Origin of the sequence: Paenibacillus wynnii, from assembly GCF_000757885.1 — a bacterium.
In the GTDB taxonomy this organism is placed as follows: domain Bacteria; phylum Bacillota; class Bacilli; order Paenibacillales; family Paenibacillaceae; genus Paenibacillus_AQ; species Paenibacillus_AQ wynnii.
This window is the reverse complement of record NZ_JQCR01000001.1, coordinates 112282-169952: the sequence shown is the minus strand read 5'-3', so window position 1 is coordinate 169952 and position 57671 is coordinate 112282. Positions and strand designations below refer to the sequence as shown.

Genomic DNA, 57671 nt, shown 5'->3' with positions numbered 1-57671 from the left:
ATATATGCCGGACTTTGTAGAGGATTTGAAATCTATAATGATGGACGGGCAGAAGCTGAAAGAAACTGTGGATACGATGAAAAACTGTGATTTGCTTATTTTTGATGATATTGGCGCTGAGAACCTGAATCCTTGGGCCCGTGATCATGTGCTTGGGGCTATCTTGAACTATCGCATGAACCGCAAGCCAACCTTCTATACCTCAAATTATCCGCTTGATGGACTGGAGAAGCACTTAAGCTTTACCAGTAAGGATGGGGAAGAACAATATAAAGGTCAACGATTGATGGACCGGATTGCTCCTTTTGTAGATGTAATGCCGTTGCATGGGGATAACCAGCGGGGGAACCGATAAGAAATTGAAATTATAAAATATATAAACAGCAAAAATCCGATTTCTTCGTGGGGAAGAATCGGATTTTCGTTGTTCTACTCCAAAAAAATAAATTTAACAATGACCATTCCGAAAAATAACACCGACATAAAAGCAGTCATGCCGAAAAATCCGTTCATCAAATCACCTAAGTCGTTACGTGGCTCTTCATTAATGTGCTCCCGAGGGTCGCTTGCGCGTGGGTTGACATCCATAGTTTCTGCCTCCTTGCAGGTACAATTCCCTGCATTATTAAGGTGTATTTCACATGTGTGAATTAAGTCATTGACAATTAATGCGCTTTCCTCAAGTATACCGAAATCAGGCAGAGGTTGTAAAGGAATTCCTGATCCGGGATGAGATAGATGGTGTACAAAATAATTGTATGTGATATTTCACATATGCGAATAAAATATGTTATACTGAAAGCGTGTCGGTAAATGGTAAATTGGTTATCATATTACATGAAACATTTTATACACTACAATTACGAAGCAAACGACGGACATAAGCTAACACTTAGATTGTCGAAACTGCTTCGCAAAACTTAAGGAGGAACACTATCATGGCTATTGTGAACGTGTCTGATCAATCCTTCAGCAACGATGTGGAAGGTCAAGGTACTGTAGTAGTTGATTTCTGGGCTCCATGGTGCGGCCCTTGTAAGATGCTTGCTCCGATCCTGGAAGAGTTGTCCGCAGATCTTGGAGACGATGTGAAAATTGCAAAGTTGAATGTGGATGAGAATCCGGAAACGGCATCCCGCTTCGGCGTTATGAGTATTCCTACACTTATCTTCTTTAAAGACGGTCAACCCGTTGATAAAGTAGTGGGACTGAACTCCAAAGAATCCTTGAAGAATATCATCGCTAAACACCAATAATTGTCAAGCTACTGTTCGGGTCTTCGACCCAGTCACACAAGCGCCTTCGGTTCCTTCCGAAGGCGCTTTGTGCGCTATCACTTGAGTGAAGAGTGATACACAGGGGGATCCGCTGGTCTAGGAGGGGAATCAATTGGACTATATGGACAATATCCGCAATAAGCTGGCACTTTTGCCCGATTTGGCCGGATGTTATCTGATGAAGAATGAAGAAGGCACTATTATATATGTAGGCAAAGCCAAGGTGCTCAAGAACCGGGTCCGTTCCTATTTTACGGGCAGCCATAATGGTAAAACTCAGCGGCTTGTCGCTGATATCCGTGATTTTGAATACATCGTTACAGCCAGCAATATGGAAGCACTTATTCTTGAATGCAACCTGATTAAGAAGCATATGCCGCGCTATAACGTGCAGTTGAAGGATGATAAGACATTTCCTTATATTAAAATAACGAATGAAGCACATCCGCGCCTGGAAGTAACGCGCCGTGTGATTAAGGATAAAGCAAAGTATTTCGGCCCGTATCCGAATGCCTATGCGGCTCACCAGACTAAGAAGCTGCTTGACCGGATGTATCCACTCCGCAAATGCGGGGTTATGCCGAAGGAGGTATGCCTTTATTATCATATGGGGCAATGTCTGGCTCCCTGTGAGAAGAAGGTTCCTAAATCTTCGTATGAGGAAATCACCCAGAGTATAGCTGCCTTTCTAAGCGGTGGTCATGACGCGATTAAGAAGGATCTGCAGAAGAAAATGCAGGAAGCGGCAGAAGAACTTTATTTCGAACGGGCAAAAGAGCTGCGGGATCAAATTCTCCATATTGAAGCCTTGATGGAGAAGCAGAACATCAACACGCCTGATACGAAGGATCGTGATGTATTCGGCTATGCGGTGGACAAGGGCTGGATGTGTGTGCAAATTCTCTATATGAGACAGGGGAAAATGATTCAACGCCACTCCTCCGCCTTTCCTTTCTATGGAGAGGCTTACAGTGATTTTATGTCTTATGTAACCCAGTATTATAGCGACAATCCAGCGGTGCCGCAGGAGATATTGCTGCCAGACTTCCTGCCCGAAAGCGGATTAGTGAATGAACTGAAGGCTGATGAAAAAGTAGAAGTGAACGTTTCGATAAAAGATGCTATAGGTACGGAAGAACTGCAGGAATCACCGGAGGAGGCCGCCGAACGTGCGGCTGCGGCAGAAAAAGCCGCCGCTGCCGGAATCGTGGATGCATTCGGCGGTGCAGCGGCCTTACAGGAATGGCTTGGGGTTAAGGTTCTTGTTCCTCAGCGCGGGCTCAAGAAGCAAATGGTGGGGATGGCTTGTCAGAATGGGCGTGTGGCTCTGGATGAGAAATTCAGACTTATTGAACGGGATGAGGAACGCACTTCCGGGGCTGCACTTGGACTTGGGCAGAGCCTTGGACTTGAATCGCTAAGTCGAATTGAAGCGTTCGATAACTCGAACATTCAGGGAACGAATCCTGTATCAGCCATGGTTGTATTTATAGATGGTAAGCCAGCAAGGAAAGAATATCGTAAATATAAGGTCCGAACTGTAAAAGGACCTGATGATTATGAGACGATGCGAGAAGTCATTCGCCGCCGCTATGAACGGGTGTTGAAAGAGGATTTGCCAATGCCGGATCTCATTGTAGTCGACGGAGGAAAAGGACAGATTTCTGCAGCAATTGATATCTTGGAGAATGAACTGGGGCTGTTTATTCCGGTTTGCGGCCTCGTCAAGGATGTTAAGCATAAGACGGCTCAGCTTCTGGTAGGCGATCCCCCGGAGCCGGTAGTACTGGCGCGAGACAGTCAGGAGTTCTATCTGCTGCAGCGCATTCAGGATGAAGTTCACAGATTTGCTATTACCTTTCATCGGGAGCAGCGTGGGAAGTCCATGATTACATCCAAGCTGGACTCTATACCCGGAATTGGAGAGAAGCGGCGTAAGCTGCTGCTTAAGCATTTCGGCTCCCTCAAAAAAATTAAAGAAGCCGGAATTGAGGATTTCCGTCCTCTTTCCATCGGTGACAAGCTGGCTCGGCAAATTCTTGAGGCATTGAAGGATGAGGAGCCGGTGTGATCAGGTTATGACTCATACTCTTTAGTACTATAGATGGCCAACCCTTACGGTTGGCTTTTTTTGAGTTGGGGATCATTGCAAAAATTGGTGGGTGGGAAAGAGCGGAAGTTTGGTGAGATGGAGTAGAGCACTTGAGAAGTGGGATAGTGCAGCAGCAGATTAGTCGGTCTGAACTGAAGAGCAGCTTAAGAGAAGTTCGAAGTTCGTTTATTCCTGCATGAAATCGTTGATTTGTCTAATTGTAAGTGGATACATAAAAAGTTAATCTAAGGAATGCCATTATGAAAGCGCTGTTTTCAGGCGTTTTTAAGGCTTTTAGCGTTAAGAATCTAAAGGAGGATTAAGGTAAATGACACATTCAAGGATGAACAAAAGTAAAGAGTTAGCTAGGGTTTTCATTGTTTTTGTAATTTTTACGATGCTGATTTGTCTGGTACAGATTACACCCATTAGCCGGGTAAATGCAGCAAGCTCCTATCTGCTTTCTATGGATCGGCCCGCCTATGCATCAGGTTCTGAGGGCAACAACACACCTGATTTGGCGGTAGACGGCAACACAACATCCCGCTGGAGCAGTGCTTGGGGATCAGACCCCAACTGGTTCTATGTAGACTTAGGAGCCTCTGCTGCAGTAGACCGCGTTGTACTCCGTTGGGAGGGTGCCTATTCCAAGTCCTACAAAATCCAGACATCTGACAATGAATTGAATTGGACGGACATTTATACGACAGCTGCAGGAGATGGTGGTGTAGATGACATTACTCTCAGCGGAACAGGAAGATATATAAGGTTATATTCTACGGTACGGAATTTGTCCCAATACGGCATTTCACTCTTTGAGTTCGAAGTATACGGAACAGGAGGCGTGAATCCGCCACCCGTTGTACTCGGACCGAATGTTGCACTGAATCGGCCGGTTGCGGCTTCATCCTACGAGCAATCTGATTATTTACCGGTAGGCTCCACGGTGCCGCAGCTAGCCGTTGACGGCAACCCAACGACACGCTGGTCCTCGAATCCAACAGACAATCAGTGGATCAGAGTTGACCTCGGAAGTGTCCGAACGCTGGGCCGGATTGTGATTCAATGGGAAGCTGCTGCAGGAAGAACCTATGATATTCAGGTATCCAATGACGGCACAGCTTGGACAACTGTTTACAGGGAACTCCATGGTGAAGGAGGTACGCTTAACCTTCCCGTATACGCAACCGGTCGATATTTACGGATGAACGGCATCAGCAGAGCAACTTCCTTCGGCTATTCCATCTTTGAGATTCAAGCCTACGATTATGTAACAGGCGATGCTAAGCCGTCCTACAGCATCCCTAATCTCCCTGTACTTTCTACTGTAGCTGTAGGCCAAGGCAGCTACGCTGCAAATGATCTATCAGTTCCACAGCCTAAATATCCGCTGTATAAATCAGATTCATTAACTACGCCACTGCCTTCGAACGATTGGTGGCAATCCATTATGATCAATAAATTAGGAAACGGAATTATATCGCTTCCGCTTAAATCGAAATATACCAAACAGGGACTAGGAGTTCTAAATCCCGGCGCCGGTTATTTAAGTGCTGACGGCAAGGCGCAGGAAGCGGGAGGAAGTTCCGACTTGTTCCTGATGGCAAGTAATATTAACACCTCCAGCATGTCTAATCGGATTACCGGATACGGGGATTGGTCTGCTGTTGCCGTCTTAAGTGATGGAGCGACCGAGAAGATGAAGACGACATTTACTAAGGGTTCTCCGTATCTCTTCTCGCAGTTCAGCGATCCAACCAGTCCTGAAGTGTATTTACCCGCCACAGCCAGATTTTTTGATGATAGTAACAATACAGTTCTGACAGCAGACGGCTCGACGATTACAGCCGATCATATCGGCATTGAAGTAACGAATTCAAATGGAGCTCCAACGCCCACCATGGTTACTAGATCCTATGGCCTGTTTGCTCCGTCCGGCACCACCTTCAAGAAAGTGGGCTCCAAGCTCAAAATCCAACTTGGGGGAGGACAGAACTATTTATCACTAGCTGCACTTCCAGCAGCAGCGAACCTGAATTACTTTTATCAGCACGGTTATGCTTTTATCACAGATACGAAAGTGGCTTATACCTTTAATGAAGCCTCATCCAATGTGACGACAAGCTTTAATGTAACCACTGAACTTAAACGTGCAGGTTTTCCGAATACGACCCTTATGGCACAGTTGCCGCATCAATGGAAAATTACGACGACTCCACTGACTGCGCACTCTTTTCCATCCATACGTGGCACCATGAAAATAAGTGAAGGGAATTCCTTTACAACGGTCGATAAGTTTTATGGCATCGTTCCTCAATTTACTGAACCCGGTGATTCATCCTACTCCCGCCAAACGTTGATTGAGTATTTGGCAAAGCTGGATACGGACACTTCGACAGATCTGATGAAGGCTGACGCCTACTGGCAGGGGAAGAAGCTGCATCCGCTGGCGATGGGCGTATTGATTGCAGATCAAATCGGCAATGAAAGCTATAAAAATCTATTCCTGTCCAGAATGAAAACCATCCTCTCGGACTGGTATACCTATACTCCGGGGGAAACCGATTATTATTTCGATTATAATTCCGACTGGGGAACGCTGATCTACAAGAACAGCGAATTCGGAGCAAACTCCGGAATTACAGATCATCACTTTACTTATGGTTACTATGTATTCGCATCAGCGGTTCTCGCATCCTATGATGATGATTTCAAGAACAAATACAGCGGTATGGTGGATCAGTTAGTTAGGGATTATGCCAATCCTTCGAAGACCGATTCACAGTATCCATTCCTCCGCAACTTCGATCCCTATGAAGGACATTCATGGGCGGGCGGATATGCGGATAATGACAGCGGCAACAATCAAGAAGCAGCAGGTGAATCGCTATTTGGCTGGGTAGGTCAATATATGTGGAGCACTTTGACCGGGAACACCTCCTATCGGGATACTTCCATTATGGGCTTCACTACTGAACTTAGAGCCATCCAGCAGTACTGGTTCAACTATGATCAGGATAACTGGCTACCAAGCTATACCCATAAGACCGCAGGCCAGGTCTATGGTAGCTCGAACTTCTTTGGAACTTTCTTCAATGGCAATCCGGTATTCGTGTATGGTATTCATTGGCTGCCTACGGCAGAGTATTTGACGAGCTACGGGTTTGATACAACAAAAGCAGCTGCATTGTACAACGGCTTCGTAGCGGATAACGGCGGGCCTGAACAGGATTGGTACCATATTGTCTGGCCAATTCAGGCTCTATTCGATCCGCAGGCTGTATTGGATAAGTGGAATCCTACCGTAGTGCAGCAGAACGAATTATTCAATACGTATTGGTTCGTGCACAGCATGGCCTCTTTGGGACAGCGCACCACGGATATTTGGGCTTCGGACGGCTATAGCTCGACGGTGTACAAGAAGGGCTCCGTTTACCGGGCAATGATATGGAACCCTACTGATGCGGCAATTACAGTTACTTTCCGCAATGCTGCGGGTGTAACAGGTTCGGCAGTGGTTGCAGCCAAAAAGCTTGTGAAAGTGGACCCAACGAAAGTTACCACTGGTGATGGCGGAAGTGGAGAAACAGGCACTAATTTAGCATTGAATAAGACGGTAACGGCCTCGGAGGCTCCGAAGCAAGCTGCTTCGTTAGCGGTGGATGGAGATCCGGGAACACGTTGGGAGTCTGCTTTCACGGATTCTCAGTTTATTCAGGTGGATCTCGGATCGAATCAAACGGTCAGCCGGGTCGTTCTGAATTGGGAGGGAGCCTATGGAAAGGCATATACGATCCAAACCTCCACAAACGGCACCAACTGGACAACGGCATACACTACGACAACCGGAGACGGGGCTATTGACGATCTCAGCTTCACACCGGTAAGTGCGCGTTACGTTAAGGTGAATGGTACGTTACGTGGCACACCATATGGTTATTCGTTATGGGAGATGGAGGTATACGGCAGTGGAACGGCTGTGCTTTCGCCGCCTGCATTAACCGCTGATTCTACTCAAAACAACCTCGGTCAGCCGATTGAAATAAGCTTTCTTGACAATACGGCGTGGAGAAGTGCAATTCAGACGGTAAAGGTGGACGGAACGGCGGTCAGCAGCGCGAATTATACCTTGACTGCCGGTAAGATCACACTCAATCCTGCTCTGTTCACAACTGCAAAGGCGTATGAAATCACTCTATCGGCTACTGGCTACACGGATGCTGCTGTACAGCAGACACTAACTGCGGGGCCATCCGTAAACTTAGCTCTGAATAAGACGGTAACCGCCTCTGAAGGTCCTAAGCAACCTGCGTCAGGTGCGGTGGACGGTGATCTGGGCACACGCTGGGAATCCGCTTTTAGTGATCCCCATTGGATTCAAGTGGACCTTGGATCCAATCAAACGGTCAGCCGTGTCCAACTGAACTGGGAAGGTGCGTACGCAAAGTCGTATACGATCCAAACCTCCACAGACGGCACCAACTGGACTACCGTCTACACAACTACGAGCGGGAACGGTGAATTGGATGACCTAACCTTCACGCCGGTAAGTGCAAGGTATGTGAAGGTGAATGGAACAGAACGTGGCACACCATACGGTTATTCTTTGTGGGAATTATTGGTTTATTAATCCCCGTTGATTTTGTAAATGAATCGTTAATTCTTCTCGTAGAGATCACTATTGCTATAGAGATAAGATAATAGCATCAAATCAAAGAAATGGTGATGCTATGAAACAAGAAATGATACCCGGGGGTTTGCCGGCCAAGACCTATCGGCCCTTGAGCAGCAAGCCCCAGGGAAAAGGAGTTTGGAGCCAGTTTGCCCGCCAGTGGGACTATCAACTTATGATTCTTCCTGCCATTGCATTTCTCTTAATCTTTAGCTACATTCCCATGTGGGGCGTAATGATGGCTTTTAAGGAATACAACCTGTTTGAAGGATTTAAGGCCAGCCCGTGGGTAGGGACTTTACATTTTCGCATGTTTTTCGAATCACCGGAGTTTTGGAGCATCGTCAGGAATACGCTGTGCATCAGTCTACTGAAACTTGCCTTCGGTTTCCCCGCACCGATTATTCTTGCGCTGTTGCTGAATGAAGTGAAAAATATGCTGTTCAAGCGTGTAGTGCAGACGATTACTTATATTCCGCACTTTATCTCGTGGGTTGTCGTTTCAGGGTTGGTCTTCTCCATGCTGGCTGTGGACAACGGAACGGTGAATGAAGTGCTCATGAAGTCCACTTTGATTGAGGAACCGATTAACTGGCTTTCTATTCCCGAATATTTCTGGGGTATCTTGGTATCCGTGGGTGTATGGAAAGAGATTGGATTTGGCTCCATTGTCTACTTAGCCGCAATTGCCGGTATCGATCCTGCTTTATACGAAGCGGCATCCATAGACGGTGCTAGCCGGTTTAAACAAATCTTTACGATTACGTTACCGAGCATGTCGGCGGTAATCACCATTTTCCTGCTGCTTGGTGTGGGGAATATTCTGAATGCCGGCTTTGAGGACATCCTGCTCCTTACCAAAAACCTGAACAATGGCATTTTGCTTCCATATGCGCAGACTGTTGATACTTATGTCTACCAAATGGGGATTCTGAATCAACGTTATTCTTACGCAACTGCAGCCGGGCTGCTCAAATCTGTATTAAGTGTACTTCTGTTGTATATTGCCAATACCATCGCACGCCGGATGGGCAAAGCCAGCCTATGGTAAGCCCATCCTTCTCTCAAAAAAGAAAGGAGGCTTGTCCTTGAAAGCCAGCCGTTCCGATAAATTCATGCAGGCCATTATATACGCAGTGCTTGCGGTGCTTGCCTTCGTTACCTTTTATCCGTTTTGGAATTCGCTCGTCATTTCGTTTAACACCGGAAGTGATACAGCACTCGGAGGGGTTACCTTCTGGGCGCGTGATTTCACATTGGAGAATTATAAGATCGTATTTAAGGAAGATGATATTTTCCACGCTTACATCATTACCATTTTGCGGACGGTCTTCGGCACAGCGCTTTCCATGTTTTTTACCGCACTATTTGCCTATGGTCTGTCCAAAAAGGGTATTGTGTTCAAAAAGTTTTATATGATTCTATGCATCGTTACCATGTATTTCAGCGGTGGTCTTATCCCTTATTTTATCCTGATTTACGATATGCATCTCTATAATACCTTCACCTTTCTACTGATTAACGGCATGATCAATGTTTATAACATGATCATCTTCCGTACTTTCTTCGCGGAGCTTCCTGACGGTCTCGAGGAATCGGCACGAATAGACGGTTGCTCAAATTTCGGTGTATTCTTCAAAATCGTCATTCCGATCTCCGGGCCGGTGCTGGCGACGCTCAGTCTGTTCACAGCGGTAGGCTTGTGGAATGATTGGTTCACTCCGGCTGTGTTTATCAGCGATCAATCTCTCATTCCGCTGCAAACCTTACTGGTGCAAATCATCAATGCGGGTGCAACGGCAAGCCTGATGACGAATCTCAATACATATGCGCAAAGTATGGTGCAAAATACGGTCACTGTTAAGGCGCTGCAAATGGCTACAATGATGATTGCCACACTGCCGATTCTAATGATCTATCCGTTTCTGCAAAAATACTTCGTTAAAGGTGCGCTAGTAGGTTCATTGAAGGAATAACACCAGGTTATCAGCGGCGGTAGCGAGTATCGTCCACTTATGACATATTAATTGTAATGAGAGAGAGGGGTTCAAGGAATGAAGACAAGCAAGGTCTCACAACTATTGTTAGCCGGAATGCTGGCTTCAAGTCTTCTTGCGGCATGCTCGGGTAATGACAACAATTCACCCAATTCGACCAAGGAAGCTGCAAACACAAATGCGAATGTACAAAGTGAAGCCACTGCAGCACCGGGCGATTCAACTGTTGATGCAGTGGGTGTAGCGGCAAAGGTTAAGCCAGTCCATTTCACTACGTTCGTTAACTATGACTGGTATACGGCGCCTACTTGGGAGGAGAGACCGCATGGTCAATGGATCACCGAGAACCTCAAAGTGACTTTGACTCCCGTACAGTCAAATGGTGCTGCTGCCCAAAAGCTAAACTCGATGATCGTCTCCAATGAACTTCCGGACGTTATTGTTATGGACCGCGGTAAAGATGTTGAACGTCTGCAAAAGGCTGGTAAGCTGGTAGCTCTTGATCCTTACCTTGACAAATACCCGGAATTCATTGAAGCAGTAGGTGAGGAAACGCTGAATATGCTGCGCAGTGGAGATGGTAAGTTGTATCAAATCCCGAACTGGTATATCAACGGTGATAATGGTAACGGTAATGCCGGCTATCTGATTGAGAAGAAGATTTATAAGACACTAGGTTCTCCTGCACTGGAAACATGGGATGATCTAGAAGCCTACTTGAAGCTTGTAAAAGAAAAATTTCCTGATATCGTACCCATTGATTTCGGAGAAACCCGTGATGGTGCAGATGTACAAATGATGGGAATGCTCTATAGCGGTGCAGGAGACGACCGTACACCGGGCTTTATCTCCCCTGGATCCGGCCAAATTTTTGGTGTTCCTAACGGCTCGGAATTGACCTCTGTTTACAAGGATCCTGCTTTTAAGGAAGCTGCCTTGTATTCCAGCCGGTTGTTCCGCGAAGGGCTGACCTCTCAGGATTTGCTTACGCAAACACGCGATCAAGTTCTCGAGAAGCTCAAAACGGGTAAAATCGCGGTATTCGGGGCTTATGATTCTGTAGTTGAAGGAATCGGACGCGAAGCGAATAACCAAATGAAAGCCAAAGATCCCGAAGATGGTTATGAAGTTATCTGGCCGGTGCATAAAGACGGCGTAGACAAAAACAAGGTGTATCCATCCGGTTTCAATACACTGGGCTGGAATGTAAACGTAATTACTACGAATGCCAAAGATCCGGAAGCCATTTTCTCTTATATGAATTGGGCTACCAGCCCTGAAGGACAGCAGGTTATTTTCTTCGGACCTCAAGGACTATTCTATGATACAGTGGAAAATGGAGTACCGATTCCGAATGATGCCTATATCAATCGGGATCTGAAGAAATATGATGAATTGAAAATCGGTGAATTCAACTGGAACGGCAATACTTCGTATGTAGATGCGACCAAAGCACAACGTGAGAAATTACTGCCAGCTGAAGCACAGGACTGGACGACATTGGGTCAAGCGAATATCACCTTCAAAACGTCCAAGAATGTAACTGAATTCTCCAATCTGGATCCGACACCGAATTCGGAAGAGGGAATTATTTTACAAAGGCTGAAGGATCAGTATGCGCAAGTCGTGCCTAAGATCATCTTCGCCAAAAGTGATGAAGAGGTAAATCGTTTGATTGAAGAAGCAGATAAAGAAGCTGTTAAAATGGGTTACGACAAGGTGCTTAAATGGAAGACCGATGTATGGCAAAATAATCTCAAAAAAATTAAAGGCTAGTCTATAGTGGACTGGCTGGAAGAAGAGGGATACGTAAATCGTACCCTCTTTTCCTCATGAAGGAGCGCTGGATGCGATGTTTAGAGCTGTCCTTGTAGATGATGAAGATTACGATTTGGAAGGGCTTCGCCTCCTGATTCCTTGGAACGAGCTGGGAATCGAGGTCGTTTGCAGCGAGAATAAACCGCTTGCCGCTCTTCACTTTATAGAGAATCATAACATCGACTTGCTGATCACCGATATCAAGATGCCGGTTATTTCCGGAATTGAGCTATCCCGTAAAGCCATGGAGAAAAACCCGGGGCTGAAAACTGTTTTTATCAGCGGCTACCAGGACTTTAATTATGCCAAGCAGGCGATAGACTTGAAGGCTCATGGCTATATCTTGAAGCCGGTTGATGATGAAGAGATCGTCACAGTGCTTCGAACGGCAGTTGCCGAGTTGGAGAATGACCGCATCAAGCGTACAGAGGATACCAGTGTGATGACTTCTTTTCACTTTATCAAAAATGATGTACTGCAGCATTTACTGGAAGGGACTATAGACCGGGAGACTCTGGGTGCCTTTTTGGGACGTTACCCTATGGATCTTGTATTCTCCAGTGCCCATGCCGTGCTGGTTGAGGCGGACGATGTCCTGCTCCGAATAGGGCAGAATCCAGAAGCAGGCAACGGTGAGCTGGACGAACTTATGGACTTTATAGGTATACATATTGAGGATACTGCTCTCGGGAAATGGTGCAGGTTGAACCGCTCTCAAATAGGGCTTATTTATACAGGGCCTACTGAGTTTTTGGAAAAAGATCTGGAGCGGATGGTTTTAGAAGTCAGGGAGCGAACCTCTTTTACTATAACCGTCAGCTATGGAAGTGAGATTACTTCTCTGGAAGAGCTGTCGGTTTCTTTTTCCCAGGCCAAGACTTGTATGAACGGTAAAATGTTTATCGGCAAGAACCGGGTGATCCCGCCTATTATGAACAAACCGGGGATGACCAAGGACATTAAGGATATGAGTACCGTCCTTGAAGCGATGTTCGGGGCAATGGCTAACTATAGATTGGTGGGCATTTGTGACTGCATAGACGAGCTGTTTGAGGTGGCAGCTGTCTTTGAGCATTCGGTTAAGGTTTACCATTTCTCGATCCATATCGCAACCCGGCTAGAGGCGTATTTGGGTACGCTGAACGAAACTTATGAGAGTCTGCTTGGGTGGGGGATCCAGCAAATGGATATCGTTCATCGCCTTGAAACAGTAGATGATATTAAAAGATGGCTCCGCAATACGTTGTTTCAGATCTCAGAGATCATCTTTATGAAGAAGCAGCATAAGAACCGGCGTTTGATGGAGGATATTGAAACGTTCATCCGTGAAAGGCTGGCCGAGAACCTTACCTTGCGCGAGGTAGCGAACCATTTCGCTTATTCGCCGAATCATCTGGGTGTGCTTTTCAAGGAACATATGAGAGAGAGCTTTAATGAGTATCTGGTTAGAATCCGTATGGAAAAAGCAATCACACTGCTAGATCAGCATCATTATAAAATTTATGAAGTAGCAGATCTGATCGGGTATAAAAATATAGCCTATTTCAGCAGGCAGTTCCGTGAGTACTACAATATAACCGCAGCCGATTACAGAAAGCAGAGTTGATCTTAATGTTGAGACGTATGTCTTCCTCCTATATTCCTTTAGGCTTTAAGCTGCTTATTTCCTATCTTCTCCTGGTCTTGACCCCCATTATCAGCATCGGGACGTACGCTTATGTCTCTTCTGTTCATTCCATAGAAGAACATACCAGAAGCAACCTGGAGGTTGCGGTACGGCAAATCGGTAACAATGTGGATTACCGCCTGAAGGATATTACCAGAAGCTCAGATGGAATATACGCAGATCAGACGTTGTCACGCTATTTGACGGGGTATCATTCGGGTTGGGAGAAATATAGCATCATGTCCCAATACATCCTGCCGAGATTAGAAAGTGCTGCAAGCCTGCCCAATCAGGAGGTTAAGCTGTCCCTATATGTGGATAACCCGAATGTGAGTGAATTCTATTATAACGATGGAGAAAATGTCAGTGGTGGACGTCAGTATTCGTTGTTTCACTCTTCGCGAATTCAGGCCAAGTCCTGGTATAAATCACTGTCCCTGCACTACGGGTCTAACGAATGGAAACAGGTGGATACGGATGAAACAACCAGAAGTATCTCTTACCTGAGGCCATTGATCAACTACGATACTCTGCAGTTGAATGGTTTGATTAAGATGACGGCGAACATGAAGTTTATTTTTTCTGATGTGGATTCCGGTCAATTAGGGGAAGATAGCATTCTTTTCATTGTGGACAGCCAAGATCGGCTGCTGTTCTCTAGTTCACGGAACAAGACAGATCCGGGCCTAATTTCTGAATCTAATTTGGGATACATTAAGAAACCTGATTCCTATATGCAAATTAAGCAACCGATCACGAATATGCCGGCAAGCATCGTGGCCTGGGTACCTTACTCGTCGCTGAAAAAGAATTCTGAACAGGTTCGTAATGTCACCATTTGGATTTGCGTTTCGAGTCTCGTCGTACTGTTCCTGATCAGTTTACTGATGTCGCATTATTTCTCGCGTCGATTCTTGAAGCTGATTGCTTCCCTCAAGTCGTTCAAGGAGGGGAATTTCCATAAGCGGATGCCGATTCAGGGGAACGATGAATTTGCGGAGATTGGCAGTGCTTTTAACGATATGGCTTCAACCATTCAGAGATTAATTGATGAGGTCTACATTAGTAATTTGGAGAAAAAAGAAACTGAGCTGCAGGTGCTCCATTCACAGATGAATCCGCATTTTTTGTATAATACCTTTTCCTCAATTAGCCGGATGGCCAAGCTGGGGGAAATTGATAAGCTGCATGAGGTTATACGTTCCTTGGCTCGCTTCTACAGGCTCACCTTGCATCGAGGGGACATTATCATTCCGATTGAACAGGAGATTCAGATTGTAGAATCCTATCTTGATATTCAGCGAATTAAAAATGCCAATCGAATCAATGTGACCTATGAGATTCATCCGGACGTTCTTATGTGTGAGACCGTAAAGTTTATTCTGCAGCCTTTTGTAGAAAATTCTTTAGAGCATGCCTGGTATGATGATGAGATATCCATTACCATTCGTGCATATCCAGCGGGTGGATATGTCTGGTTTGAAGTGGAGGACAACGGTCTTGGCATGAAGGAGGAAATTATTGATTTGGTGCTGGACCCGACCGATAAAGGAATCGGCTATGGGATTCGGAATGTAGATCAACGAATTAAGCTTCAATACGGCAGAGAGTTTGGTGTGCTTATCCAAAGTTCCCTTGGTGAAGGAACGCTAATTCGGATATGGTTTCCCAGAATAAAATCCACTTAAAGGAAAATAAAGAATCCCTTGGAATCCGGCTAACGCCGGATTTTTTGTTTTGAACCAACATCGTTAATTTGTGAAACGAATCGTTGTTTTGCAATCTATTGAATAGAAAGCGTTTCCAATATGATAAAACAAAAAGGGAGAGTGAATACATGAGACAAAAGATAAGTATCGCTATGATTGCGATATTGGTAGTCAATCTATTATCAGGAATTGGGGCGATGGCACAAACCCTAAACAGCGGTGCTTCAAACAGCTCTTCTACAAAGTGGGCCGGGAAGGCGATAGATCGCTGGACAGAGGCAGGAATCTTTAAGGGAGATGCCGAGGGTTCCTTTCATCCGGAACAATCGTTAACGCGGGCACAGTTAGCCGCAATGCTGAATCGGTTGTTCGGATTTACCAAGAGTGATCCTACTATGATGACGGACGTGGCGGAGGGTTCCTGGTATGCAGCTGATTTGCGTAAAGCCGTTGCGGCAGGCTATATGCAGGGATTCCCGGATTCTTCGATGCACCCGAATGATCTGGTGACTCGGCAGGATGCTGCCGTTATGCTAACTCGGATATTCCAGTTGGGGGCTGTGAGCGGATCCGATGCTGCTTCTAGCTTTACAGACTCCTCATCAACGGCCGCGTATGCGCGGGAAGCCATCAGTGTAATGGCCTCTAATGCCTATTTTTCAGGCTATGCCGATGGAAGTCTACGGCCTGCTAAGGTGCTGTCCCGTGCTGAAATGGCCGTCATGCTGGATAAAATGATTGGTTTGTACGTGAGTGAGCACGGATCTTTTCTATCGGAATCCGGTCTTGGAAGTATGGTTATAAATGCTCCGAATGTAAGCGTGAAGGATCATGTTAGTGGTGCTAACTTATTCCTGACTGAACGTGCGGGGAAAGGGCTCGTGACTTTGGAGAACGTCCAGGTTAAAGGAGAGACTTATATAGCGGGTGGAGTCACTGCAAACCTCTCAGGCACCTTCGGTAAGGTTAATCTTAAAGGGCAATCTGTTATTCAAATAACCTCTGGAAGTGTAGATGAACTAACCTTGAACGGAACTTCTAATATAACCATTGGTAGTCAGGCAACTGTGAAACGATTGGAGGTCACAGCGAACGGGAAGGAGAGCAAACTCACAGTCTCCGGTGCCATCGGCCAAGCTGATATTCGTGGGGACGGAGTTACTTTGAATAACAGTCCAATACAGAAGGGAGAATCACTCTCTGTTAGTAGTGGGCAGGTTAAGATTCTTTCACAAGGAAACGGGACTGCGGGATCGAACGGTAGTGGAGGATCTCCAGGTGGAAGTGGTAGTAATCCTGTGCCGGGAGACGGATCCAGCGGAAATCCGGTAGAAGAGCAGCGCATCGATTTAATCGGTGACGGCCATTTCACAAATGATTTGGGGGCATGGAAAGCGTTCTGGGGCAATGATGAGACAGGTACCTCTACGGGTACACTCACGGCTGTAGGCGGAGAGTTGAGGGCAAGTCTACAGGCTATCGGCAGCTCCCCGGGCAGCGTGGAGATCAAGCGTGAAGGTCTAGCTTTGACTAGCGGAACAGTCTATACTGTCTCTTTTGACGCACGGGCTTCGGTTAGTCGGAAAATCAATGTGTTGATCACGGATGGTACCAAGAATGTGGCGACACTTCGTTCCTATGTCCTGACACCTGAAGCACGGACGTACACCTATTCATTCACCATGCAGGCTGAATCTTCTGCTGCAGGCAAGATCAGTTTCGAGCTTGGTACCATTGGCAGCGGTGTTCAGGCGCCAGTTAATGTGTTCTTTGATAATGTGAAGCTGACGGCACTGAAAGCATCCATAGCGGATAAGACCGAACTCAATGCAGCTATTGTGCAGGTCTATGCATTGAAGGAAATGGATTATACTCCGGCAACATGGTCCAATGTCCAAAGTGCACTAATTACGGCAAAAGAAATCAGCTTTGCGAGTACCTCCACAAAACTGGGTATCGATCAGGCCTTAGTTGATTTGAAGGCGGCGATAGCAGCACTTGTCTCTATCCAACGTGCAGCAGGATTATCAAGTATCTCTTTTGCAGACGGAGCGGGTCATGATCTACAGGCTGCTTTAACACCAGCTTTTAGAGAGGGGCAGTATGAATATGTGCTGGGAGTCCGCAGTGATGTGACTTCGGTCGTATTGGAGCCTAAGCTTGCAGCGGGCAATACCTTGTCGTTATTAAGCGGTGCAACCGGTACGAACGGTATGTACACGGCTAATGTCCGTACTGGAAAGAATGAGGTTTCTTTTGAGGTAGCGGAGGAAGGTAAGGTTAGTGCCGTCTATCATTTTAATATCATGAAGGAGCAACCCGGAGAAGTAAGGCGGAACCCGGAAGATTGGGAGCTGACCTGGAATGATGAATTCAACGGTGATCAAATTGATACCACCAAGTGGAACTTCGTGAATCAAGGCGGAGGCTTCGGCAACCATGAGTTAGAATATTATACTTCCAGAAATGAGAATGCACGGATTGAGAAGATGGAAGACGGCAATGGAGCGCTTGTTATCGAGGCGCGGAAGGAAAAATATCAGGGCCAGGATTATACATCGGCCAAGTTGTTTTCACAGAATAAAGGAGATTGGACCTACGGGAAATATGAAGTCCGCGCCAAGCTGCCTAAGTCGCAGGGGATATGGCCTGCGATCTGGATGATGCCAACGGATTACAACTTGTACGGTCCTTGGCCAGGCACAGGTGAAATTGACATTATGGAATTGATCGGTAGTGAGCCGGCTACTTCATGGGGTACCCTGCATTACGGGTTGCCTTGGAAATACAGCAATTCCAGCTACCAACTGCCGGGAACCATGGACTTCTCGCAAGACTACCATACTTTCTCTATAGAGTGGGAACCCGGGGAAATTCGCTGGTATGTAGACGGAATCTTTTTTCAAAGACAAAATGATTGGTATACAAAACGTGACGGTGAATCAGCACCTTATACATGGCCTGCACCTTTTGATCAGGACTTTTATTTACAGCTGAACGTTGCGGTGGGCGGGGACTGGCCGGGAGCTCCGGATAACACAACTATCGTTCCGAGCCGCATGATGGTGGACTACGTGAAGGTGTATAAACTCAAAGATGGTCTTGAATACAGAGACCCGGGAAATGGACCTGCTTCCACCATTAATGTACCTACTCCACGGCCTGAGAGCGGAGCTGGCGGATTGATCTACAACGGCAAATTTGATCAAGGAACGAACCGTATGGGTTTTTGGAATTTCTCGACCGATAGTACGGCCACTGCTACTTCATCCGTGGGTTCGGAAGTGTCGAATCGGGAATTTAAAGCTTCCATCCTCGATGGAGGATCCAGTGAAACGGCGGTAAAGCTGAGCCAAATTGGAATTCCGCTGGTTAAAGGCAAGCAATATCAGGTTTCCTTTAAGGCAAGAGCTTCGGGAACGGATGCGGATGTGAATGTAAATGTCCTCAAGGAGGGAACTCCTGATTCCAGCTATTCCGGCCTTAAAAGTTTCCAACTGAACAGTGAAATGAAGTTATATACATTTATATTCACGATGGATGCAACAACTGACAACAATTCGGTATTGAATTTTTATCTGGGTCAGAATACAGGCGAAATCTATGTGGATGATGTAAAGCTTATTACCTATAACGCACCTCAATTCCAGACGTTGGAGGCTGAGGATTATGCTAATGCATTAGGTTATGAGATGGGTGAGGGTTGGATCTCGCCGAGTCAATCGGAGGCTTGGATTCAATACAACACCGTAATACCTGCAGAGGGAGATTATGCAATTTCGTACCGTATTGCTACTAATAGCGACACGGCCAAACTAACCTTCATGGGTCAAGGTCAAGATACACGGACGATAAATCTACCGAACACAGGTGGAGTCGACCAATGGAAGACCCTAACGGATCTTGTTCATCTAAAAGCGGGTACTCAGCTTCTGATCCTCTCAGGGGAAGGTTACCGATTGGACAGTATTACCTTAGCTCGAAGTATCGTTAAGAATGGAAGTCTGGACAACGATACTAAGGATTGGGATTTATGGGTACAGAATGTAGACGGAGCCGTTTTGTCCACCGAACAAGGTGGAGCTAAACTGGAAATTACCGCACAAGGTGATGACTTCTGGGGTACGCAATTAAGCCAACTGGGCGTGCCTCTGTACAAAGGGAAAAATTATAGGGTTTCATTCGTGGCAAGTTCAACCGTTAATCGCAAGTTGCGTTTGACCATTGATGATCCAATAACAAACAGCCCTTACGCCTTGTATGAATCCGTATCTCTTACTACACAGCCAAGGAATTATAGCTTCGACTTCTCCATGACAGGAACAACCAATTTGAACAGCCGTATTGACTTTAACCTCGGTAAAATCGGTACTGCAGCAGGTATTCACGATGTTCATCTGGATCAGGTCTATTTCACGGAGATTCCTGCCGTAGAACAATCCGCATCGGTTAGTGTACCGTTGGCTGTCAAAGTACCTGGTGACCTCATCCAGGTGAAACAGGCAGACGGATTTACGGGAGTAACCGTAAGTGCAGGAAGATTGGAGCCTGAATTTAACAGTGAAATTACCGACTATACAGTGAAAGTGGCAGCAGGTATCACGAGTATCGATCTAACACCGATATTGGCTGGTGATAACGAAATTGAGTCGTTTGCTGGTGCAGTTCACACGGGCAACCTATATTCGGTTGCTTTGGCAGAAGGGGACAATCCGGTTTCATTCATTATTAATCAACCGGGTCGTGTACCGAAAGCTTATACGGTGCATATGATTCGGACACCACTTAATCTGGCAAAAGGCCGTACGGTTACTGCAACTTCAGGTAACGGTACAGCGGCAGTAGACGGAGATATGACAACTCGCTGGGAATCGGCGCACAGTGATCCGCAATCTCTTACCGTGGATCTTGGCGACCGTTATAACCTCACTTCTCTTCAATTGAATTGGGAGAGCTCCCGGGCTACGGCATACAGTCTTGAGGTCTCAAATGATAAGACGAATTGGATAAGGGTCTATAGCACCACTACAGGCAGCGGGCCAGTCGATCTGATATCAATTCCGGAACAGGTAACCTCAAGGTACATTAGGTTGACGGGAACAGAGCGGATTTCCTTTGGCGGAGCCAGATATGGATATTCCCTGTTTGAGATTGAAGCCAAAGGGGAGCCTTATGCTGGTGATTCGGATTTCCGGGCCTATAAAGGCGAGTTGGCTGATATTATAGCCGCGGCAGGTACGAAGATTCAGTCGGACTACACAGAGGAATCTTGGTTATCTGCGGTCGCTGTGCTTACGAATGCAAATGTGGTTTATACCAAACCGGCCGCAACTCAAACGGAGGTTAACTCTTCCATTACCAGCTTGACTGAGGCTCTTGCGGGTCTGGTTAAGCTCACAAAGGCTGATGGTTTAACAGGTCTAACTGTGAGCCAGGGAGCACTGTCACCGCAGTTTAATCAGGATACAGCGGCATATTCACTAATAGTGGATTACTCGAATGCCACCCTTGATTTTACGCCAACCCTAGCCCCGGACAATGTCATGGAGGCGGTCTACGGAGCGGTTGCATCTGGCTCTGATCCGCAAGTGTATGCTACGAATCTACAGGTTGGACATAATGAAATTACCTTCACAGTCTCCAAGCCAGGCGCTCAGTTGAAGAAGAACTATCGGATTGACGTCATCCGATTATCAGAGGCTAATGCGGCTCTACATCAGACGGCGGTTGCCTCCAGCGGGAATGCAGCGGCGGCAACGGATGGGAATGAAGGCACGCGTTGGGAATCACCGGCGAGTGATCCGCAATGGATTTATGTGGATTTGGGCAGCAGCAAGACTCTGACCGCAGTGAAGCTGAAGTGGGAGACAGCGTCAGCCAAATCGTACAAAATTCAGGTATCAGACACCCCTGAAGACGAGAGCAGTTGGACGGATGCGGCTGTATTCAGTCAAGAGGGTCTGCCGCAGGCAGGCAGGACCGATCTTATTGCAGCGTCAGGTACTGGACGGTATGTGCGGATGTACGGCGTCACCCGCAATACTCCTTATGGATATTCAATCTTTGAATTTGGGGTGTATACAACAGAGTAGGGAAACAACAGTAATAGGGGCTGTCCCTTAAGTAGATATTCTACATACGGAGACAGCCCTTTCGTATTATTAGGCCAACCAGAGATTACTGGTTGGCCTTTATTAATGACCATTTTACGATGGAGGTAGCCGGGAGAGCATGACAACCCCTGGGGATAACCCCGGACAAAAAACAATTCTCTACCGGAGAATTCGAGTTCGGAGTTCATCTACCAAAGAATTAATATAGGAAGGACCTGCCGTATAAAAACCGGGAGGTCCTTTTTTAATATAATATTTAACTAATAATGTTGCTATCCTTAATCTAAACTTGATGCTAATGTTTACATCTCTTTTTAATAATCGTATGAAACATTAACAGTCTGAGGTAGCTCTTTATATGTTGCCCCATGGTAAAAATTTGCAGTGTGCTTTATAGTAAATGAGGCCATAGTTCCAGCTGATGCCCAAGCAGTTCCGGGCTGCAATCTATTATAATCTTGAGTAAATTTTTCGCGAAATCCAGCTTTATTATTCAAAACGTCCCAACAACGAGGTGGTTTTCTGCAATATCTTCTTCCAGATCCATGGGCAAGCAAAGTTGGCCCGGGGTATAAGGGCGATTTCTTTTTGAGACCTTAGAAGGATTGTAGAAACTTATTCTGCTCAAAGCAGCGGAGAGAACGGATCGATTGTGGAAAAGCGGCAGCGTTCGCCTTTGTCTCCGAGTTTCAACCGCAATGCGGTTTAAAATCAGGAAACTTGGAGACAACAGCGATTGTAACAACGTTCCGTTCGCGGAGCGTCCTCATCAGCGCCAACTCTGATCCTACTTCAAATAAACAAGGGGTGTCCCGGCAGCTATAAGATATAGCATTTGGAACACCCCTGTGTTAGTTAAGATTAAACGGCTCTGCCTGCTTTGGCTTCTGTGGTGGATTAAATCGGTATACAATGTAGGCCACTAGGAACGGCATTGCGATCGCGAAGATCCCGGCACCGATATTAATACTCTCCTTCATAAAGATCAGCGTAGCACCCATCAGGATGCTGTCAAACACGACATGGCTGAACATGACGGCAATAAATCCGTAGCGGAGAAAAATATAGCTGAACAGGAGTCCAATAACCATAAGCTCGATCGGACGGGAACTAACGGGATAGATAGGATACAGTGTATGTCCCAAAGCCCAAATAAGTGAAGTGATCAAGCAGGCAGCGAGGGTGCTGCGAACTAGCTTTTTCAGCATGCGAATCCCAAAAAAGCGATAGATGGCTTCCTCGGATAGACCGGCAAGCCAAGCTACAATCGGGAGAAGCCAAGCGTATCTCATATTATAGGGAGACTGGGAAGCATCTGTAGTGGACCAGTTGTTCAGTGTGTACGATAAAATAATAAACATGATCGTCTGCACACCGAGCAGAACGAAGGCCCAGATATAACCGGCGCGGATGCTGTCGAGTACATATTGTCCGTATCCCGGTTCTTTGGCGCGGGGCCATGGATTAAGTCCTTCCTCCTGACGCCATAGTCCGTTGCCGCCGACTAGAGAGAAGTACAGGAGTGAAGACATCAACAAGCTGTAAAGCGCGTAGACCACAAACATAATAATGGCGGATACCCGGGCTTCAGTGCTTTGATCAGAGGTTACGGGAAGCATATTATAGGTGCTGACCATCATGATTACAAAATGTACGGAGCTTAGAAATGCACCCCGTGCAAATGAGGTATGTCCTCTTCGTAAAATGCTGTAGATCAAAGCTAAAATGCCGAGAGCCAACGTGGGCAGGCCGTAGCCGAACAGGGTTAGCTTAGTGGCGAGAGAGGTCTGCTTTTCCACATAAGAGGTATGCCAGCTGGGGGCAGAGAAACCGGCCTTATAAGAAGAGACTTCACCCTCTGCGAAGTTGAAGCTATAGCGCAACTGCGACTCTCCCACCTTAACGGAGCTGTCTGTATACACAAGTCCGTAGGCTTTTGAGTTCGGTTCGATCTGCAGCTTAGACGGATTAACTTCCCACTTTTTAAGCCAAGGGCGGGCCAGGTTTTCCTTCTGCTCCAGAGACATTTCAGTATCGTTGCTCTCACTTGAAGCAGCTGTCTTGATTCCATACTTCTGCAAATTTGCAGAAGCTGATTGTGCTTCGCGGTCGAAGGCCACAACCTCTCCCGTGTACATATTAAGATCAACGGAAAGGTTCAGATTCAACGTATCTGAAGTAAGGAGTGAAACTTGAAACACATCAAAGGGATAACGCCGATCCAGTTTGTTCTTGGTGTAGTCCTCCAGAAGTTTCTCACGGGACATATAGCCGTAAAAGGAAGAGTCTGATTGATAAGTGACAGTCCACTCATCATTTGCAGCCGCTGTATAGCCCAACTGCTCTGCTGCAAACAAAGCAGCTTTTTCACGGGCTTCCACCTTACTGATCGCTGTGGTATTTTCCTCTGAGGAGCTTGCGAGCAAGGACGGGAGTACCTGAAACATAATAAAAATAATAAGACCGATGATGCCCGAGAAGATAAGCCCTTTAGTGAGAGCTCTCTGCTGAAGGGGCTGGCCGACGGAATTCATGAAACGCCTCCTTGTGATAAACTGACAACACTATGTTCCATTATAGTAGTAATGCTTCCATAGTTCCAAAAATAGTTGTATTATCCTTTTACGTGGAACAAGCTGTTGTTATGCTTATTTTTAAATGTGCGAACGAAAAAAATCATGAAAAAACGATGTAATTGCAGGAAACTAACGGAAAAGGCATGAGAAAAGGTGTTCTATCTATCTCCTTCTCTCTAAAAGTCTTATTTTAACTATTTATACTTCAATATTGTCTTTGTGAAGTCCGAGCAGAACGTTTATAATTTGTATGCAATTGTATAGTAGCCGAATTTCTGGGTGAAAACGGGGGAACCATAGGAAGTGATAAGAAGGTGAGTGAACGCCGCATGTTTGTTGGCTTTACTTCATCGGGGGTGAATTTCGTTCAAGGAACGAATAGGGCAGCCTGCAGCAGTCCGAATCCGTCAGCTAACCTCGTAGGCTTATTTTCTGCAGGGACCTAGCTAAAGCATTGGGGGTTCCAGTGCTTTTTTTGTTGGTTTTTTTTATATATAAATAAATATAACTTATTGTGAAGAGGTGAGGGATTTTGGTTTCGCCGTTATCTAAAATATCTAAATTCAGCTTCCTAAAGCTCTCCCCGCCAAAGATTCTGGTGTTCGGCTTTGCTGCTATTATTCTGATTGGATCATTGTTATTAATGCTCCCTATCTCAAATACAACAGGGCATTCTCTGAAATTTATTGACGCGGTGTTTACAGCGACTTCTGCTACCTGTGTTACGGGGCTGGTAGTGAGGGATACAGGAACGTTTTTTACCACTTTTGGACAAACGGTAATTATGTTTCTTATCCAGATCGGTGGTTTAGGCTTCATGACCATGGCCACACTATTCGCCTTGGTACTAAGACGTAAAATATCTCTGCGTGACAGACTTATACTTCAGGAAGCGATGAACCAGAATTCTATGGAGGGCATTGTACGACTGATCCGCAGAGTATTAATTTACTCTCTGGTCATTGAAGGGACTGCCGCCGTCTTACTATCTATACGTTGGGCTTTTGATATGCCTTTGGGAAGAGCGATTTACTTTGGTATATTTCATGCCGTCTCACTGTTCAACAACGCTGGTTTTGATCTGTTTGGTGAATATCGAAGCCTGACAGGATATGTAAGTGATCCCCTAGTTAATATAGTCATGATGGTTCTGATTATCATGGGGGGGATTGGATTTATCGTTATGGCAGACCTGGTGGAATACAAAAAAACACGAAGGCTGTCCTTGCACAGTAAGGTCGTACTGTTTATGACAGCGGTACTCATTCTCGTAGGTGCACTGGTTATATTCGTATTTGAGTTTACAAACCAACGTACACTGGGCCCCTTGAACTTTGGCGGTAAGGTACTAGCGTCTTTCTTCCAATCCGTCACGCCTCGTACAGCTGGCGCCAATACGGTGGATATCGCCGGACTGCGTCAAGCGTCACAGTTTTTTATGGTCATTCTCATGTTTATTGGTGCCTCTCCGGGCTCAACAGGTGGCGGTATCAAAACGACAACCTTTACAATTATGATTGCTGCGGTTATTTCTATGCTGCGGGGACGAGAAGATATCGTAATGTTCCGTTATCGGCTGGCGCAAGAGCGTATTTTTAAGGCGCTCACGATTACATTGCTTGCCCTGCTGCTGGTCATCTCCGTGTCGATGGTACTCTCCACCACAGAAGACCATAACTTTTTGATGATCCTATTTGAGACCACATCAGCCTTCGCAACGGTAGGGCTAAGTATGGGGTTGACTCCAGAATTGTCATTCATCGGTAAAATCCTGATCTCACTAACGATGTTTTCCGGGCGACTAGGCATATTGACATTAGCTTACGCAATTGGACGTAAACAAGGTAAACCGCTGTATAAGTATCCAGAAGGTAAAATGATTATTGGATAAGGAGTCAACCGGACATGAAAGCACAGCAATTTGTAGTAATCGGCCTAGGCCGTTTTGGTTCCAGTCTCGCGCTTGAACTTATGAAAATGGGCTACGAGGTGCTGGGAATAGACCATCACGAGGAACGCGTTGATGAAATGAGCGAGCAGTTGACGCATGCTGTGATGGCGGATGCGACAGATGAGGGGATCATGCGATCTCTCGGTGTGCGAAATTTTGATTGCGGAATTGTAGCTATCGGCGACAATATGGAGCGGAGCATCCTGGCGGCTATTTTGTTAAAAGAGCTTGGAATAAAGCAGGTGGTTGCTAAGGCGATTTCGGTACTGCATGGCCGTGCGCTCTCTAAGCTGGGGGTTGACCGGGTTATCTTTCCGGAAAAGGATATGGGAATTCGTGTCGCACATCAACTAGTGACGCCTCATTTGCTTGATTATATTGAAATCTCCAAGGACTATAAAATCGTCGAACTAATTGTACCCGCATGCATGAATGGTAAAAGCTTGTCCGAGCTTAATACACGGGCTAAATACGGCTGCAGTATTATTGCTCTGAATCGCGAAAGTGGAATTATTGTGGCTCCAACCGCGCATGATCATTTGTACAAGGGTGATATTGTAGTTGTTATTGGTTCCAATGACAGTATTGACCGATTTGAGAATGGGGCTATGAATCAGGAATAATCCTATATGCCAAAATGCCAAAACCTCTGACCTTAGAATTTAAAAGGGCCAGAGGTTTTTTTGTGATTTTATAGAGTGAGCCTGAGGTGGAATTATACTTTAACTGAGGCACGTCGGAATAACAGCCAGCCAACAATTCCTAGCAGAGCAATGACGATGAGCATCAGGGGAGTGTCAGAAACGAGAGTAACCATTCCGGGTTCATCTATGAAATCAAGCGAAGGCATAATGTTAGCGAACAAGTTTAGGATAACAATGTATGCAACAACTGACAGAGTTCCTAACGAGGCTCCAAGTCGAGTGAAGCTGGACGAAATGAGAAGAGCAATTAATCCAACCAGAAGCAGACTAACGGTAAACACATACCAATGAGTTAGAAACGGCTTGCCGCTGCTCACCTCCATCTCAAGTGTTGGAAGGACAGACTTTCCAAGCTCGAACAAAAGGCTCTCTACGAGTGCGGCAGATATACAGAACAATACTAATGCCAGCAAAGTAGTAGCATAAAAATTACGGCGTGTAACACTGAAACCGACCATAAGTGGAAAGGTTATGGAGGCAGTAACAATCACGTTGATCACCGTGAAAATCAATATGATGACCCGATTAATGCCGAATAAATTGTTGGCATCACCAGTGTCCATTGAGGGGAAAAAGCGCCACAGCACGACTTGGAGTAAATCTACGAGGATCAGCACACTAAATAAAGTCAGTGCGGCTCTGCGGTAATCCTTCCAGTGAAAACTCATTAAATTACGAAAGTTCATCGATTTCCCTCTCTTTCGTTGTTAGCTGCATCTCTTTGCGTCATATAAACAAACAGCTTCTGAAGTGAAATGGGGGAGAGCTCGACTCCTTTATCCAGCCAATGCTTACGTTCTGAGGGGTCTGAGAGGTCCTCTAACGCCAACAGAAGCCTTCCACCCAACCGTTCCACATGTAGCGTTCGTTTATCCTTGGTTAGTTCCTCAAGCAGGGAGGAAGTCCCTGTTAGATAAGAAGCTTTTGCTGACAAGTCCTCTACAGGCCCGTGATAGGCCACGTTGCCCTTCTTGATATAAGTCATATATTCAAACAGATTCTCACTTTCATCAATCAGGTGAGTGGTCATAACAAATGTACGAGGGAACATACTGTAATCTGCCAGAAGCGCTTTGTAAAAGATTTCCCGCATCGAGGCATCCAGACCGATTACCGGTTCATCCAGCAAGGTTAGCGGGGCGCGGCTTGCCATTCCCTTAATAATCCCGGCCATGGACTGACCTCCGCGAGACAACTGCTTATATTTTTTTTTCGCGTTAAGCTGAAATTTATCCATCAACTCCCCAGCCAGCCCGGCATCCCAATTCGGATAGAGTAGGGCGGCGAAGCTGAAGATCTGCTTCAAGGTGTAATTCTCCCAAGATCGCTCATGGGTCTTTACTAGACAAATGTTACTTAGGGTATGGGCATGCTCATGTACAGGAATACCTCCGTACAGGACTTGACCGCTGTCTGGGAACTGTTGTCCTGCCATTAGTGCGAGCAAGGTGCTTTTGCCGCTGCCATTGGCGCCGATCATCCCATGAATAGCCTGCGATTTGAGAACAAGGGAGACATCATGTACCCCTTGCCCGCCTCGGAACACCCTGCTGACACGGAATAGCTCCATGCCTGTTGTAGAGTGGACATCCTCTGAAGATTCTTCCCGTAAGTCCGTCATCGACTCTCATCTCCTTTATGGATCATTTCAGAAAGTTGCACTGTCGTTATACCGAGCTTCTCCGCTTCACGGATCATAGCTACAACATACTGCTCATAAAATTGCTGTCTCCGCTTACCGATCAATTCCGTACGAGCTCCCGCTGATACAAACATGCCGATTCCCCGTTTCTTGTACAATATTCCCTGCTCTACTAGCAGATTCACACCTTTTGCTGCCGTTGCAGGATTGATTCCATAGTATGAAGCAAACTGATTGGTCGAGGGCACTTGTGACTCTTCGGGCACAATACTGTCTATGATGTCATTCTCAATCTGTTCAGCGATTTGTACAAAAATGGGCCGATTGTCATCCATTTGGAGTCCCACCGCTTCACCACCTAACTGGTTAATTACTTATGTAACTAACCATAAAGAAAAACGACCCTCATGTCAAGGGTCGTTTGCTGAATTTTTTAAGATAGATAAATTGTACTTGAGATTTACTGTTAGGGAGTGTGGTAGTAACTACCAGGAGTCTGAATCCGTGGCAAATAAAGTTTAGAGGGAAAATTCCCCTGTAAATCACATATAAGACCTTGTAATCAGCATTTAGAGGGATTTATTCCCTCTAAATGCAAGAGAATTACCCACATGGAGGCTTTTTGAGGCTAAAACCTAAATTTAAGGGGAATTATTACCACTAAATAACTCAATAGAGGGTTCAAACTCTAAATTAGTAGGAAAAATTCCTTCTAAATATGCTGAACAAATTTGGTTCTATAGGAGCGATACCAACTACCCGCAAGCTTTCCATAGGAACGCTCGCTTCGAAAGCATAAGCTGTATCCGGATTTCAACCGCTAAAAACCGGATTAAATCTAAGAAAATCTTTCGACAACAGCGGCCGGATAAATAAATTAATTATTGGTCGCCTTCCCGTCCAGGAAGGAAAACATCCTCCGTAGTCTGTACCAGTGAACGTGCGGCTGTGCTCAGACCGCCGCTATCGCGATATATAAGACTGGTGGTTCGCTGGGTCTGCTCCAGCTCTTTGATGTGCAGGGAGACAAGCCCACCGCCGTTCAGCAGCTCGGGGCGCAAATAGGATTTGGGCAGCAGCGCAGCAGCTTTGATGGTCGGCAGCAGCCGGACGATGGCTTCGAAGGAGTCGATTTCCATACGTACATCAGGATCAATGCCGCAGCGTTGGAACAGATCGTCGGTTAGGCGGCGGTACCAGGTACCTTTGGAGAACAGGATCATAGGCAGCCGTGAGAGATGCTCCATCGTCAACTTTGGAAATAGGGTCAAGGGGTGGTGCTCGGAGACAACCAGCCTTAGCTGGTCCTCAAATAGGGGAATGCAGCGCAGTCCCGGTTCTTTTATTGAAGAGGCGATGATACCAACATCAGACCTTCCTTCACTGACGGATGAGACGATCTCATGGGTTCTTCCGGTAATAAGCTTCAGCTCTGCTGTTGGGTATTTCTCCATATAGGCATTCACAAGCGGCGGCAGTGTGGTTTGAAGCGTAGTCAAACTGGCTCCAAGCGTGACGAACTGAGGCTCGCCTTCCTTAAATTTGGAGAGGGCCTCCAGGAACTTGGAACGCTGCTGCCGCTGCTCTAGGGCATAGGTGTAGGTGAGACGACCCACCTCGGTCAACTCCAACCGTTTGCCGTGTCGATTGAATAGAGGAACACCCAACCGTTCTTCCAGCTTGGAAATTTTGCGGGATAGGGCAGGCTGAGACAAATTGAGCTGGCGGGATGCACGATTTAAGCTGGAATGCTCAACAACCGCTGCAAAAATATCCAAATCGTCAAACATATCAGGTTTCTCCTTTAGGCCAATGTATGGTTAAACCACTATTTTACGGTATTTTTTAAAAAAGGGAGTAGTGATAAATTGCATAGCTGAGTCTCTAGATTTCTCTTATTTTATAAGGGAATACAGGGTTTAGGCTGGATTTAGAGGCTATTAATGAGAATTATTATCAGATAAAAAATATTCTTATGCGTTTATTGTATAACGATTAATAATTAGATTGCAATTCCCTTATAAGAGAAAAAAGAGTAACATTAAAAGTGACACAAGATATTCACACATTGTGAATGTTGAAGCAAAGTCCGGGAAAACTCAAGGGATAGCGTTGCAAATAGACATAAGTTATCTATACGCGCTTGACGTCAGCCTGTTTCAACTGTGGCCCCGGCGGTGTATGCTCATTAATGAAAACGCTGTTTTAATTGAAAGGGGACACTCTAGTATGAGAGGATTTTATTCCAGAAAGATTCATTCCTTGCTCGGCGTTATCCCGCTCGGAGGATTTTTCCTTGAGCACATGCTGACGAATTTCTCAGCAGTAGAGGGTGGGCCATCCGGATTCAACGACAGTGTGTTATGGCTGAACAGCCTGCCGCTCGTCTTCTTCCTGGAATTGTTCGGTATATGGCTTCCCTTGTTGTATCATGGGGTTTTCGGGCTGTACATTGCTTATCAATCGAAGCCGAACCTGAACCGTTATAACCTGGAGAGAAACTGGCGTTATACGCTACAGCGTGTTACAGGTATTATTACATTCATTTTTGTGGTCTGGCATGTATTTGAAACCCGGTTTCAGGTGGCTCTCGGAAATGTAAAGCATGAAGAGCTGGGCGGAGTCATGCATGATATTTTGACCCAACCGCTATGGCTTGCGTTCTATACGATCGGTATCATTTCCGCATCCTTCCATTTCGCCAATGGCCTTTGGTCCTTCCTCATCAGTTGGGGAGTAACCGTTGGACCGCGGGCACAGCGGGTGTCCTCCTATTTATGCTTGGGTCTTTTCGTCCTTGTTACGTTCATGTTCCTGATCTCGCTGGTCACCTTCCGTGACAGTGAATTTCAATCCGCAGCAGCTATTGCTCAAACCTTAAAGGCTATGATCTAAAAATCACAGTAAACGATCTGATCTTTTCATTAAAGGGAGTGAACTATCATGGCAACAGCCGATATCATTATCGTGGGCGGCGGTCTGGCCGGCCTGATGGCTACCATCAAGGCGGCAGAATCCGGTGCGCATGTTCATTTATTTTCGCTAGTTCCCGTCAAAAGATCTCACTCTGTCTGCGCACAGGGCGGTATCAATGGCGCTGTAAATACAAAGGGTGAGGGAGACTCACCTTGGGAGCATTTTGATGACACGGTATACGGTGGAGACTTTCTGGCTAATCAGCCTCCAGTCAAAGCTATGTGTGAAGCAGCTCCTGGCATCATTCACCTTATGGACCGGATGGGCGTTATGTTCAACCGGACACCTGAAGGCTTGCTCGACTTCCGCCGTTTCGGCGGTACCAAACGCCATCGTACGGCATTTGCCGGTGCAACCACAGGCCAGCAGCTATTGTATGCCCTTGATGAACAAGTACGCCGCTGGGAAGCGGAGGGCCTTGTAACTAAGAGCGAGAACTGGGAGTTCCTCTCGGCGATCATCGATGACGAAGGCGTGTGCCGCGGCATCAGCGCCCAGAATCTTAAAACTATGGAGATTCAGACGTTCCCTGCCGATGCTGTTATTTTGGCCAGCGGGGGTCCGGGGATTATTTTTGGCAAAACAACGAACTCCGTAATCAACACGGGTACAGCCGCAAGTGCTGTCTATCAACAGGGTGTGCATTATGCGAACGGAGAATTCATACAGATTCACCCGACTGCGATTCCAGGCGACGATAAGCTTCGGCTGATGTCCGAATCCGCTCGCGGCGAGGGTGGACGCATCTGGACCTATAAGGACGGTAAACCATGGTATTTCCTCGAAGAGAAATATCCGGCTTACGGAAATCTGGTGCCGCGCGATATTGCTACCCGTGAGATTTTTGATGTCTGTGTAGATAAGGGAATGGGCATTAACGGGGAGAACATGGTATATCTGGATCTTTCCCATAAAGACCCGAAGGAACTGGACGTTAAGCTGGGCGGCATTATTGAGATTTATGAGAAATTCATGGGGGATGATCCCCGTAAAATACCGATGAAAATCTTCCCTGCCGTTCACTATTCTATGGGTGGCATGTGGGTTGACTATAACCAAATGACTAACGTTCCCGGCCTCTTTGCGGCAGGAGAGTGTGAATATCAATATCACGGAGCAAACCGTTTGGGTGCCAACTCCTTAGTATCAGCCATATATGGCGGTATGATGGCAGGACCTAAAGCTATTGAATATATAAAAGGCCTCAAGAAATCGGTGCAGGACATATCCTCTACGGTGTTCGACGGCTTCCATAACAAGCAAATCACTAAATATGAATCTCTGTTGGCGATGTCCGGCACTGAAAATGCGTATGTCATTCACAAGGAGCTCGGCGAGTGGATGACGAACAACATGACCGTTGTTCGCCACAATGCCAAGCTGGAAGCAACCATCGCCAAAATCAAAGAACTCAAGGAACGCTACCGCAATATTAACATGAACGATACATCGCGCTGGAACAATCAGGGTGTTGCCTTCACCCGGCAGTTGTGGAACATGCTGGAGCTGTCAGAAGCTATGACGCTTGGAGCCCTACTGCGCAATGAAAGCCGAGGCGCACATTACAAGCCGGAGTTCCCGGAACGTAATGATGCGGAGTTCCTAAAGACGACTAAGGCAACCTGGAGTGCAGAAGGTCCGCAAATTTCTTACGATCCAGTGGATGTTTCGCTGATTCCGCCACGGATTCGTGATTATTCGAAGGATTAATTAATATCGGTTACACAACTTTAGGAGGTAACGATGATGGCGGAAATAGCTGCAACTCCCAAAAACGTAAAATTTATTATCACCCGCCAGGACGATGCACAAAGTACTCCGTATGTGGAAGAGTTTTCTCTTTCCTATCGTCCAGGTATGAACGTGATCAGCGCTTTGATGGAAATCCAGCGTAATCCGGTCAATGCCATGGGTGACCATACAGTCCCGGTCTGTTGGGATTCCAACTGTTTGGAGGAAGTATGCGGAGCCTGCTCGATGGTCATTAACGGCAAGCCTCGTCAAGCTTGCGCCGCACTTATAGATAACTTGGAGCAACCCGTTCGTATTGAACCTATGAAGACCTTCCCTGTGGTACGTGACCTCGTTATTGATCGCAGCCGAATGTTCAATACACTCAAAAAAGTTAAAGCATGGATTCCAATCGATGGTACGTATGATCTGGGTCCGGGTCCTCGGATGCCTGAGAAAAAACGCCAGTGGGCTTATGAATTATCCAAATGCATGACCTGCGGAGTCTGCTTGGAGGCCTGTCCGAATGTCAACGAGAAGACCAATTTCATCGGCCCGGCAGCGATTTCGCAGGTGCGTCTGTTCAATGCTCATCCTACCGGTGAGATGAACTCTGACGACCGCCTGGAGGCTCTTATGGAGGATGGCGGGATCGACGGCTGCGGGAACTCGCAGAACTGTGTGCGCGCCTGTCCTAAGGGCATTCCACTAACCACCTCTATCGCAGAGATTAACAAACAAACCACCAAGCATATGTTCAAACGCTGGTTGGGTGTTTAAGTTCATATTTATAGTTTGAAAATCAAAGAGTCCTCCCAAAGGTAGACAATCTACCGGTGGGGAGGGCTTTTTTGTGTTTGTTTCGTGCTTTTGGGGGGATAGAGGAGGAGTTGACGGCTGGTCGGGTGAATGATGGACGGCTGTAGTTAATGATGATAGATGGATGGGTGACTGGTGGAATGGATTTAGTCGTCATCAGCGGCGGATAATCCTTGGGATAGCCGTTTAGATGTACTTTATGCAACTAAAACTGATTATTTGGGCGGAGGGAATGGTTTAATTGCATTTTGGAGTCAATTTCATAATTCAAAACCCTTGATGTATAAGGGATTTTGAGCACACAAAAAAGGAGTACCTACCCAATTTCTCGAAGTTTAAGTTACCACACCAAAACGAGAGAAAGAAGGAGGACCCCATGTATAGTATACAACAAGAAGAGCTATTCTCCATGGAAGATTTAATGAACATGCAAGCTGAACCCAAATGTGTGGCAGTACTGGACTATCTCCCGATGAATACGATTCTACGTGCAATTAACAAACGTACGGTGCGGGGACGGCCTGAAGAACTCAATACTCGGGCGATGATTTACTCTTTAGTGATTGGCAAAATGGAGCGTATCCCTTCGGTGAAAGATATCATTCGACGCTTGCATGACAATGAGTCCTTTCGAAAACGTTGCCGGTTTACGGAATCCGATCGAATTCCAAGTGGTCCCGCCTACTCACGACTTACAACAAAACTGCACCAGTGTGGGGTGCTGAATAACGTGATGGACCAGATTGTTGAGCAGGCGATTGCGGAGGGGTTTATTTCTGGCGAAACACTTGCGGTGGATTCTTCTCATTTGGAGGCTTGGGATTGTCATCCGAAAATAAAAGAACAAACGAAACCCAGAAAGGCAGCAAAACCCCAAAAAGCAGCCAAAGCCCTACTTAAAGAAAAACAGCCCGCCCCAATACCCGAAAAACCAGAAAAACCCAAACGGAATAAACGTGGACGGGTACCTCAAACGGAAAAGGCGGCTTGGGAAGAACAAATGGCGGCATACGAAGCATCCTTAACCATCTTCGAGAAAAAAGTAGCAGAAATGCTGGACGTCAGCTACGATGAACTGCTGGCTCAGATGCCCCAGTATCCCAGTACCGGTGGCAAAGGCGACCCCCGGGGAAATGGTCGGATGATGTACTGGTACGGATATAAAGCGAATCTGCTCGTAGACACGCAAAGTCAATTTATAGTCAGCAGTTTGTTTAGTTCTGGGCATGTATCGGACCAGCGACTGGCTATTGTTTTACTGAAAGGGTTGGAGCAAAAATTTCCTCAATTAACGGTGAAGTATGTGCTTGCAGACAAAGGGTATGATTCTGGAGCGGTCTACCAGCAGGCTCGAAGGAATGGAGCCTATGCGTTAATTCCGATGATTCAGCACGCGAAAGAAGTGCCCGAGGGCCAGGATGAAGAAGGCCGTCCGATTTGTAAACAAGGGCATCTCTACAGTTACGATAGCTTTGATGAAAAATATGGAACACTAAAATACACAAGTCCCAAAGAATGTAAAACCTGTACGTTTAGCGACAAAGGTTGCCAGAAAGTACACAAAATTCGAATCGAAACAGACCTTCGCCGGTATACAGCACCGGCGCGTGGAAGTAGCAAGTTTAAGAAGTTATTTAAGAAGCGAACAGCGATTGAACGCGTATTTGCCTACTTGAAGCTTTATTTCAATATGGGGGGTAGCCGTCAGTTAAACACACGTTCCAGGGTGGATTTCGAACTTAGTTGTCTCACCTACAACTTGTGTAAGTATGCACTTGAAAAGCTAAACCAAGAGATCTCAAAAAAGAAGCAAATCGCCTAATTTTTAAAAATAGAATATATGCTTTTGGAGTACTGCAGCTTTAATTCACAGGGCATTATGAAATTGACTCTTTTGTACAACTAAAACTCTGTTATTAAGCTGAATATCAGGTCTTGAGACTTTTTAGTTGTACTTAGTGCACCTAGAGCTTAGCGTAAGGCATTTTTATTCTAAATAAGTGTATTTAGTGCAATTAAACCTGAACAAAAGTGTAGGCTTTTTGAGGAGAAGGCGATAGTTGAGGCTCAGCGAAACGAAATACTTAGTTGAGTATGAGAAGCGTATTTACCATCCAATCTGGACAATAAGTGTGTAGTCAGAGTCCGCAGAGAATTTCAGTTATTTTAAGCTAGTTAGTCCTTTTTTGATTTGTGCTCCATATTTCGTTTCGCTTAGCTTAGGAGTTTGGGTTGTTGGGCTCGCATTACTGTAATAAAGCACTAGAAAGTTTCCTGGTTGAAAAATGATCGGTGCATGAGAACTCAGCGACTGTTGTCGTTCATAGAAATGTTTATACCCAAGCTCCCGTGTTTCTTCCGTACCAAAGTCATAAACCCTTAGGATGTCATTGTTATCCAGTGTATAGCTTAGAGGTTTGATGTCATCCATCTCAGCGTTCTTTGGGGATTCAACTTCAGTAAGATTAATTTCTTGAGATTCTATGGCTTCGATGACGGAGGTATACTTTTGTACAGGTGAACATGAGCTCAACAAGAAGAAATTTAAAGCTATAACGAATAAAAATAACTTTTTCATAGAATTAGCTCCATCCTTATTAACTTTCTAGGTTTGATAGATACGGACCTCACTGATGTGTTGAATTACATAATTCCAATAAAAAACAGCTTGCCTTGCGGGTCAATCACTCAAAAATAGGGTAACTAAAATAAAATTAGTTCCAAATGACAAGACAGTCCCGTTGCTTCTCAAAAGAGGGAACGAGGGGCTTTTCCAGTGAAGAATTATAGTACCATTATATGTTATAATCTCCATAGTTATAGTTATTTTAGCGTTAAGGTGGAGTGACGATCAAGGGAGGAAGCTATAGTGATATGTCGGGAGCATGATGGGACGTTTGTTATGATTAAACAGCATGATCACGGACTGCTGTCGGGAGAGCTCGCAAAGCGGTTCCGCTCAGAGCAAGTGCCTGAACCGGCACGCCGTGCGGAGGTGCTGAGAGCGGTAAGCAACCATGATCGCGGCTGGATCGATTTGGATGAGACCCCTTTTTGGAATGATGCCGAGCGAGCGCCTTACACCTTCATTGATTTCCCCGTTGTGCCGAAGCTGACCTTCTATACTAAAGGACTGGATGAAATTGAGTCGGATACACCTTATGGGGCATTACTTTGCAGCTTGCACTTTGAACGGCTGATCGAAGTGTCCGGTGAAGACAATCCTGAGCTTACCGAATATCTGGAGCAGGAAGAGGAACGTAGGACACGCATCCGCCGTGAATTGGAGCAGTCAGCTCCTATTGGTGAGGCAGAGCTCTTTTATGACACCCGGCTGCTGCAATTTTGCGATGATCTGTCCTTATATATGGCCTTGAATGAACCGGGATCCCCCAAATCTGAGGAGCATCCCTGGTGGAAGGACGGCTTTTCAGGAAGTGAGGATTTTGGGTTTACAGAGGGGTGTGTGATCACGGCAGAGTGGAAGGATAAGCACACACTGAAGCTGAACCCCTTCCCGTTCACCGAGTCCTTCGAAGTAGTTCTTCCGTTGCGCAGGATGCCAAAGGCTGAAGTTGAAGCCAAGGGGATTGCCCGTGCTTACCGCGATACACCGCAGCAGGAATTCACCATTGTTATAACGGATACCGAAGGTAATGTGTAGTTCATGCATAGAACAGGGGTGAGACCGTGACTTGGTGGGTTTGGACAATCAATATTACGGTGTTGCTGCTGTTTGCATACTCCTTTTATCGTATGGAACTGAGATGGCTCAACAAGCGGGTTCTCCTGACACCGATTCTAATCTATGTCCTAATATCAGTGGAAGATTTACTGAATTGGATTGATTGGGGGTCAATAGTACCCGGTAATGGCGGCATGCGAGGATTGATTTTGTTGTTCTGTTTAGCCTCTGTACTGTTTTATATCTTATTTATTTTTAACGAAATTAAGGAATCCAACAGCAAAGAAGTGAAGCTGCATCAGACTTTGTCCCGGATAAGCATCGCTACAATGAGTTGTGTTATTTTTTTTACCGTTGTCTATACATCGATATACAAGCTGTTCGGTCAGACTTCTTTTCAGGGTGAAGGGATAGGTCGGGATTTGCTCAGTCAGTTTATAACGTTTCTGTATTTCAGTGTGGCAACTTTTACTACGGTTGGATTCGGAGATATTGCCCCCGTTGATAATACCTCGCGACTTGTGGTCATCATGCAGATTTCCTTCAGTTTTATTACGGTAGCTTACGCCTTATCCATGTTGGGTATATTTCGTAAAATCCTAGGAGCCGCTACAGACGCTGAAATTGATTCGGAGTTAGAGGTAGACGTCCACGTTACAAATAAAGATTCAGAAGATAAACAACATAATTAAAGCGATCGTGCAGCAAGGAAGGAGAATCGCCCTATGAATAAAATAACACCGGGGGTTTCTTCGACGAAGGGGGCTGAACCGGGCTCTAGCCACAGTAAGGCAGATCCGAGTTTGCCGAGGTTTAAAGATACTAAAATATCTAGGAGGAAGTTCCTTGGACGGGGGATTGCAGCCCTAATCGGCGCTGGTTTGATGACAGGAGGTTATGCGTGGAAGGCTGAGCCGAATTGGGTCGAAATCACAAGGCTGGATCTCATGTTGAATGATCTGCCCGCTGCTTTTAACGGTATTAAGGTTGTTCATTTCAGTGATACTCATCTGGGCTTTAACAAGGATGCCGATGATTTATCCGCCTTGGTTGCAGATATAGAGAAAGAAACTCCCGATCTAATCTGCTTTACGGGGGACATTGTGGACAGTGAATCAAGTGATCTTATAGCAGCTGTACCTGTCCTCGCACGCCTATCCGCTCCATTGGGCAAGTTCGCTATCTTTGGCAATCATGATTACAAACATACGGATCAATTGGCCCGATTGTTCAAAGAAGCAGGCTTTCGTCTTCTGAGGAATGAATCTTCCCTGATTAAGCGGGGGAACGAAGTCATTGCTGTGGCCGGATTGGAAGATCTATTGCACGGTAAGCCTGATCCTCAGGCTGCTGTGAAGAACATCCCGGAGGGAACCTTCACGGTATTATTAATGCATGAGCCGGATTATGCAGATACAGCTGAGGCTTATCCTTTCAACCTTCAGCTATCTGGGCACAGTCACGGTGGTCAGATTCGTCTGCCGCTCTTAGGCGCGCTGTTTACTCCATATGGTTCGCAAAAATACATAGCTGGGCTGTATTATACAGAAGCTAAAAAAATGCCTGTATATGTGAATCGGGGCTTTGGGGAGACGTATATGCCATTTAGGCTGCTGTGTCGACCGGAGCTTACCGTGTTTACCCTGCGGCGATCTTAAGGGAGAGGGGAGTGAGGAATATGAGTACCTATGAGGCCATTCAGTTCCATAGACAGAACGGAACAGCAGTTGAATTGAAGCCTATGCTGCAAGAGGATGCTGGTACTCTGCGGTCTCTGCTCTCCCAACCTGAATTACGGACACATATTGTCATGCGCGGCGATGGATTGCAGAATGCATCTATGGAAAAATTAATGAATCGGATGCTGCTTGCTTATGACCCTTGTGCATTGCATGCAGGCATCTACCGCAGCGGAGACTCGGAGTTAATTGGTACGGTTTCTTTGCAGTGCTGGAATCGCCGAAACGGTTCAGCGATATTGGGCTATTTATTGGATCCAGTGTGGTGGGGCCGGGGATTTGCAACGGAAGCGGTAAGATTATTGCTGAATTACAGCTTTTATGAATTGGGAATTACAGAGGTGGAAGGCCGCTGTCGTGAGAGCAATAGCAGATCGGCAAGGGTTATGCTGAAGAATGGAATGCTGCTGGAGCGGGTTATTCCTAACGTGGGATCAGAGAGAGATTGTATTAATGTTTTCAGATTGTTACACAAATGAAATAATGCCGTTATCAAACTCTAACAGTGTCCGGTTAAACTAAGTACATGACCCCCTTTTAAAAATATATATTGTTTTGGGACCCGAATCTTCGGGTCCATTTTTTTTGTCCAAATTCTTATAGCGCTACGATTACTTTCTTACGCTGTTTATAGTACACCCATTGGGTAAATCCAATTTCTTTCAAGCGCTTGGCCACCGCGTCCAGTTCATCCGCCACCCTTGAAGGTTTATGAGCATCGGAACCAAACGTAACGTCCACTCCAAAATGCAGGGCACGCTCCAAAATGGCATCGGACGGATACCAGCCGCCGCTTAGCTTTGTTTTGCCGGAAGTATTAATCTCGATGGCAATGCCGCAGTCCGCAATGGTGCGCAGGCATTCATCTACATCGGCCGGAACCTGAATATCGGCGAATGCAGGGTAATTTCCTTTCATGGCATCAATATGACCAAGAATTTGGAACATGCCACTTTTTGCGGATTGGGAAATTAGATGATAGTACTCGGTTTTGACATCCATTTGTTCTATTGATCCCAGTTTTTTCCAACGTCCCTTATTGAAAATACTGACACCACCCAGATTATGAACAGATCCAATTACATAATCAAAAGGATAGGCCTCTAGGGTTTTCTGATATAACGGGGCACTCTCGGGAAAAAAGTCTGATTCGATGCCCAGCAGAACGTCAATTACTCCGGCATATTCTTTTTTTAAGGAGAGAACCTCGTTCACATAAGCTTCGAGCTCTGATTTGCCCATAGCGATTTGCGGAAAAGCTTGTTCTACCGGATGGGCAAAGTAAGGAGTGTGATCCGATATACCGATGACTCCCAAGCCGGCTTTTATTCCGGCTTCAATATAGTCCCGAATATTCCCGTCCGCATGGCCGCAGCGGAAATGATGTGTATGCAGGTCGAATTTCATGGCTGTGACATCTCCTCTTTTATTCTGAGCCTATAAACTGAGTTTCGGGCATGCCCTTCAAATCGCTAAGAAATTGTCTCATGGCGGAGTTAACATACTTGCCGGATTTCGTAATAACACCTACCGGATGGGTAACCTCCAGCTCGATAATGGGAACGATTTTTAGTGTGCCCAATCTAACTTCAGCGGTTACTGATTGCTTCGAAATGATTGCGGCACCAAGATCCAGCTCCACCATACGCTTTACTTCTTCACTGCTCGTAAGCTCCATAATCACTTGCGGCTGTATGCCGTGCTTGGCAAACACTTCTTCCGCGAATCTGCGTCCGACTGTATCTTTTGAGAGCAGGATCAGCGGGGTGTTCCCTAGTGCCTCCACTCCGGCAGATCTTAATTTAGCCAGGGGATGACGAGGGGAAACAACCAGTTCGAATGTATCATAATACAGGGTAGATGTGCTCATACCCGGACTTCGTCCAATCAAATATCCGATACCGACATCTACAAGCCCATTTTCCACATACTGATAAATTTGTGAGGATGACATCGACTGTATGGATGTCTTGATGTGGGGGAACTGGTCTTGAAAATAGGAAAGGATACGCGGCAGGATTTGGATGGCAATAGAAGTAGTTGTACCGAGAACAATATGTCCTTGTGGGGTGTCCTCCAGGTCGGCAAGCCGATGCTTAAGTTCATTGACAATACTAACTATTTGTTCAGCATGTTCCAGAAAAACTTGGCCCCTGTCAGTTAGTGTAACAGGCTGGTTTCGGTCCACGAGCTGTGTTTTGAATTCTTCCTCTAAACTCTTGATCTGGGCAGAAACTGCCGGCTGAGTCAAGTTAAGCAGTTCTCCTGCTTTTCGGAAGCTCATCGTTTTGGAGATTGTAATGAGTGTCTCTAATTGGCTGATGTTCATGAAATACCTCCCTTAAGTCAGGTCACCTATCACAGCCGCTTCTTACTATATATTACGCTCAATGTGGGCATTATATTAAATTATAGGAGATTACCCACGACAGAGCAATCTTGCTTAGAAAAATGTCTTAATAATTCCTTCTACATAACCATTCATTTTTGGTGAATTGTGCCGATATATGAAGTATAATAAATCATATTGCTTGGGACTTTTGGTGTATGACTAAAGCCCGGTAAAGGAGGGACAGCACTTTATATGAAGGCAGAAGTAATTAACCCATTTTTAGAATCTGCACGTATTGTAATTGAACAGGTGATTCAAGTCTCACCGTCCACCGGCAGTTTGGGAATTAAAGAGATCGAGCTGATCGATAATCATATATGGATCCAAGTAGGGATGACGGGGCAGCTGAGCGGAAATATTATATTCGGAATCGCAGAAGCGGTTGCTCTCCGAATGGTATCTGCTATGATGGGCGGCTACGTTATCACTGAGATGGATGAAATGGGCAAGAGTGCAATTTCGGAGCTGGGCAACATGATTAGCGGAAATGCCAGCACGATTTTGTCGAATCAGGGAGTAATGGTCGATATTACACCTCCCAAGCTAATGAAGTCGGAGAGCATGACATTTATGCCACGCAGAGCCCTTAGCATCCCGTTATTAATGGATGGAATTGGAGAACTGGATATTCAGGTAGTGATCGCTTAATAAGCATTAGGAGTTGAAACCGAATTGCACTCCATGAGACTGAAGGATAAGATTGTTGTTATAACGGGAGCTTCCAGCGGTATTGGGGCTATTACAGCCCAAATGCTCAGCAAACGAGGCGCAATTCCCATTCTGATAGCGCGTTCTGAGGACAAGCTTAAAGAAACGGCGTCTGGAATACAGGGAAGGTTCGGAATGTATACTTGTGATGTAAGAGACTCTGCAAGGGTTGAGGAGACGTTTGCAGAAATTTTGCATGCGTACGGCAGAATTGATATCTTGTTGAATAATGCAGGTTACGGGAAATTCGCTGATTTCACAGAAATGCCCTCTGAAGAATTCCAAGATATGATGGATGTAAATTATATGGGGATTGTTCGATGTACCAAGGCTGTGGTGCCTCATATGCTGGAGCGGGGAAGCGGACAGATCGTGAATGTGGCCTCCATGGCGGGCAAGATTGGCAGCAGCAGAGCGGTAGCTTATACGGCCTCTAAACATGCTGTGCTCGGCTTCACTAATGCGCTGCGCCAGGAGCTTCGTAAGAGCGGAGTTGTAATCTCAGCCGTTAATCCCGGCCCGATTGCTACAGACTTTTTCAAGATTGCCGATCCGACAGGTACATACGTAAAGAACGTGGCCAAGATGATGATGACACCGGAACATGTGTCTGAGCAAATAATCAAGACCATGGAGAAGAGCAAGGAAGAGATGGATCTACCGGGGCTGGCGGCCTTTGGGATACGCCTGTACGGGCTCTTTCCCCGCCTTGCAGACAAGCTTACCTATAATGTAATGAACAAGAAATAGAATGCATCAGCGTGTAAGCGGGCCTTCCATTTGGTGGAGAGGCCTTTTTGGCATATAATGAGGATATTATCTCAAACGAAAAGGATGAAATTACAATATGAATAGTGTTTCTTTTGCGGCAATCGGTATAGAGGAAGATTTTGTAACCAGGTTGTCCGAATTCGGTATTAATGCCCCATCACCAGTGCAGGAGCAAACGATCCCTCTGCTTCTTGCAGGCAGGGATGTAATTGCCGCTTCACAAACGGGAACTGGCAAGACGCTGGCTTACTTGCTCCCGCTTCTCCAGAATATTAACCCTGAGAAAAGGATCGTACAGAAAGTGGTGCTGGCACCGACACAGGAGCTTGCGATGCAGATTCTACGCGAAGCGGAGCGTTATGGCGCACATCGCGGCATTGGTGTGATGGGATTGATTGGTGGAGCAGCTATCAAACGCCAGATCGATAAGCTGCGTGAGCATCCTCAGCTCGTAGTAGGAACCCCAGGTCGAATCCGGGAGTTAATTGGACTTCGCAAGCTGAAAATGCATGAGGTTACCACCATTGTAATTGATGAGGCGGATCAAATGTTCCAGCTCAGCGGTGCGGGTGAAGTAGCGAAGATTGTCAGCAGTGCACTGCGTACCCGTCAGTTAGTCATGTTGTCGGCAACGATCGGGCCAGAGACGAAAGCACTGGCTTCACGGGAAATGAAAAATCCGGCCGAGGTGGGGATCGATCCTGGTGTGATGACGGCCCAAGGTCTGGAGCACCATTATGTTGTGGCTGAAGAACGGAATAAGATAGACATGTTGCGACGTGTCATTCGCCATTATAATCCGGAGAAGGCGATTGTGTTCGTAAATGCAACAGAGGATATTGCAGAGATTAAAGCCAAGCTGGAACATCTTGGACTTACTGCAGCCGCCTTGTATGGCGATGCCGACAAGGTGACACGGAGCCATGTACTATCCAAGTTCCGTGATGGGAAATTCCGTGTACTCGTTGCAAGCGATGTAGCTGCTAGAGGGTTGGACATTGAGAATTTATCTTTGGTGGTCAGCTTTGATCCCGCCTTTGACTCCGAGCACTATGTGCACCGTGCAGGACGTACAGGTCGGATGGGACGCAAGGGCTTATCCGTAACTCTTGTTACTGAGCAGCAGACATTTATTATGCGTAAATTTGCCCGGGAGCTGGATATTGAGTTAACAGAACGTGAAATGTATGCCGGAAAAGTATTGTCATCCGATGAAGCACGTACTTCCAATCGCAGCAACAGCGGGCCGGCCAGAGAGTCTAACAAAGCTCCACGCCGCGAGGATACCGCTGTACGGAGCGATAAGCCGCAAGCCCGGGTGGCAGGTGCTGCACCGATTGCAGGCGCAGGCAGAAGACCAGCGACAACTACAGGTCAAGGAAATGTAAATAACCAAGCCGGTAATGAGATTACACGGGAGCAGCCTCGAAGTGCTGTGCCTGGCAGGGAGTCCCGTAACGGAACAGCAGCACCGCAGGGAAGTGTGCGGGGCAGCAAAGCGGATCGTGAACGTGACCGTAAAAATAAAGGTGCGCCAAAATGGTTGAAAGACAAAACGCCAAGAGGTGATGGTCAATGAGTTCATCCCCCGTACTGCAAATTACGGGCTTAAGCGGCGGTTACAGTATGAATAGACCTGTACTGCACGATGTTTCACTTCAAGTCCAGCCCGGGGAAATGATCGGGCTGATCGGTTTAAACGGAGCAGGTAAGAGTACGACCATGAAGCATATTCTTGGATTAATGTCACCGCATAAGGGCGAGATAACGGTACAAGGCAAGACGCGGGAGGCTGATCCCAATCAGTATCACAGTGCCTTGTCTTTTGTACCTGAATCCCCTTTGCTCTACGAAGAAATGACGGTTCGCGAGCATATCGAATTTACAGCCCGTGCCTACGGAGTAGAACGCAGTGATTATGAATCACGCAGCAGTCATTTGGCTGCTCTGTTCCATATGGAAGACAAGATGGACAGTCTGTCGGCCCATCTATCCAAAGGGATGAAACAGAAGGTCATGATTATGTGTGCCTTCGTTGCACGCCCGGCGTTGTATGTCATCGACGAGCCTTTCCTGGGTCTAGACCCGCTGGGTATTCGTTCTTTGCTTGATTTCATGATGGAGTTGAAGAAGGGGGGAGCATCCATCTTACTTAGCTCCCACATTCTTTCAACCATCGAGAATTACTGCGACCGCTTTATTGTATTACATCAAGGGAAGATTATTGCCCAAGGTACCCTGAAGGAAATGGCTTCGGCAGCCGGACAGCACGGCTTATCGCTGGAGCAGCTGTTCTACGAGCTGGTTCAGGGGGGGAAATGATATGAACTTGAAGCAGCTGCTCCGGGAGCGGCGCGGCCGATTCATGGGAAGCTTACTGCCTTATGTAGGTTATATTATTCAGAGCGGTGTAGCGATGGTGTTTCTGTTCGTTGTGATTGCCTTTTCAGCATGGTATACATCCTTGCTGAACAATATTCCGGCAAATGTTCCTATACGTTGGATTATGCTGGCACTGCTGTTGCCTGCTGCTGTTCATAGCAGCTTCAGGACTTATCTACAAAGTCCTGACACCATATTCCTCCTTCCGCAGGGCCACCGAATGCAAGAGTATTTTGTCTCTGTTTGGGTCAGGGGGATCGTATGGAAAACGCTGCGGTTAGCGTTCATATTAATCACACTTTGGCCTCTATACATACGAACTGAAGGGTCGCCGAAGCTGTTATGGGCAACTGCACTGCTTGTGTTTGGTGTTAAGCTGCTGTCTAGCTATGGGCACTGGCGGGAGTTATCCATGTTATCGAGTGCTGCCTCTAAAGCCTATATCCTGTTGCGGTGGGCCACCGGAGGACTAATTATTGCAGCATGGCTGTGGCAGCCTGCCGGACGAGGTTCCATATTCATTATTCTTCTGGCTTTGGCTTACATAGCAGCGCTTGCCGTCCCTGGTCGTCATGCTGTTCCGTGGGAGAAGCTGATCACGGAGGAAAAGAATCAGGGCGGACGGGCATTAATGATTCTGGGCTGGTTTGTCGATGTGCCGGGACGTGAGCAACGTGTATATTCTCGCCGGTATCTCTCCAAATGGGGGAGCGGCATTCCTTGGCAACGGGGGACATCTTACCGTTATTTGCTAACCAAAAGCTTCGCACGAGGAGATATATTCGGTATTGTTATGCGAATGGCTCTCTTATCCCTTCTGCTTAACTGGTGGAATCGCTCCAGCCTTATAGGTACAGCCATATATTTATTCTTCCTGTTCGTAATCGGAATTCAATTGTCAGCACTGCGTAAATTGCATAGTGAATCCTTTTGGCTGACGGTCTATCCACTACCAGAAGGAACCCGGACGGGCAATACCGTACAATTCGTATTTCAGGTCCTCATTGTAGGAGCTTTCCTAACGTGGCTTCCTTTTCTAGCCGCTGTTGGATCCCGTCCTCTTCCTGTGGCAGGAACGTTAATATCGGGTCTATTGTTGGCTTATATCTTCAAAACCTACTTGTCCCGCAAGGCAGCGCGTTTAGAGGATGAGGATTTGTAGGCATTTAATAGCTAAGACTAAAGACGCCTTACCTAAGCAGCAGTTTGGGTAAGGCGTCTTTTTGCAAGCTTATATAGGATCTGGTGTGAACATGCTATGGTGGGAGAGAGCCGGGCTCCCTCCCAGGGAGTTATCCCATTTAATTAGACAAAGAGTGAACGGCTGATGATAACCAACAGGATAAAGAGAACCAGGATGGCTCCAGTGCTGGTAAATCCGCCGTATCCGTATCCGCCTCTTACTTCTTCGCTCATGTTCATTCCCCTTTCATGTAAGTAGTTGTACTTGATCTGTACACGGTATTGTATGTGCGGAGGGTGTTACGTGTATAGGCCAATGCCAGAAGGGAACAACAAAAAAGTCAGCTCCGATTTTCATCGAAGCTGACTTTTTTGAAGTAGAGAAATAAAGTGTCCATACTCGAAAGTTTGATGAATTAGATTGGAGTGGAGTAAAGTAAAGTCAAGTAAAGTAAAGTCAAGTAAAGTAAAGTAGAGTCCTGGATCACGGGTGGCTTATGAAATTCCTCAATCTATGAGTAACGTAGGTTAATTGGATTACCTCACTCTATGTATGTGGACAGGAAAGCCGCTATTTGAGGTTCAATGGGCAAATATAGATGCTAAGTGGACTCAGTGAAATAGACTCATAAGTGGACACGGTAAAATGCAACTAGAATAATAGGTAAACTTAAGAAGAGGTGGAAGCCGAGGTCGAGCGTCAATGTTATAGCAAAGAATTCCATCGAATCGCCCGTGGATGGGGGATTTGGGCAAATGAGATGTAAAAGTGCAGTTAAATCGCCCTCGGATGGGGGATTCCGCTAAATGAGATGTAAAAGTGCAATAGAATCGCCCATGGATGGGGGATTTGGCCAAATGAGATGTAAAAATGCAATAGAATCGTCCATGGATGGGGGATTTGGCCAAATGAGATGTAAAAATGCAATAGAATCGTCCATGGATGAGGGATTTGGGCAAATGAGATGTAAAAGTGCAGTTAAATCGCCCTCGGATGGGGGATACTCCAACTCCAACTCCATACTCCATACTCCTACCCGAACTCTTACTCCATACACCCTAGCTTAGATCCACTTTAGCTTGTCCAATAGTAAAAAAAAAGGGTGCCGTCTTGTGGGATGGCACCCTTTTCTTCTCGTAAATTAGGCTTTCTCCAAATCACGGATACCGGAATAGACAAGATCGAATAGATCTTCCAGGTTCTCCTCTTCGATACAGGAGAATGCAATACGCAGATCCGTCTCGCCGAGTGCGATCGTACCCAATCCGTAATTATGGATCAGGTGCAGACGAAGCGCTTCTGCAGAAACAGTGTGCAGCTTCAGACACATGAAGTAACCGGAGTTAAAAGGATAATAGGTCCATACGTCATCTCCGTACTTGCCACTATCGAGCAGCGTCTTCACTGTATTGGCGCGGCCTTTCATTATCTGGAACTTCTCTTCCTTTTGAGCTGAGAATTCCGGCGCTTTGAGCGCTTCGAGCACGAAGGTCTGTGAAGGATGCGGGCCGCTAGAAATGGTGGCGCGGATAATGCCCAGCGTTTTTTGTTCCAGTGCTGCCAGCAATTCCTTGTTCTCCGAAGCGTAGGTGATGAATCCTACACGGAATCCCCAGACGAACTCCTCTTTAGTAGCTCCGTCAATCTTGATGGCGAGAACACGAGGATGCAGGTTAGCCAGCTGTCCAAAGAGAGATTCCTTCAATGAATCTTCGAAGAAGAGGCCAAAGTAAGCGTCGTCGCTGACAACAACCACATTGATGCCTGCTTCTGCCGCCTTCAGGATTGCCGCTACAATTTCTTCGCCTTCTTCTCTGCTAGGCGTGTAGCCGGTGGGGTTGTTCGGGAAGTTCAAAAGCACAATTGCTTTTCCTTTATCTTTCTGAGCCAACAAGGCGTCAGTTAGTCCTGCACTGTTAAATTTATAGTTCTCTGTGAAAAGCGGATAGTTAACGGTTTCGCTATGACGGCGGATTCCGAAGGTTAGCTCGTAATTCTCCCAGTTTTTGTCCGGGTAGATAACGGCATCGCCCTGCTCTGCAAAAAGATCAGCTACAATACTTAGGCCGTGTGTAAGCGCGTTTGTAACGATAGGATTGCTGATGGATTTGCCTTCAAGAGAAGGATTCTCACGCAGCATCTTCTGAGCCCATACAGTACGCAGCTCGGGTTTTCCTGCAGGTGGAGCATAGCCGTAAAGATCTCTTGGATGGAAAGCGGACAGCTTATCCTGAATAACACCGAGATGCATAGGAACACCTTTTTCGGTTGCAATACCGATTGTGGCATTGTATTTCTTGGCATGGGCAGCCGCCTCAGCAGACTGACTAAGAATTCCTTCTTTTGGAAAATAGATTTCCTTGCCTAATGTGGAGAGCATATCGTACACATGTTCATTTCCGGACTTGATATTTTCATTCAATTGTCCAGCAAGTTCATTCATCATTTTCATCCTTCCGGTATCGTGGGGATTCATACTGCTAACATTGCCTAACATTATAACACCGTAGCTTGCAACCGTCATAATTTTTTTGAAATATAAGAATCTAACGTCTGTTGTCCATAAAGACGACGAAGTCGTTTCTTCTTATCGTTTTTAATCATGAGAACATATTGTCAATAAAAAGGTATGTTCGAAAGAAGGGGCGGAGCGACCGACCCCTGCATGGAATGGGGTGCAAAATAGAGCTCGAAAGGGTATGATGGTGAAAATAACATTCGGGGGGGAAGAGTATGTTGCATGCATCGCCGTCCTCTTTTGTCATCCTGCCCACCCTTGCCAAAATTATGTGTGAGCCGGGCTGGAAGTGGCAAAAAAGAGAGAAGCCGCTGCAAAATTACGATTTATTCTATGTCTGGAGCGGAGAAGGTACGGTTGTTAGGGGAGGTATTCCTTTCCAGGTTGGTAAAGGAAGCTGTTTCTTATTCCGACCGGGTGACCATACGAGTGCGACTCATAATCCGCAAAAGCCGCTTGTACTTACATACATTCATTTTGATGTCACTGGCGACATAAAGGATATTCCGCTTCCATACCGTGAGCTTACAGAAACGGTGGAATTTGAGCATATGCTGGCTAGGTACGTACGTCTCTTTCTGGTCAAGACCTTCGCTGCAGAGGAAGAAGGCCAATTGATCCTGAAACAGCTGATGATTCATCTGCTGCGGGAAGACCGGGTCATGCCAGTGGAACGCAATGCAAGCAATCAGTTGACGGAAGTGATCCATGAGGTAGCCAACTACGTGAGTCAGCATCCCGGGGCGTCCCACAGGGTGGAGGACCTAGCGGCGCGTGCGGGTCTGTCACCACGTTATTTTTCAATTAAGTTCAAGGAACTTATAGGCTCTTCTGTGCAATCCTACGTTATTCGTGCCCGTATTGAACGGGCTCAGCACTTGCTGCTATATGCCGGAATGAACGTGACAGAGGTGGCGGATGCGCTCGGTTACCGGGATATTTTCTTCTTCAGCCGCCAGTTCAAGCAGCATACCGGTAAAAGTCCGTCCGAGATCCGCTGATGCATCACTTTGTTTCAATTTTTTAACGCCAGGGTAAATACGATGGAACCTAGTTTACAGAGAATTTACGAAACATCTGGAAGGGGAGACTTAGGTGATGATCAGCAGACGCCGAATTTGCAATACGGATTACAAGGCTGGCGGCGGGGGAATCTTCCGAAACCGCTTGAAACGGCTGAAGGCCGGCAGTATTGCAAATAATTACTGGTTCTGAATGGAACTCTACTCGAATGGATAACTAATAACCTGAACAAGAATATACGAAAAGAACCGGGACTCTAAGGTACCCGGTTTTTAGGTTTTCAGGTTGAAGAGTGAGGCTGCCTATGACAGAATACAGTATACACTGCTGTACATAACCCTGAAGGGATGAATCTAATGAAGAACCTTAAGACGGCTGGAAACCGGCGGACTGCGCTTGTTACCGGCACTTCGTCGGGCTTCGGTCTGCTGATCAGCATAGAACTGGCGAAGCGGGGATTTAATGTAGTGGCTGGCATGCGCCGTCCTCAGGCCTCGGAACCCTTAATGAAGGCAGCCGAACTGGCAGGAGTAGCTGGGGCTATATCTGTCGTCGAGATGGATATAACGAATGAGAGCCAGGTACTTGCCGCAGTTGAACAGGCAAGGACACAGTTTGGGACCATCGACGTACTGGTCAATAATGCAGGCGGAGTGTGGGGCGGCTTCGCTGAAGAAGTGCCTCTGACATTATGGCGGGAGCAAATGGAGACTAACTTTATAGGCAATGTATCTGTGACCCAAGCGGTACTTCCATGGATGCGCAAGCAGGGCTGCGGATTGATTATACAAATGAGCAGTATCAGCGGGGTGGTCGGATTCCCGGGATTCGGACCTTATGCTGCTTCCAAGTTCGCGCTGGAGGGTTTCACTGAATGTCTGGCGCTTGAGGTGAAACCTTTCGGCATCGATGTGGTGCTGGTAGAGCCTGGTTCATATGGGACAGACATTTGGGAAAAAGGTTTCGCAACCATGCAGGCTCCATCCGATTCTCCTTACCGAAGGATGTTGGAATCCGTGCTTGCTTATGCCAGAAGCAGTGCCTCGAGCAGCGGGAATCCGCAAGAAGTAGCTGATTTAATCGGAGATATCGCCTGCTCCCGTCGCCGATGTTTCCGGTATATGCTGCCTCGCTCGACAGTGTGGACGGCTCGCGGCAAGAGATGGCTGCCAGACAACTGGTTCAAGCAAATCCTTATGGCTGCGCTGAAGGGCAACAAGTAAGGCGGCTGACTAAAAATTCGAATTCATCATCACACAAAAAAAGAAGCTGTTCCAAGCACAAATGGCTTGAAGCACAGCTTCTTTTTAATAGATTTATAAGTCTCTTATTCAGGCTTATGAAGGGTTCCTAACCACTCGCCCATCTTCACCTTGGTATCCACCCTTAAGCCCGGACGCGGGGTAAAGGTACCGCTTTCCGTAAGCAGTACTACCGTGGAGCCGAACTCGAAGTAAGCAAGATCGTCGCCTCTCTGCCAAGCTTCAGCGCTGTCATCGGAATACCGGATACTGCTGACATTCATTGCGCCTACTTTTACTACTGCGGCCTCTCCATAATCCCCCGCGATATAAGTAATGAGCCGTTCATTTCGGCTCAGAACAGCCTTCATATGCCTCATCCCGAAATCATTGACAGGGTAGGCCCGGCCCCGAAGATAATCCGTCTCCACCTTTCGCCCTTTCAGGGGTGAATGGATGCGGTGATAATCGGTAGGACTTAAGTAAAGCACAAAAAAGAAGCCCTTCTTGTAAAGCTCTAGATGCGGGGAATGATTAAGCAGGTCTTCCAGATTGTAATCTTGTCCTTTTACATTCATAATCATGCCTGAGGTGATATCACCCATCGCGGTGATCATTGCATCCACAGGGCTAACCAGAGCATCCGTCTCTGTTGCAATAGGCCGCATTCCGGGTTTCAATCGGCGGCTGAAAAATTCATTAAGGGTACGGTATTCTTCAAGATTCTTTTCCGCCTGGATTGCGGGAATTTGATAAGTTCGAATAAATACTGGGATAAATAGGCGGCTGAGTCTGCTGTGGGATATAAAACCCATCAACCTGGAAAGCCATCTGTGCGAGGATAGCTCGGTCATCAGCCGCAGAAATTGTTTAACCATGCCCATCTCCCTTCCATAATCAAGCAGTGCAGTCCTTCCTGTGGACCTTCTCCCGCTCTGCATTATATTGACATAGAATAGAAGACAAATCAATAAAAGTTATCCCCGTTCGTCCCGTTCCAGTAAATACTTGGCATATCCCATCGGTCGGTTGTAGCTGTCTTTCCATGCCTCGTTGAGACCTGCTTTGTGAAACCCGTAACGCTGGTCGCGGCCGTTGCATTCAATGAAAAACGCACGCCCATCCCCCGTGATCCCGATATCCAGCCCTATATCAGCCAGACCCGGCAGACTGCGATCAAGACCCCTCGCAATAGACAGCCCCAAACTTATGGCGGACATTCGGATGCTGGCGGCTTTTTCCTTAGAGAAGACACTTTCCAAAGCAAATAATGAACTCACGGCTTCCCCGCCGCGGGCGATATTGGATACAAATCCTCCGGCGGGTGCCAATTTGGCAAACAGTCCGGTTACCTGCCACTCTCCACCCCAACCTCGCTGGACTGTGACACGAAGATCGAATGGACGTCCTGCCACCTCAGCAAGAGGGATACGCTCTTGTATCAGATAAGGAACGGCTGTCAGACGGGCCAGCAATTGCTTAGGCAAAACGTACTGATTCACAGGGATGATTACCCAACGTCCTGTCGATCGCAACCTGTAACTCCAACTCCATTTCCCATGGCCTTGGTGGGTTAAACGCATGACACCATTGCCTACGCTTCCACGGCACGGCTTAAGGATGAGATCCGGGAAGCGGCTCATCATAATCTTCAGACCGCTGACCCCTTTTTCTGTAGCCGGTAAAAAACGTTGCAGCTCGGGATTATTTCCGAGCAATTTGTGAATGACATCTTTCCCGTAACGGTTGCACGAATTGAACACCGTCGGTCCATATTTGATCAGCCGATCCATCCTAGTATTTATCTGGCTGTAAATCGCCCGATTGTGAATAACACGGGGGATAGAAATAACTTTTCTTCGATATCCTTGGGATTCTTTTATATAGGCATAACAGTACCCGGAGTGTAAATCTATATCTTCCAGCCTCAGGAAGCAGGGGGTAATGCTAAATAAAGAGGCGGCATCCTCATAGTTGGAGAGGGATTCCTGTCCCGTTTTGAGCTGGGGAATACCCCGGTACATAGAGGAGTTGAGCAGTATTCCGACGTTCTTTCGCCCCATGTTGATACCTCCTGTCATCTTCTGTGGTTCCGGCGGTTCCCTACTACTATCATTGTATGTTTGTACGCGCCCGTCAGGATGGACGAATGAGATGCGGCAGAAGCCCTTTTTTTGAAAAAAAGCAGTCGATCCCCCATACTTCTACTCCATTTCAAGGGTGTCATAAGCCTACTCCACTGCATATGATGCCTAGGAGAAACAATAGTTGGAAGGAGGAGACTGCTTGTGAGGGGTTCCAAGAGAAAGCAGCCGCGCAATGCGAAAAACCGACTTTATTATGTTGATAATCCCAATACAAAAGAATTGAGTATGCTGGAGAGCAGTCGAAAGACGTCCCCTAGTTCAATGACGGTCACCAACGAACAAGAGGTCATGCTAGAGCAGTCCTTACTGGTATTCGGGGAGGAGAAGGCAGAAATCAGCGAGGTGTCTCTGCAATCTGCACCTAGTCTGCTGCCTGAGCCCATGGAAACACTCCAGCTTCAGAAACAGACTTATATTCCAGCACCTGTATTCGCCGCACCTATCCCTGATCCTATCCCTGACCCTGTACCCGTCCCCGAGAAGGAGCGCTATCAGCCGGTTTATACGGATGACCTGTCCGATGCAGCGGTTACCGGAGCCAAGATTGCCCCCCGTACCATCGATGGAAGTAAGTTGAAATTCGGTATTATCGGCACACCTTGGCTGCAGGATTATGCTGTACAGAGTATTAATATTGCGGACAAGGCAGTGACATCATCCAAGATAGCCCCGGAGTCTATATCGGGAGAGCACTTGGCGGAAGGGAGCATCTCCGGGGGGAAACTGCTGGATCATTCCATAGGCGGAGAAAAGCTTAAGGATGACAGTATTGGTCCGGAGAAGCTGGCTGATCGAATTATCGGCGCCGGAAAAATCGCAGATCGGTCTATTGAGAGCCGGCACTTAAGTGAGTTCATCATCACTGCTGAACTGCTAGAGGATGGGGCTGTATCCGGTGATAAAATACTTAGCGGAGGCATTTCCGGACGACATTTAGCCAACGGTATTATCGACCGCTCCAAGCTGGCAGACGAAGCTGTATCGGGTGACAAAATTGCGGATAGGGAGATCACGGGTTCCAAGTTGAAGGACGGTATCATTGAGGGCCATCACCTAAGTGAGGGTTCTGTATCAGCGAAGCATCTAGCGCCGGGAGCTATTAGCCGAGAACAGCTCGGGAATCGGTTGATTGGCAAAGAGCAGCTGCAAGAGGGCAGTGTGGACAGCGGGCATCTGGTTGACGGATCTATTGGACCACGCCAGCTTGGGTCTGAGGTGATCCAAAGCAAGCATTTGGCTTTGGAAAGTGTGCGGGGCCTTCATATTGCAGAAGGAGAAGTGCATGGTCATCATCTGGCCGATCGGAGCATCTCCTTTGTGAAGCTGACTGAAGGGGCTGTAGGAACAGCCCAACTTGTAGAGCAAGCTGTTACTTCCTCTAAAATTGCCGATCAGAGTGTACTGACGCATAAGTTGGCTGATGAAGCTGTACAGACCAGGCATATCGCTAAGTCTGCTGTACGCGGTCCGCAAATTGCCTCCCAGGCAGTATCCGGGGCGCATCTGCAGCGTGAAGCGGTAGAAAATATGCATTTAGGAACAGCATCCATCGGGCCCGTTCAGCTTCAGGAAAATGCTGTTCAAACCCAGCATATATCAGATGGGGCGGTGACAGGCCGGAAGTTAGCAGCCGAGGCTGTTACAGATGGACATCTTCAGCCGCTAAGCGTGAGTACCACCAAGCTTGGAGATGGTAGTGTTACCCAAACGAAACTTGCAGCAGGTGCGGTGACAGGGAACTCCATCGCTAGGGAAGCCGTAAATGGAGAACATATTGGTTTCTGCGCAGTGGAAGAGAAGCACTTGGCAGATTCCAGTATCAGCGGACGCGTTCTTCAGGATGCCGTTGTGGATGCAGAGCATTTGGCTCCTGGGTCGGTAGAACGAAGACATTTAGCAGAGAATAGTGTGACAGCTCATGCTCTTCAAGCTGGCTCCGTATTGGCCGATAAGCTGGGAACGGGTGCGGTAAAGGAGAATCATCTTGCAGCCGCCGCCGTACAGCCGCATCATTTGGCCGATCATGCTGTAACCTCCTTAAAGCTTTCACCGGAAAGCGTGTCTACAGATAAAATCAGTGATTTGGCTGTAACGACTGTCAAACTCGCCGATGGTAGTATTAATTCTGCTAAGCTTGCGGAATCCGCGATTCTGGGGGAACATTTCTCTTTAGGGGCAATAGGATCGGACGCTATCAGTGATCAGGCAGTGCATAGCCGCCACATGTCACCGGGAAGTATCGGCGGTGCACAAATCAGGCCGCTATCTATAGGCAATGGGCATATCCTTCCGAATGCCATATCGTCGATTCAATTGCAGAAAGGTAGTATTAACGCCGACAAACTGGCGAAGCAATCTGTGAATTCAACACACCTACTGCCAGAAAGTATAGGTGGGGAACACTTAGCTGTTGAAGCGGTAGAAGGACGTCATATTCGCAACGGTGAAATTACCCTGGAGCATTTGGCAGCGGAAGTGCGGAGTCCGGGTATACTGCCGGATGGCAGTGTTACCGGTAATAAGCTCGCGGAAGGATCCGTCGGATCGTTACATCTTGAGCCAGGCAGCGTCTACGGAGATCATTTGGCATCGGAGGTCATAGACAGCCGCCATATTAGTTCAGGCAGTATTAGACTTGAGCATCTAGCAGAAGAGACGAAGACATCTGAATTGCTGCCGGATGGCAGTATTACAGGTAATAAGCTCGCGGAAGGATCCATCGGATCATTGCATCTTGTGCCGGACAGTATATACGGAGACCATTTGGTGTCGGAGGCGGTAGACAGCCGTCATATCAGTTCAGGCAGTATTACACTGGATCATCTAGCGAAAGAGACGAAGACATCTAAACTGCTTCCAGATGGCAGTATTACCGGTAATAAGCTCGCGGATGGATCCGTCGGATCGTTGCATCTTGTGCCGGGCAGCGTCTACGGAGATCATTTGGCATCGGAGGTTATAGACAGCCGCCATATCAGTTCAGGCAGTATTACATTAGATCATCTAGCGGAAGAAACAAAGACGTCTAAGCTGCTGCCGGATGGCAGTATTACCGGCAAAAAGCTGGGGGAAGGATCTGTTGGGTCGTTGCATATTGCGCCGTGCAGCGTCTACGGAGATCATTTGGCATCGGAGGCCATAGACAGCCGCCATATCAGTTCAGGCAGTATTACATTAGATCATCTAGCGGAAGAGACGAGGACTTCTGATCTGCTGCCGGATGGCAGTATTTCCGGCAATAAGCTGGTAGTGGGTTCGGTGGGTTCGTTACATCTTGCAACGGGCAGCATCTATGGAGACCACTTGGCATCAGAAGCGGTAGACAGCCGCCATATCAGTGCAGGAAGTATTACACTTGAGCATCTAGCGGAAGAGACGAAGACTTCTGAGTTGCTGCCGGACGGAAGTATCACCAGCAGTAAGCTGGCGGAAGGATCAGTCGGGTCATACCAACTCGCGGAGGGTAGCGTCTACGGGGATCACTTGGTGTCGGATTCGGTAGACAGCCGCCATATCAGTGCAGGCAGTATTACACTTGAACATCTTGCGGAAGAGACAAAGTCTTCTGAGTTGCTGCCGGACGGAAGTATTACCAGCAATAAGCTGGCAGAAGGATCAGTTAGGTCATACCAACTTGCAACGGATAGCGTCTATGGAGACCACTTGGCGTCGGATGCGGTAGACAGCCGCCATATCAGTGCAGGAAGTATTACACTTGAGCATCTAGCGGAAGAGACCAAGACTTCTGAGCTGCTGCCGGACGGAAGTATTACCAGCAATAAGCTGGCAGAAGGATCAGTTGGGTCATACCAACTTGCAACGGATAGCGTCTATGGAGACCACTTGGCGTCGGATGCGGTAGACAGCCGCCATATAAGTGCAGGCAGTATTACACTTGAGCATCTCGCGGATGAAACGAAGACTCCTAATCTGTTGGCAGATGGCAGTATTACTGGAAATAAGCTGGCGGAGGGGGCAGTTGGTTCAAACCAAATTGCACCCGGAAGTGTGTGCGGGGACCATTTGGCCTTGGAAACGGTCGACAGCCGCCATATCAGTGCAGGAAGTATTACACTGGATCATTTAGCGGAAGAGACTAGATCCATTAAATTGTTAGCGGATGGCAGTATCACCGGTAA

Annotated in this window: 41 protein-coding genes and 1 riboswitch (2 of these 42 only partly in view); of the genes, 28 read left to right on the top strand and 13 right to left on the bottom strand. The window is 46.8% G+C overall.

Annotated features, from left to right (window positions below):
* Positions 1–355, top strand: the end of a protein-coding gene (dnaI, locus tag PWYN_RS00880; protein WP_036647419.1) for a primosomal protein DnaI. 599 nt of this gene lie to the left of the window's left edge; 355 of the gene's 954 nt are visible here — the last part of the coding sequence; its start codon lies beyond the left edge, outside the window; the stop codon is at positions 353–355.
* Positions 356–429: 74 nt separating this feature from the next.
* Here dnaI and PWYN_RS28995 read toward each other — a convergent pair whose 3' ends face one another.
* Complete coding sequence (locus PWYN_RS28995; RefSeq protein ID WP_157261055.1) at positions 430–588, bottom strand: YqzM family protein; 159 nt, start codon at positions 586–588, stop codon at positions 430–432.
* Between the two features lie 350 nt (positions 589–938).
* On the opposite strand from PWYN_RS28995, the gene trxA reads away from it, so the two are divergent.
* The 9 genes from trxA to PWYN_RS00835 all read left to right on the top strand — a co-directional run bounded on the left by trxA (position 939) and on the right by PWYN_RS00835 (position 21323).
* The gene (trxA, locus tag PWYN_RS00875; protein ID WP_036647416.1) at positions 939–1256 is read left to right on the top strand and encodes a thioredoxin; all 318 of its coding nucleotides are present in this window, start codon (positions 939–941) and stop codon (positions 1254–1256) included.
* Positions 1257–1398: 142 nt separating this feature from the next.
* Positions 1399–3348 (top strand): excinuclease ABC subunit UvrC, encoded by a 1950-nt coding sequence (gene uvrC, locus PWYN_RS00870; RefSeq protein WP_052087708.1) that lies wholly within the window; start codon positions 1399–1401, stop codon positions 3346–3348.
* A gap of 349 nt (positions 3349–3697) precedes the next feature.
* Positions 3698–7999 carry a galactose-binding domain-containing protein gene (locus PWYN_RS00865; protein ID WP_157261054.1) on the top strand — a complete coding sequence of 1434 codons (4302 nt, stop codon included), beginning with the start codon at positions 3698–3700 and terminating at the stop codon, positions 7997–7999.
* A gap of 217 nt (positions 8000–8216) precedes the next feature.
* Positions 8217–9092: an ABC transporter permease gene (locus PWYN_RS00860; RefSeq protein WP_240479662.1), complete on the top strand. Its 876-nt coding sequence runs from the start codon at positions 8217–8219 to the stop codon at positions 9090–9092.
* 64 nt (positions 9093–9156) lie between these two features.
* On the top strand, positions 9157–10017 hold the full coding sequence (locus tag PWYN_RS00855; RefSeq protein WP_036648182.1) for a carbohydrate ABC transporter permease: 861 nt from the start codon (positions 9157–9159) through the stop codon (positions 10015–10017).
* A 78-nt stretch (positions 10018–10095) separates the two neighbouring features.
* Positions 10096–11814 (top strand): extracellular solute-binding protein, encoded by a 1719-nt coding sequence (locus PWYN_RS00850; RefSeq protein ID WP_036647411.1) that lies wholly within the window; start codon positions 10096–10098, stop codon positions 11812–11814.
* A gap of 76 nt (positions 11815–11890) precedes the next feature.
* Positions 11891–13462, top strand: a complete 1572-nt coding sequence (locus tag PWYN_RS00845) for a response regulator transcription factor (RefSeq protein ID WP_036647409.1) — start codon at positions 11891–11893, stop codon at positions 13460–13462.
* A gap of 5 nt (positions 13463–13467) precedes the next feature.
* Positions 13468–15210, top strand: a complete 1743-nt coding sequence (locus PWYN_RS00840) for a cache domain-containing sensor histidine kinase (protein ID WP_036647407.1) — start codon at positions 13468–13470, stop codon at positions 15208–15210.
* 149 nt (positions 15211–15359) lie between these two features.
* Positions 15360–21323, top strand: a complete 5964-nt coding sequence (locus tag PWYN_RS00835) for a galactose-binding domain-containing protein (protein WP_036647405.1) — start codon at positions 15360–15362, stop codon at positions 21321–21323.
* An 872-nt stretch (positions 21324–22195) separates the two neighbouring features.
* Here PWYN_RS00835 and PWYN_RS00830 read toward each other — a convergent pair.
* Complete coding sequence (locus PWYN_RS00830; RefSeq protein WP_036647403.1) at positions 22196–23878, bottom strand: CPBP family intramembrane glutamic endopeptidase; 1683 nt, start codon at positions 23876–23878, stop codon at positions 22196–22198.
* A gap of 297 nt (positions 23879–24175) precedes the next feature.
* Positions 24176–24362: riboswitch (cyclic di-AMP (ydaO/yuaA leader) on the top strand.
* Between the two features lie 111 nt (positions 24363–24473).
* Here PWYN_RS00830 and PWYN_RS00825 point away from each other — a divergent pair.
* Positions 24474–25811, top strand: a complete 1338-nt coding sequence (locus tag PWYN_RS00825) for a TrkH family potassium uptake protein (protein WP_420805711.1) — start codon at positions 24474–24476, stop codon at positions 25809–25811.
* Positions 25812–25825: 14 nt separating this feature from the next.
* On the top strand, positions 25826–26494 hold the full coding sequence (locus PWYN_RS00820; protein WP_036647399.1) for a potassium channel family protein: 669 nt from the start codon (positions 25826–25828) through the stop codon (positions 26492–26494).
* 92 nt (positions 26495–26586) lie between these two features.
* On the opposite strand, the gene PWYN_RS00815 is transcribed toward PWYN_RS00820, so the two are convergent.
* The 4 genes from PWYN_RS00815 to PWYN_RS00800 form a co-directional block, all read right to left on the bottom strand.
* On the bottom strand, positions 26587–27261 hold the full coding sequence (locus PWYN_RS00815) for a hypothetical protein (protein ID WP_036647396.1): 675 nt from the start codon (positions 27259–27261) through the stop codon (positions 26587–26589).
* The gene (locus PWYN_RS00810) at positions 27258–28196 is read right to left on the bottom strand and encodes an ATP-binding cassette domain-containing protein (RefSeq protein WP_036647394.1); all 939 of its coding nucleotides are present in this window, start codon (positions 28194–28196) and stop codon (positions 27258–27260) included. The genes PWYN_RS00815 and PWYN_RS00810 overlap by 4 nt, the downstream gene beginning before the upstream one ends.
* Entirely contained in the window at positions 28193–28552 is a 360-nt protein-coding gene (locus PWYN_RS00805) for a GntR family transcriptional regulator (RefSeq protein ID WP_036648180.1), read from the bottom strand. Before PWYN_RS00805 ends, PWYN_RS00810 begins: the two co-directional genes overlap by 4 nt.
* 546 nt (positions 28553–29098) lie before the next feature.
* Positions 29099–30007, bottom strand: a complete 909-nt coding sequence (locus tag PWYN_RS00800) for a LysR family transcriptional regulator (protein ID WP_036647391.1) — start codon at positions 30005–30007, stop codon at positions 29099–29101.
* A 439-nt stretch (positions 30008–30446) separates the two neighbouring features.
* Between PWYN_RS00800 and PWYN_RS00795 the strand changes: the two genes are divergently transcribed.
* The 4 genes from PWYN_RS00795 to PWYN_RS00780 all read left to right on the top strand — a co-directional run bounded on the left by PWYN_RS00795 (position 30447) and on the right by PWYN_RS00780 (position 35565).
* Positions 30447–31112: a succinate dehydrogenase cytochrome b558 subunit gene (locus PWYN_RS00795; protein ID WP_036647389.1), complete on the top strand. Its 666-nt coding sequence runs from the start codon at positions 30447–30449 to the stop codon at positions 31110–31112.
* 48 nt (positions 31113–31160) lie between these two features.
* Positions 31161–32903 carry a succinate dehydrogenase flavoprotein subunit gene (gene sdhA, locus PWYN_RS00790; protein WP_036647386.1) on the top strand — a complete coding sequence of 581 codons (1743 nt, stop codon included), beginning with the start codon at positions 31161–31163 and terminating at the stop codon, positions 32901–32903.
* A 36-nt stretch (positions 32904–32939) separates the two neighbouring features.
* Positions 32940–33704, top strand: coding sequence for a succinate dehydrogenase iron-sulfur subunit (gene sdhB / locus PWYN_RS00785; protein WP_036647384.1), 765 nt, complete (start codon positions 32940–32942; stop codon positions 33702–33704).
* A gap of 415 nt (positions 33705–34119) precedes the next feature.
* Positions 34120–35565, top strand: coding sequence for a transposase (locus tag PWYN_RS00780; RefSeq protein WP_036647382.1), 1446 nt, complete (start codon positions 34120–34122; stop codon positions 35563–35565).
* A 339-nt stretch (positions 35566–35904) separates the two neighbouring features.
* Here the strand turns inward: PWYN_RS00780 and PWYN_RS00775 are convergent, their stop codons facing one another.
* Positions 35905–36321, bottom strand: coding sequence for a hypothetical protein (locus PWYN_RS00775; protein WP_036647379.1), 417 nt, complete (start codon positions 36319–36321; stop codon positions 35905–35907).
* A gap of 291 nt (positions 36322–36612) precedes the next feature.
* On the opposite strand from PWYN_RS00775, the gene PWYN_RS00770 reads away from it, so the two are divergent.
* Genes PWYN_RS00770 through PWYN_RS27705 form a run of 4 tightly spaced genes read left to right on the top strand, consistent with a single transcriptional unit; the run spans position 36613 to position 39646 of the window.
* Positions 36613–37407, top strand: coding sequence for a DUF3891 family protein (locus PWYN_RS00770; protein WP_036647377.1), 795 nt, complete (start codon positions 36613–36615; stop codon positions 37405–37407).
* A 26-nt stretch (positions 37408–37433) separates the two neighbouring features.
* Entirely contained in the window at positions 37434–38120 is a 687-nt protein-coding gene (locus tag PWYN_RS00765; RefSeq protein WP_036647375.1) for an ion channel, read from the top strand.
* 33 nt (positions 38121–38153) lie between these two features.
* The gene (locus PWYN_RS00760; protein WP_036647373.1) at positions 38154–39086 is read left to right on the top strand and encodes a metallophosphoesterase; all 933 of its coding nucleotides are present in this window, start codon (positions 38154–38156) and stop codon (positions 39084–39086) included.
* Between the two features lie 20 nt (positions 39087–39106).
* Positions 39107–39646 carry a GNAT family N-acetyltransferase gene (locus PWYN_RS27705; protein WP_052087669.1) on the top strand — a complete coding sequence of 180 codons (540 nt, stop codon included), beginning with the start codon at positions 39107–39109 and terminating at the stop codon, positions 39644–39646.
* A 118-nt stretch (positions 39647–39764) separates the two neighbouring features.
* Here PWYN_RS27705 and PWYN_RS00750 read toward each other — a convergent pair whose 3' ends face one another.
* Both PWYN_RS00750 and PWYN_RS00745 read right to left on the bottom strand, forming a co-directional pair.
* Positions 39765–40574 carry a histidinol-phosphatase gene (locus PWYN_RS00750; protein ID WP_036647370.1) on the bottom strand — a complete coding sequence of 270 codons (810 nt, stop codon included), beginning with the start codon at positions 40572–40574 and terminating at the stop codon, positions 39765–39767.
* A 19-nt stretch (positions 40575–40593) separates the two neighbouring features.
* On the bottom strand, positions 40594–41496 hold the full coding sequence (locus PWYN_RS00745) for a LysR family transcriptional regulator (protein ID WP_036647367.1): 903 nt from the start codon (positions 41494–41496) through the stop codon (positions 40594–40596).
* A gap of 255 nt (positions 41497–41751) precedes the next feature.
* On the opposite strand from PWYN_RS00745, the gene PWYN_RS00740 reads away from it, so the two are divergent.
* The 5 genes from PWYN_RS00740 (at position 41752) to PWYN_RS00720 (ending at position 46582) form a co-directional block, all read left to right on the top strand.
* Positions 41752–42207 (top strand): chemotaxis protein CheX, encoded by a 456-nt coding sequence (locus tag PWYN_RS00740; protein ID WP_036647366.1) that lies wholly within the window; start codon positions 41752–41754, stop codon positions 42205–42207.
* 33 nt (positions 42208–42240) lie between these two features.
* The gene (locus tag PWYN_RS00735) at positions 42241–43017 is read left to right on the top strand and encodes an SDR family NAD(P)-dependent oxidoreductase (RefSeq protein WP_052087706.1); all 777 of its coding nucleotides are present in this window, start codon (positions 42241–42243) and stop codon (positions 43015–43017) included.
* A 97-nt stretch (positions 43018–43114) separates the two neighbouring features.
* On the top strand, positions 43115–44617 hold the full coding sequence (locus tag PWYN_RS00730) for a DEAD/DEAH box helicase (RefSeq protein WP_036647362.1): 1503 nt from the start codon (positions 43115–43117) through the stop codon (positions 44615–44617).
* Positions 44614–45360: an ABC transporter ATP-binding protein gene (locus tag PWYN_RS00725; protein ID WP_036647360.1), complete on the top strand. Its 747-nt coding sequence runs from the start codon at positions 44614–44616 to the stop codon at positions 45358–45360. The genes PWYN_RS00730 and PWYN_RS00725 overlap by 4 nt, the downstream gene beginning before the upstream one ends.
* Before the next feature lies 1 nt (position 45361).
* Entirely contained in the window at positions 45362–46582 is a 1221-nt protein-coding gene (locus PWYN_RS00720) for an ABC transporter permease (protein ID WP_036647358.1), read from the top strand.
* Between the two features lie 143 nt (positions 46583–46725).
* On the opposite strand, the gene PWYN_RS29835 is transcribed toward PWYN_RS00720, so the two are convergent.
* Both PWYN_RS29835 and PWYN_RS00710 read right to left on the bottom strand, forming a co-directional pair.
* Positions 46726–46836 (bottom strand): YjcZ family sporulation protein, encoded by a 111-nt coding sequence (locus PWYN_RS29835; RefSeq protein WP_209443706.1) that lies wholly within the window; start codon positions 46834–46836, stop codon positions 46726–46728.
* 908 nt (positions 46837–47744) lie between these two features.
* A complete protein-coding gene (locus tag PWYN_RS00710) occupies positions 47745–49046 on the bottom strand; it encodes an aminotransferase class I/II-fold pyridoxal phosphate-dependent enzyme (protein WP_036647354.1) in 1302 nt (433 codons plus the stop codon).
* A 290-nt stretch (positions 49047–49336) separates the two neighbouring features.
* Between PWYN_RS00710 and PWYN_RS00705 the strand changes: the two genes are divergently transcribed.
* Entirely contained in the window at positions 49337–50122 is a 786-nt protein-coding gene (locus tag PWYN_RS00705) for a helix-turn-helix domain-containing protein (protein WP_036647352.1), read from the top strand.
* A 378-nt stretch (positions 50123–50500) separates the two neighbouring features.
* Positions 50501–51367 carry an SDR family oxidoreductase gene (locus tag PWYN_RS00700; RefSeq protein ID WP_052087668.1) on the top strand — a complete coding sequence of 289 codons (867 nt, stop codon included), beginning with the start codon at positions 50501–50503 and terminating at the stop codon, positions 51365–51367.
* 104 nt (positions 51368–51471) lie between these two features.
* Here the strand turns inward: PWYN_RS00700 and asd are convergent, their stop codons facing one another.
* The gene (gene asd, locus PWYN_RS00695; RefSeq protein WP_036647348.1) at positions 51472–52263 is read right to left on the bottom strand and encodes an archaetidylserine decarboxylase; all 792 of its coding nucleotides are present in this window, start codon (positions 52261–52263) and stop codon (positions 51472–51474) included.
* Between the two features lie 99 nt (positions 52264–52362).
* Positions 52363–53448, bottom strand: coding sequence for a YheC/YheD family endospore coat-associated protein (locus PWYN_RS00690; RefSeq protein ID WP_036647347.1), 1086 nt, complete (start codon positions 53446–53448; stop codon positions 52363–52365).
* Positions 53449–53673: 225 nt separating this feature from the next.
* On the opposite strand from PWYN_RS00690, the gene PWYN_RS27700 reads away from it, so the two are divergent.
* Positions 53674–57671: the 5' portion of a WIAG-tail domain gene (locus PWYN_RS27700; protein WP_052087667.1), read on the top strand. Its footprint extends 1258 nt past the window's final position; 3998 of the gene's 5256 nt are visible here — the first part of the coding sequence; it begins with the start codon at positions 53674–53676; its stop codon lies beyond the right edge, outside the window.

Excerpts from the sequence above, each read along its gene's own strand:
- PWYN_RS00725 (WP_036647360.1), top strand. The coding sequence starts at position 44,614 with ATGAGTTCATCCCCCGTACTGCAAATTACGGGCTTAAGCGGCGGTTAC.
- PWYN_RS00730 (WP_036647362.1), top strand. The coding sequence starts at position 43,115 with ATGAATAGTGTTTCTTTTGCGGCAATCGGTATAGAGGAAGATTTTGTA.
- PWYN_RS00865 (WP_157261054.1), top strand. The coding sequence starts at position 3,698 with ATGACACATTCAAGGATGAACAAAAGTAAAGAGTTAGCTAGGGTTTTC.
- PWYN_RS00860 (WP_240479662.1), top strand. The coding sequence starts at position 8,217 with ATGATTCTTCCTGCCATTGCATTTCTCTTAATCTTTAGCTACATTCCC.
- PWYN_RS00805 (WP_036648180.1), bottom strand. The coding sequence starts at position 28,552 with ATGGATGACAATCGGCCCATTTTTGTACAAATCGCTGAACAGATTGAG.
- sdhB (WP_036647384.1), top strand. The coding sequence starts at position 32,940 with ATGGCGGAAATAGCTGCAACTCCCAAAAACGTAAAATTTATTATCACC.
- PWYN_RS00780 (WP_036647382.1), top strand. The coding sequence starts at position 34,120 with ATGTATAGTATACAACAAGAAGAGCTATTCTCCATGGAAGATTTAATG.
- PWYN_RS00745 (WP_036647367.1), bottom strand. The coding sequence starts at position 41,496 with ATGAACATCAGCCAATTAGAGACACTCATTACAATCTCCAAAACGATG.
- PWYN_RS00740 (WP_036647366.1), top strand. The coding sequence starts at position 41,752 with ATGAAGGCAGAAGTAATTAACCCATTTTTAGAATCTGCACGTATTGTA.
- PWYN_RS00810 (WP_036647394.1), bottom strand. The coding sequence starts at position 28,196 with ATGACGGACTTACGGGAAGAATCTTCAGAGGATGTCCACTCTACAACA.
- PWYN_RS00750 (WP_036647370.1), bottom strand. The coding sequence starts at position 40,574 with ATGAAATTCGACCTGCATACACATCATTTCCGCTGCGGCCATGCGGAC.
- PWYN_RS00775 (WP_036647379.1), bottom strand. The coding sequence starts at position 36,321 with ATGAAAAAGTTATTTTTATTCGTTATAGCTTTAAATTTCTTCTTGTTG.
- PWYN_RS27705 (WP_052087669.1), top strand. The coding sequence starts at position 39,107 with ATGAGTACCTATGAGGCCATTCAGTTCCATAGACAGAACGGAACAGCA.
- PWYN_RS00720 (WP_036647358.1), top strand. The coding sequence starts at position 45,362 with ATGAACTTGAAGCAGCTGCTCCGGGAGCGGCGCGGCCGATTCATGGGA.
- sdhA (WP_036647386.1), top strand. The coding sequence starts at position 31,161 with ATGGCAACAGCCGATATCATTATCGTGGGCGGCGGTCTGGCCGGCCTG.
- PWYN_RS00845 (WP_036647409.1), top strand. The coding sequence starts at position 11,891 with ATGTTTAGAGCTGTCCTTGTAGATGATGAAGATTACGATTTGGAAGGG.
- PWYN_RS00835 (WP_036647405.1), top strand. The coding sequence starts at position 15,360 with ATGAGACAAAAGATAAGTATCGCTATGATTGCGATATTGGTAGTCAAT.
- uvrC (WP_052087708.1), top strand. The coding sequence starts at position 1,399 with ATGGACAATATCCGCAATAAGCTGGCACTTTTGCCCGATTTGGCCGGA.
- PWYN_RS00840 (WP_036647407.1), top strand. The coding sequence starts at position 13,468 with ATGTTGAGACGTATGTCTTCCTCCTATATTCCTTTAGGCTTTAAGCTG.
- PWYN_RS00795 (WP_036647389.1), top strand. The coding sequence starts at position 30,447 with ATGAGAGGATTTTATTCCAGAAAGATTCATTCCTTGCTCGGCGTTATC.
- PWYN_RS00700 (WP_052087668.1), top strand. The coding sequence starts at position 50,501 with ATGAAGAACCTTAAGACGGCTGGAAACCGGCGGACTGCGCTTGTTACC.
- trxA (WP_036647416.1), top strand. The coding sequence starts at position 939 with ATGGCTATTGTGAACGTGTCTGATCAATCCTTCAGCAACGATGTGGAA.
- PWYN_RS00760 (WP_036647373.1), top strand. The coding sequence starts at position 38,154 with ATGAATAAAATAACACCGGGGGTTTCTTCGACGAAGGGGGCTGAACCG.
- PWYN_RS00800 (WP_036647391.1), bottom strand. The coding sequence starts at position 30,007 with ATGTTTGACGATTTGGATATTTTTGCAGCGGTTGTTGAGCATTCCAGC.
- PWYN_RS00830 (WP_036647403.1), bottom strand. The coding sequence starts at position 23,878 with ATGAATTCCGTCGGCCAGCCCCTTCAGCAGAGAGCTCTCACTAAAGGG.
- PWYN_RS28995 (WP_157261055.1), bottom strand. The coding sequence starts at position 588 with ATGGATGTCAACCCACGCGCAAGCGACCCTCGGGAGCACATTAATGAA.
- PWYN_RS00690 (WP_036647347.1), bottom strand. The coding sequence starts at position 53,448 with ATGGGGCGAAAGAACGTCGGAATACTGCTCAACTCCTCTATGTACCGG.
- PWYN_RS00735 (WP_052087706.1), top strand. The coding sequence starts at position 42,241 with ATGAGACTGAAGGATAAGATTGTTGTTATAACGGGAGCTTCCAGCGGT.
- PWYN_RS00710 (WP_036647354.1), bottom strand. The coding sequence starts at position 49,046 with ATGAATGAACTTGCTGGACAATTGAATGAAAATATCAAGTCCGGAAAT.
- PWYN_RS00850 (WP_036647411.1), top strand. The coding sequence starts at position 10,096 with ATGAAGACAAGCAAGGTCTCACAACTATTGTTAGCCGGAATGCTGGCT.
- PWYN_RS29835 (WP_209443706.1), bottom strand. The coding sequence starts at position 46,836 with ATGAGCGAAGAAGTAAGAGGCGGATACGGATACGGCGGATTTACCAGC.
- PWYN_RS00815 (WP_036647396.1), bottom strand. The coding sequence starts at position 27,261 with ATGAACTTTCGTAATTTAATGAGTTTTCACTGGAAGGATTACCGCAGA.
- PWYN_RS00705 (WP_036647352.1), top strand. The coding sequence starts at position 49,337 with ATGTTGCATGCATCGCCGTCCTCTTTTGTCATCCTGCCCACCCTTGCC.
- PWYN_RS00820 (WP_036647399.1), top strand. The coding sequence starts at position 25,826 with ATGAAAGCACAGCAATTTGTAGTAATCGGCCTAGGCCGTTTTGGTTCC.
- PWYN_RS00855 (WP_036648182.1), top strand. The coding sequence starts at position 9,157 with ATGCAGGCCATTATATACGCAGTGCTTGCGGTGCTTGCCTTCGTTACC.
- asd (WP_036647348.1), bottom strand. The coding sequence starts at position 52,263 with ATGGTTAAACAATTTCTGCGGCTGATGACCGAGCTATCCTCGCACAGA.